The 55921-nt window shown below is 65.6% G+C and carries 52 protein-coding genes, 2 tRNA genes and 1 pseudogene (1 of these 55 only partly in view); 34 read left to right on the top strand and 21 right to left on the bottom strand.

The window, feature by feature from the left end; all coding sequences use genetic code 11:
• Nucleotides 1-117: 117 nt before the first annotated feature.
• A pseudogene (locus tag J0X25_RS36375) lies at nucleotides 118-657 on the bottom strand (peroxiredoxin family protein).
• A 214-nt stretch (nucleotides 658-871) separates the two neighbouring features.
• Here J0X25_RS36375 and J0X25_RS36370 point away from each other — a divergent pair.
• From J0X25_RS36370 to J0X25_RS36335, 8 genes are all read left to right on the top strand, one after another.
• Nucleotides 872-1573: an SDR family NAD(P)-dependent oxidoreductase gene (locus tag J0X25_RS36370; RefSeq protein WP_207288752.1), complete on the top strand. Its 702-nt coding sequence runs from the start codon at nucleotides 872-874 to the stop codon at nucleotides 1571-1573.
• A gap of 54 nt (nucleotides 1574-1627) precedes the next feature.
• On the top strand, nucleotides 1628-1996 hold the full coding sequence (locus tag J0X25_RS36365; protein WP_207288751.1) for a methylglyoxal synthase: 369 nt from the start codon (nucleotides 1628-1630) through the stop codon (nucleotides 1994-1996).
• A 99-nt stretch (nucleotides 1997-2095) separates the two neighbouring features.
• Nucleotides 2096-2584 (top strand): cation:proton antiporter regulatory subunit, encoded by a 489-nt coding sequence (locus J0X25_RS36360; RefSeq protein ID WP_207288750.1) that lies wholly within the window; start codon nucleotides 2096-2098, stop codon nucleotides 2582-2584.
• A 35-nt stretch (nucleotides 2585-2619) separates the two neighbouring features.
• On the top strand, nucleotides 2620-3903 hold the full coding sequence (locus tag J0X25_RS36355; protein WP_207288749.1) for a cation:proton antiporter: 1284 nt from the start codon (nucleotides 2620-2622) through the stop codon (nucleotides 3901-3903).
• Between the two features lie 165 nt (nucleotides 3904-4068).
• Nucleotides 4069-4734, top strand: coding sequence for an HAD family hydrolase (locus J0X25_RS36350; RefSeq protein ID WP_207288748.1), 666 nt, complete (start codon nucleotides 4069-4071; stop codon nucleotides 4732-4734).
• A gap of 251 nt (nucleotides 4735-4985) precedes the next feature.
• The gene (locus J0X25_RS36345; protein ID WP_207288747.1) at nucleotides 4986-7178 is read left to right on the top strand and encodes a hypothetical protein; all 2193 of its coding nucleotides are present in this window, start codon (nucleotides 4986-4988) and stop codon (nucleotides 7176-7178) included.
• Between the two features lie 298 nt (nucleotides 7179-7476).
• Entirely contained in the window at nucleotides 7477-8136 is a 660-nt protein-coding gene (locus J0X25_RS36340; protein ID WP_207288746.1) for a helix-turn-helix domain-containing protein, read from the top strand.
• Between the two features lie 68 nt (nucleotides 8137-8204).
• Nucleotides 8205-9491 carry a sensor histidine kinase gene (locus J0X25_RS36335; protein WP_207288745.1) on the top strand — a complete coding sequence of 429 codons (1287 nt, stop codon included), beginning with the start codon at nucleotides 8205-8207 and terminating at the stop codon, nucleotides 9489-9491.
• A 225-nt stretch (nucleotides 9492-9716) separates the two neighbouring features.
• Here the strand turns inward: J0X25_RS36335 and J0X25_RS36330 are convergent, their stop codons facing one another.
• From J0X25_RS36330 to J0X25_RS36320, 3 genes are all read right to left on the bottom strand, one after another.
• Complete coding sequence (locus J0X25_RS36330; RefSeq protein ID WP_207288744.1) at nucleotides 9717-10109, bottom strand: DUF7993 family protein; 393 nt, start codon at nucleotides 10107-10109, stop codon at nucleotides 9717-9719.
• Between the two features lie 24 nt (nucleotides 10110-10133).
• Nucleotides 10134-10592 (bottom strand): DUF2240 family protein, encoded by a 459-nt coding sequence (locus J0X25_RS36325; protein ID WP_207288743.1) that lies wholly within the window; start codon nucleotides 10590-10592, stop codon nucleotides 10134-10136.
• Nucleotides 10593-10669: 77 nt separating this feature from the next.
• Entirely contained in the window at nucleotides 10670-11308 is a 639-nt protein-coding gene (locus J0X25_RS36320; protein ID WP_207288742.1) for a ribonuclease H family protein, read from the bottom strand.
• A gap of 200 nt (nucleotides 11309-11508) precedes the next feature.
• Here J0X25_RS36320 and J0X25_RS36315 point away from each other — a divergent pair, with 200 nt between their 5' ends.
• From J0X25_RS36315 to J0X25_RS36285, 7 genes are all read left to right on the top strand, one after another.
• Nucleotides 11509-13110, top strand: a complete 1602-nt coding sequence (locus J0X25_RS36315; protein ID WP_207288741.1) for an ABC transporter substrate-binding protein — start codon at nucleotides 11509-11511, stop codon at nucleotides 13108-13110.
• An 87-nt stretch (nucleotides 13111-13197) separates the two neighbouring features.
• Nucleotides 13198-14187: an ABC transporter permease gene (locus J0X25_RS36310; protein WP_207288740.1), complete on the top strand. Its 990-nt coding sequence runs from the start codon at nucleotides 13198-13200 to the stop codon at nucleotides 14185-14187.
• Nucleotides 14184-15179 (top strand): ABC transporter permease, encoded by a 996-nt coding sequence (locus J0X25_RS36305; RefSeq protein ID WP_207288739.1) that lies wholly within the window; start codon nucleotides 14184-14186, stop codon nucleotides 15177-15179. The genes J0X25_RS36310 and J0X25_RS36305 overlap by 4 nt, the downstream gene beginning before the upstream one ends.
• A complete protein-coding gene (locus J0X25_RS36300; protein WP_207288738.1) occupies nucleotides 15176-16453 on the top strand; it encodes an ABC transporter ATP-binding protein in 1278 nt (425 codons plus the stop codon). Before J0X25_RS36305 ends, J0X25_RS36300 begins: the two co-directional genes overlap by 4 nt.
• The gene (locus tag J0X25_RS36295; protein ID WP_207288737.1) at nucleotides 16450-18060 is read left to right on the top strand and encodes an ABC transporter ATP-binding protein; all 1611 of its coding nucleotides are present in this window, start codon (nucleotides 16450-16452) and stop codon (nucleotides 18058-18060) included. The genes J0X25_RS36300 and J0X25_RS36295 overlap by 4 nt, the downstream gene beginning before the upstream one ends.
• 173 nt (nucleotides 18061-18233) lie before the next feature.
• Nucleotides 18234-18599, top strand: coding sequence for a DUF7344 domain-containing protein (locus J0X25_RS36290; protein ID WP_207288736.1), 366 nt, complete (start codon nucleotides 18234-18236; stop codon nucleotides 18597-18599).
• Nucleotides 18600-18838: 239 nt separating this feature from the next.
• The gene (locus J0X25_RS36285; RefSeq protein WP_207288735.1) at nucleotides 18839-19765 is read left to right on the top strand and encodes a DMT family transporter; all 927 of its coding nucleotides are present in this window, start codon (nucleotides 18839-18841) and stop codon (nucleotides 19763-19765) included.
• Nucleotides 19766-19787: 22 nt separating this feature from the next.
• Here the strand turns inward: J0X25_RS36285 and J0X25_RS36280 are convergent, their stop codons facing one another.
• The gene (locus J0X25_RS36280; protein ID WP_207288734.1) at nucleotides 19788-20060 is read right to left on the bottom strand and encodes a DUF8028 family protein; all 273 of its coding nucleotides are present in this window, start codon (nucleotides 20058-20060) and stop codon (nucleotides 19788-19790) included.
• A gap of 390 nt (nucleotides 20061-20450) precedes the next feature.
• Nucleotides 20451-22682 carry a CDC48 family AAA ATPase gene (locus J0X25_RS36275; protein ID WP_207288733.1) on the bottom strand — a complete coding sequence of 744 codons (2232 nt, stop codon included), beginning with the start codon at nucleotides 22680-22682 and terminating at the stop codon, nucleotides 20451-20453.
• 249 nt (nucleotides 22683-22931) lie between these two features.
• Between J0X25_RS36275 and larC the strand changes: the two genes are divergently transcribed.
• A complete protein-coding gene (gene larC, locus J0X25_RS36270; protein WP_207288732.1) occupies nucleotides 22932-24254 on the top strand; it encodes a nickel pincer cofactor biosynthesis protein LarC in 1323 nt (440 codons plus the stop codon).
• Nucleotides 24255-24353: 99 nt separating this feature from the next.
• On the opposite strand, the gene J0X25_RS36265 is transcribed toward larC, so the two are convergent.
• Entirely contained in the window at nucleotides 24354-25178 is an 825-nt protein-coding gene (locus J0X25_RS36265) for a hypothetical protein (protein WP_207288731.1), read from the bottom strand.
• Nucleotides 25179-25822: 644 nt separating this feature from the next.
• Here J0X25_RS36265 and radB point away from each other — a divergent pair.
• Nucleotides 25823-26530 (top strand): DNA repair and recombination protein RadB, encoded by a 708-nt coding sequence (gene radB, locus J0X25_RS36260; RefSeq protein WP_207288730.1) that lies wholly within the window; start codon nucleotides 25823-25825, stop codon nucleotides 26528-26530.
• A gap of 120 nt (nucleotides 26531-26650) precedes the next feature.
• Here the strand turns inward: radB and J0X25_RS36255 are convergent, their stop codons facing one another.
• A complete protein-coding gene (locus tag J0X25_RS36255) occupies nucleotides 26651-27808 on the bottom strand; it encodes a CBS domain-containing protein (protein ID WP_207288729.1) in 1158 nt (385 codons plus the stop codon).
• Between the two features lie 104 nt (nucleotides 27809-27912).
• On the opposite strand from J0X25_RS36255, the gene J0X25_RS36250 reads away from it, so the two are divergent.
• From J0X25_RS36250 to J0X25_RS36235, 4 genes are all read left to right on the top strand, one after another.
• Complete coding sequence (locus J0X25_RS36250; RefSeq protein WP_207288728.1) at nucleotides 27913-28215, top strand: lycopene cyclase domain-containing protein; 303 nt, start codon at nucleotides 27913-27915, stop codon at nucleotides 28213-28215.
• Nucleotides 28216-28417: 202 nt separating this feature from the next.
• Complete coding sequence (locus J0X25_RS36245) at nucleotides 28418-29194, top strand: CAP domain-containing protein (protein ID WP_207288727.1); 777 nt, start codon at nucleotides 28418-28420, stop codon at nucleotides 29192-29194.
• 152 nt (nucleotides 29195-29346) lie between these two features.
• The gene (locus J0X25_RS36240; protein WP_207288726.1) at nucleotides 29347-30129 is read left to right on the top strand and encodes a YihY/virulence factor BrkB family protein; all 783 of its coding nucleotides are present in this window, start codon (nucleotides 29347-29349) and stop codon (nucleotides 30127-30129) included.
• A gap of 124 nt (nucleotides 30130-30253) precedes the next feature.
• Nucleotides 30254-31087: a putative sodium/potassium/calcium exchanger gene (locus J0X25_RS36235; RefSeq protein WP_207288725.1), complete on the top strand. Its 834-nt coding sequence runs from the start codon at nucleotides 30254-30256 to the stop codon at nucleotides 31085-31087.
• A gap of 63 nt (nucleotides 31088-31150) precedes the next feature.
• On the opposite strand, the gene J0X25_RS36230 is transcribed toward J0X25_RS36235, so the two are convergent.
• The gene (locus tag J0X25_RS36230) at nucleotides 31151-32059 is read right to left on the bottom strand and encodes an AEC family transporter (protein ID WP_207288724.1); all 909 of its coding nucleotides are present in this window, start codon (nucleotides 32057-32059) and stop codon (nucleotides 31151-31153) included.
• A 258-nt stretch (nucleotides 32060-32317) separates the two neighbouring features.
• On the opposite strand from J0X25_RS36230, the gene J0X25_RS36225 reads away from it, so the two are divergent.
• The gene (locus J0X25_RS36225; RefSeq protein ID WP_207288723.1) at nucleotides 32318-32968 is read left to right on the top strand and encodes a helix-turn-helix domain-containing protein; all 651 of its coding nucleotides are present in this window, start codon (nucleotides 32318-32320) and stop codon (nucleotides 32966-32968) included.
• 79 nt (nucleotides 32969-33047) lie between these two features.
• A complete protein-coding gene (locus J0X25_RS36220; RefSeq protein WP_207288722.1) occupies nucleotides 33048-33380 on the top strand; it encodes a HalOD1 output domain-containing protein in 333 nt (110 codons plus the stop codon).
• Nucleotides 33381-33904: 524 nt separating this feature from the next.
• Here J0X25_RS36220 and J0X25_RS36215 read toward each other — a convergent pair.
• A tRNA-Val gene (locus tag J0X25_RS36215) sits at nucleotides 33905-33979 on the bottom strand.
• Between the two features lie 176 nt (nucleotides 33980-34155).
• Here J0X25_RS36215 and trpD point away from each other — a divergent pair.
• The 4 genes from trpD to trpG are packed head-to-tail and all read left to right on the top strand — an operon-like array spanning nucleotide 34156 to nucleotide 38210.
• Nucleotides 34156-35172, top strand: coding sequence for an anthranilate phosphoribosyltransferase (gene trpD, locus J0X25_RS36210; RefSeq protein WP_207288721.1), 1017 nt, complete (start codon nucleotides 34156-34158; stop codon nucleotides 35170-35172).
• Nucleotides 35169-35819, top strand: a complete 651-nt coding sequence (locus tag J0X25_RS36205; protein ID WP_207288720.1) for a phosphoribosylanthranilate isomerase — start codon at nucleotides 35169-35171, stop codon at nucleotides 35817-35819. The genes trpD and J0X25_RS36205 overlap by 4 nt, the downstream gene beginning before the upstream one ends.
• A 25-nt stretch (nucleotides 35820-35844) precedes the next feature.
• On the top strand, nucleotides 35845-37584 hold the full coding sequence (gene trpE / locus J0X25_RS36200; RefSeq protein WP_207288719.1) for an anthranilate synthase component I: 1740 nt from the start codon (nucleotides 35845-35847) through the stop codon (nucleotides 37582-37584).
• Entirely contained in the window at nucleotides 37581-38210 is a 630-nt protein-coding gene (gene trpG, locus J0X25_RS36195) for an anthranilate synthase component II (RefSeq protein ID WP_207288718.1), read from the top strand. Before trpE ends, trpG begins: the two co-directional genes overlap by 4 nt.
• An 80-nt stretch (nucleotides 38211-38290) precedes the next feature.
• Here trpG and J0X25_RS36190 read toward each other — a convergent pair whose 3' ends face one another.
• The gene (locus tag J0X25_RS36190) at nucleotides 38291-38479 is read right to left on the bottom strand and encodes a hypothetical protein (RefSeq protein WP_207288717.1); all 189 of its coding nucleotides are present in this window, start codon (nucleotides 38477-38479) and stop codon (nucleotides 38291-38293) included.
• A gap of 440 nt (nucleotides 38480-38919) precedes the next feature.
• Between J0X25_RS36190 and J0X25_RS36185 the strand changes: the two genes are divergently transcribed.
• Together J0X25_RS36185 and J0X25_RS36180 are read left to right on the top strand one after the other, a co-directional pair.
• A complete protein-coding gene (locus tag J0X25_RS36185) occupies nucleotides 38920-42033 on the top strand; it encodes an adenosylcobalamin-dependent ribonucleoside-diphosphate reductase (protein WP_207288716.1) in 3114 nt (1037 codons plus the stop codon).
• Between the two features lie 68 nt (nucleotides 42034-42101).
• Nucleotides 42102-42992, top strand: a complete 891-nt coding sequence (locus J0X25_RS36180; protein ID WP_207288715.1) for an NUMOD3 domain-containing DNA-binding protein — start codon at nucleotides 42102-42104, stop codon at nucleotides 42990-42992.
• 21 nt (nucleotides 42993-43013) lie between these two features.
• Here J0X25_RS36180 and J0X25_RS36175 read toward each other — a convergent pair whose 3' ends face one another.
• A complete protein-coding gene (locus J0X25_RS36175; protein ID WP_207288714.1) occupies nucleotides 43014-44321 on the bottom strand; it encodes an MFS transporter in 1308 nt (435 codons plus the stop codon).
• A gap of 130 nt (nucleotides 44322-44451) precedes the next feature.
• Here J0X25_RS36175 and J0X25_RS36170 point away from each other — a divergent pair, with 130 nt between their 5' ends.
• Nucleotides 44452-44628, top strand: coding sequence for an HVO_2523 family zinc finger protein (locus J0X25_RS36170; RefSeq protein ID WP_207288713.1), 177 nt, complete (start codon nucleotides 44452-44454; stop codon nucleotides 44626-44628).
• A 111-nt stretch (nucleotides 44629-44739) separates the two neighbouring features.
• Entirely contained in the window at nucleotides 44740-45264 is a 525-nt protein-coding gene (locus tag J0X25_RS36165; RefSeq protein WP_207288712.1) for a response regulator, read from the top strand.
• Between the two features lie 13 nt (nucleotides 45265-45277).
• Here the strand turns inward: J0X25_RS36165 and J0X25_RS36160 are convergent, their stop codons facing one another.
• Complete coding sequence (locus J0X25_RS36160) at nucleotides 45278-46003, bottom strand: TVP38/TMEM64 family protein (RefSeq protein ID WP_207288711.1); 726 nt, start codon at nucleotides 46001-46003, stop codon at nucleotides 45278-45280.
• 93 nt (nucleotides 46004-46096) lie between these two features.
• On the opposite strand from J0X25_RS36160, the gene J0X25_RS36155 reads away from it, so the two are divergent.
• Entirely contained in the window at nucleotides 46097-46495 is a 399-nt protein-coding gene (locus tag J0X25_RS36155; RefSeq protein ID WP_207288710.1) for a DUF5830 family protein, read from the top strand.
• Nucleotides 46496-46510: 15 nt separating this feature from the next.
• Here J0X25_RS36155 and J0X25_RS36150 read toward each other — a convergent pair whose 3' ends face one another.
• Nucleotides 46511-47776, bottom strand: coding sequence for a DUF7115 domain-containing protein (locus J0X25_RS36150; protein WP_207288709.1), 1266 nt, complete (start codon nucleotides 47774-47776; stop codon nucleotides 46511-46513).
• A gap of 103 nt (nucleotides 47777-47879) precedes the next feature.
• Here J0X25_RS36150 and J0X25_RS36145 point away from each other — a divergent pair.
• Nucleotides 47880-48030: transfer RNA gene (locus J0X25_RS36145), tRNA-Met, on the top strand.
• A gap of 257 nt (nucleotides 48031-48287) precedes the next feature.
• Here the strand turns inward: J0X25_RS36145 and J0X25_RS39855 are convergent.
• Together J0X25_RS39855 and J0X25_RS36140 are read right to left on the bottom strand one after the other, a co-directional pair.
• Nucleotides 48288-48413, bottom strand: coding sequence for a hypothetical protein (locus tag J0X25_RS39855; RefSeq protein WP_284145163.1), 126 nt, complete (start codon nucleotides 48411-48413; stop codon nucleotides 48288-48290).
• A 136-nt stretch (nucleotides 48414-48549) separates the two neighbouring features.
• Nucleotides 48550-49248, bottom strand: a complete 699-nt coding sequence (locus tag J0X25_RS36140; RefSeq protein WP_207288708.1) for a PGF-CTERM sorting domain-containing protein — start codon at nucleotides 49246-49248, stop codon at nucleotides 48550-48552.
• A 122-nt stretch (nucleotides 49249-49370) separates the two neighbouring features.
• Here J0X25_RS36140 and ddfA (J0X25_RS36135) point away from each other — a divergent pair, with 122 nt between their 5' ends.
• Nucleotides 49371-49661 (top strand): DdfA family disk-determining factor, encoded by a 291-nt coding sequence (gene ddfA, locus J0X25_RS36135; RefSeq protein WP_207288707.1) that lies wholly within the window; start codon nucleotides 49371-49373, stop codon nucleotides 49659-49661.
• A 280-nt stretch (nucleotides 49662-49941) separates the two neighbouring features.
• On the opposite strand, the gene ddfA (J0X25_RS36130) is transcribed toward ddfA (J0X25_RS36135), so the two are convergent.
• The 5 genes from ddfA (J0X25_RS36130) to J0X25_RS36110 all read right to left on the bottom strand — a co-directional run.
• The gene (ddfA, locus tag J0X25_RS36130) at nucleotides 49942-50241 is read right to left on the bottom strand and encodes a DdfA family disk-determining factor (RefSeq protein ID WP_207288706.1); all 300 of its coding nucleotides are present in this window, start codon (nucleotides 50239-50241) and stop codon (nucleotides 49942-49944) included.
• Between the two features lie 105 nt (nucleotides 50242-50346).
• Complete coding sequence (locus J0X25_RS36125; RefSeq protein ID WP_207288705.1) at nucleotides 50347-53544, bottom strand: PAS domain-containing protein; 3198 nt, start codon at nucleotides 53542-53544, stop codon at nucleotides 50347-50349.
• 172 nt (nucleotides 53545-53716) lie between these two features.
• Nucleotides 53717-54046 carry a cupin domain-containing protein gene (locus J0X25_RS36120; RefSeq protein ID WP_207288704.1) on the bottom strand — a complete coding sequence of 110 codons (330 nt, stop codon included), beginning with the start codon at nucleotides 54044-54046 and terminating at the stop codon, nucleotides 53717-53719.
• 174 nt (nucleotides 54047-54220) lie between these two features.
• Nucleotides 54221-55279 (bottom strand): DNA-methyltransferase, encoded by a 1059-nt coding sequence (locus J0X25_RS36115; RefSeq protein ID WP_207288703.1) that lies wholly within the window; start codon nucleotides 55277-55279, stop codon nucleotides 54221-54223.
• A gap of 166 nt (nucleotides 55280-55445) precedes the next feature.
• Nucleotides 55446-55921 carry the 3' portion of a hypothetical protein gene (locus tag J0X25_RS36110; protein WP_207288702.1) on the bottom strand. Its footprint extends 106 nt past the window's final position, so 476 of the gene's 582 nt are visible here — the last part of the coding sequence; its start codon lies beyond the right edge, outside the window — the gene reads right to left on this strand; the stop codon is at nucleotides 55446-55448.

Below are 55921 nucleotides of genomic sequence, written 5' to 3'. Positions count from 1 at the left end.
TCGTGATCGACGCGCAGTCTCGTTTTAGCGAGGCGTGAACCGAACGCGGTCGATAGACGAGGCGGTCAGGGCGGCCCTCGTCGGCGATCGTGACGGTGATACGGATCGTTCGAGGCGCTACTCGCCGAACGGATCCTCGTAGTCGTTTCGGACGAAGTATCGGACCCAGTTCCCGTAGGTGCGGTCGGCGGGATGGTCCGCGACCTGTTCGAACCGGATCGTCCCCTCCTCGTCGATGACGTAGACGCCCGAAATTCAGGTGAGCCCGTGGCTTGTTTCCTCGGTCCCGCTGTACTGGTCGGCGACCTCGCCGTCCGGATCGGCCTGTAACTGGATCTCGAGGTCGTACCGGTCGCGCATCTCGGTGACGCGCGGCAGTGGATCGGTTACGATCGGCAGGACGTCGACGGTGTCGTTGAACCAGAGGTCGTAGGCGACTTCGCTGAACGTCTGGAGCTGTTCCGCACAGAAGCTACACCAGTGACCGCGGTTGATGACGACGACGGCCGGTCCCTCCTCGAGCCGATCTGAGAGCGTTACCTCGTCACCGGCGGTACTCGGGAGCGTGAAGTCGGGTGCCTGCTCGCCTTGTAATCCCGTACCCCACCGAGGCGTCGCGGCGGGGTATGTCTGTGGGCTGAGTGTGGAGGCACGGATCGACGACGCCGTTCACCCGCGGAACCTCGTCTCGTCGATCGGGGCGTCTCGAGTTCGGCCGGGAGTTCGTGGGTGCTGGCGATCGACGGTTCGGATTCTGTCGGGACGGATCGATCGCGACGGCGATGCGGACCCCGAACGGGTCCGTCCCGGCCGGTCGGACCCCGCGAGTGCTGGCTCTCGAACGGAGGGGATCGCGACCGTCGCTCGTCACATGACGCACACGGCAGTCATCGCCGGCGTCGGCCCCGGACTCGGAGCATCGCTCGCGCGAAAATTCGTCGCCGAGGACTGTAAGGTCGGGCTGTTCGCCCGGTCGGCGGACTTCCTCGAAGACCTCGCGGACGATCTCGGCGACGATGCAGTCGCCGTGCCGACTGACATCACCGATCCCGAGCAGGTCGAGGCCGGCTTTCGAGAGGTTCGCGACGAGTTCGGACCCGTCGACGTCCTCGTCAATCACGCCAGCGGCGGCGCGTGGCGGGGATTGCGAGACATCTCGCCGGACGAGTTCGAACGAGTCTGGCGCACGGCGGCCTACGGCGCCCTGCTGTGCTCGCAGGCGGCCGTCGACGACATGCTCGCGGGCGACGGCGGCACGATTATCTTCACCGGCGCGACGTCGGCGGTCCGCGGGCGCGACGGCGCGATCGGCTTCAGCGCGGCCAAGTTCGCCGTCCGCGGGATGGCCGAATCGATGGCCAGGGAACTCGGCCCCGACGGGATTCACGTCGCCCACGTCGTGATCGACGGCGGGATCCGGCCGCCGGAGGCGGGCGAGTCCGGATCCAACCGCGACGAAGCGGATCTCCTCGAGTCGGACGCGATCGCGGACACCTACTGGCACCTCGTGACGCAGGACCGGTCGGCGTGGACGCTCGAGTTGGACCTCCGACCGCACGTCGAGGAGTTCTGAATCGCCGTCGACCCCACGGACCAGCGTTATCGGCGTGGCCGGCGTCCGTTCAGTATGACGCGCGTCGCGCTGATCGCCCACGACGAGACGAAACCCGATCTCGTCGAGTTCGCACAGGCCCACGAGGAACAGCTTCAGCAGTATGAACTGATCGCGACCGGCACGACCGGCAACCGGCTGCTCGAGGAGACCGACCTCGAGGTAGAGTGCACGGAGTCGGGCTCGCTCGGCGGCGACCTCATGATCGGCGCGGAGGTCGCACAGGGGAATCTCGACGGCGTCATCTTCCTCCGGGACCCGCTGGAAGCCCAGCCCCACGAACCGGACATCTCGGCGCTGTTGCGGATCTGCGACGTCCACGATATCGCGCTGGCGACGAACCGCTCGTCCGCGGAGTTCCTCATCGATGGGCTGGCCGACTGAGCTGTCGGTCCGATCGTCGACTCGTCGGGGACGGTTGATCTCGCCGACGGCACACCGGTCGAACCAGCTATTTAATATCCCGGCAACGAAGGTATCCGTATGACAATTTACGAGAGCGACCTCCCCGGCGTCGGGAAGAAGTTCGAGGTCGAACTCGAGGACGACACGCGGCTCGTCATCGTGACCCACAACACGGGGAAGCGGGAAGTGTTCCTGAAGTCAGATCCGGATGCGGACGGCGACAAACTGTTCGACCTCTCGGATCGGCTCGCCCGGACGGTCGGCACCATTCTCGAGGGTGCGTACTTCCAGCCCGTTCAGGCCGATGCGGTGGAGACGATGCTCACGGACGACACCTATCTCGAGTGGTACAACGTCACCGAGACAGCCGAAATTGTCGGTCAAAGCCTCAGAGAGGCGGACATCCGGAGCCGAACAGGGGTCTCGATCATCGCCATTCAGCGCGGCGACGACCTGATCTCGCCGCCGACCCCGGAGACGATCCTCGAGGTCGACGACACGCTCGTCGTCGTCGGTGAGCGCGAGGAGTGCGCCGACTTCGAGACGCTGTTGGGGGACGAGGTCTAAGCGATCGATGAGGGTTCTGCTGGAGGTGATCGCGAGTGGCAACTGCTGAATCGACCGCCCTGATCGACGTCGGCATCCTCTTCGCGGCCGTCGCGTTCGCCGGCTTCCTCGCTAATCGTATCAACCAGTCGGTGATCCCCTTTTACATCCTCATCGGCATGCTGCTAGGGGAGTACGTCCTCGGCGCCATCGACTTCCCGTCGCTGCTGGGCACGGACGTCGTTCCCCACGGCGCCGAACTCGCGCTCGCCGAGACGGACTTCATCTACGTCAGCGCCGAGATCGGGATCGTCCTCCTGCTCTTTTTCCTCGGCCTCGAGTTCAACCTCGATCGGCTCATCGCGTCGAAAGAGCGGATCGGCAAAGCGGGCGCCGTCGACCTCGCGATCAACTTCGGCGCCGGATTGTTGCTGGGGTACGCGCTCTTCGGGTCGTTCCTCCCCGCCTTTCTCACCGCCGGGATCGTCTACATCTCCTCGTCGGCGATCATCACGAAGTCGCTGCTCGATCTGGGCTGGATCGCCAACGACGAGTCCGACGCGATGCTCGGCACGCTGGTCTTCGAGGACCTGTTCATCGCCGTCTACCTGGCGGTCGCCACCGCGCTGGTGCTGGGCGGCGGGGACGTCGGCGAGGCGCTGGGACAGATCGGCATCGCGGTCGGCTTCATCCTCGTCTTGCTCCTGCTGGTCTACCTCGGAACGGCGTGGTTCCAGCGCAGCCTCGAGACCGACTCCCACGAGTTCATCGTGCTCCGGGCGCTGGGGATCACCGTGTTGATCGCCGGGGTCGCGCTCTCGATCGGAGTCAGCGAGGCCGTCGCGGCCTTCTTCGTCGGAATGGCGTTCTCGTCGACGGAGCACGTCCACGACCTCGAGAACCTGCTCGAACCGCTCCGGGACGCGTTCGCGGCGATCTTCTTCTTCTGGATCGGGCTCGTCACCGATCCGTCGCTGTTCCTCGGCGTCGCGGGCGTCATCGCGATCGCGGCTCTGGCGACGACGCCGACGAAACTGATAAGCGGCTACCTCGGCGGTCGGATCTACGACCTGAGCGAGCGCCGGTCGGTCCGCGTCGGGCTCGGGATGACCACCCGCGGCGAGTTCTCGCTGATCATCGCCAGCCTCGCGCTCTCGGGCGCCGGGGGCGCGCTCGCCGAATCCGTCGCGGCGGACATCTACGCCTTCGCGGTCGGCTACGTCCTGCTGATGAGCATCGTCGGCACCACGCTCATGCAGTACTCGGATCGCATCGAATCCGCCGTCGTCCCGCGACTCGAGGCCGGGATCGGATCGACGGGACAGCCGAGCGACGACTGAGTTGGACGGGAGGGGGCGGTAATCGTGCTGAAGGAGGTTCAGTGATTGCGCTGAAGAGGACTCGGTAATAGCGCCGACGGGGGCCGGACGACCCACGGCGGGCGGGATTTTCGCCGCCTGCCGAAAAGGGATAGCTTCAACCCCCTCGAGTTCCCCATAGCGCCTATGCCACGGGCGGTCGTCTTCGACCTCGATTATACGCTCGCCGTCCCCACGCGGGACCGAGCGACGATCCTGGATCAGGCCGCGGCCGCCGCCGACGCGCCGTCGCTCTCTCGCGAGGAGTACCTCGAGGCCCACCGGCGAAATCTCACTCGCGAGAGCCGCGAACCGATCTTCGCCGACCTGCTGGAGACGCGCGAGACCGACGCCGATCCGGCCGCCGTCGCCGACGCCTACCGCGAAACGATCGCGGAGACGCTCGAGCCGTTACCCGGCGTCGAGACCATGCTCGCGGACCTGCGCGGGGAGTATCGCGTCGGGCTGCTCACCAACGGCCCCGTCCGCGCCCAGCGGGACAAGATCGCGACGCTCGGCTGGGACGGCCGCTTCGACGCCGCGCTCGTGACCGGCGAACTCCAGGCCGGCAAACCGGATCGGCGCGCGTTCGAGGCCATCGCCGCGGAACTGAACGTCGAACTCGAAGACGCCGTCTACGTCGGCGACGAGGTCGAGGCCGACATTATCGGCGCGACCAACGCCGGAATGACCGCGATCCAGGTTCTGCTCGAGGACGGCCCCGGCCCCGATCCGCGCGCCGTCGCACACGTGGAACAGGCGGAGGTCGCGACGGCCGTCCCCGAGACCGTCGCGGCGCTGGACGACGACTGATCGACGGAATCGACCCGGTCGGTCGAACGGAATGGTACTGCAACGAGTCACGGCCGCGAGCCGAGCGCCCGTCGGTCGAGGCTCGACTCCTCGAGACGGGCTCGTTCGGCGGATCTCGTCCGGTACCTATAAAATATATTCTATAACCGAACATTATTAGCCGACGAACGTTCAAGATACCATGAACAAGTTTTCCGTTCAGTCACTCTTTAGAGAAAGTTTATATAGGAAAGGGAGAATCTCACGGTCGTATGGCACGCGATGCTGCGGTACCGGATGACGAGAAGCGAACGGTGAACGACGGTAGTGACGGGTCGACGGGGGCGAGCGAGCGGTTCGGTCGACGATCGTACCTGAAGCTCGCGGGAAGCGTCGCGGCGGCCGCGGGGCTGTCGGCGACGGCGAGCGCCCAGAGCGACGACTACGACGTGATCACGGCCAGCGGACAGGTGATCAGGATCGGCGACGAAACGTGGGAGAACAAGCTGATCGACTGCCGCAACGGCGGCAGCATCACGGTCGTCGTCGAAGGCGCCGCGACTATCCGTAACGTCGGGCTCAAGGGCCTCTACCGGGGTAACAGCTTCATCTTCACGATCACGAACTCCGGCGGCACGGTCACGTTCGACAACGTCTACCTCGGCGACGGCGCCAACAAGGACGGCGAGGATTTCGTCCACGGGCCCGGCGGGGTCTTCTATCACCGCCTGGCGAACTGTCGCGTCGAGTTCACGCGCATGAACGTCCAGGGGTTCCCGAACAACGGCTTCTACTGTTCCAACACCGCCGACGGCGGCAGCGTCCACTGGACGAACTGCTACGGGAAGAACAACGGCGTCTCCACGTTCCGGTGTGCCGGCAGCGACGACAGCCTCGAGAACTGCGTCGCGTACAACGACGACACCGATTACGCCACCAGCAACGGGAGCTGGGGGGGCTACGGCGAGTCCCACGGCCGCCCGCTGTGGGTCTGGTCGCCCGGCACCGCGAACGTCGACGACTGTCACTTCGCCGCCGGCTCCTATTCGGACGCGGTGCTCACCTACGACGGCGGCGCGGTCACGCTCAACGGCGGCGCCATTTCCGGCGGCACTAGAGGTGACGTGCGACGCAACGGCGTCGGCTCCGACCCCGACCTCTCGATCCCGGACGGCGTTCCCACGTCCGCCGAGGAGGCCGCGATGGGTAGCGCGAGCGTCTCGAGCGAATCGACCGTCGACCCGTGGACGGCGGAGTACGGCGTCGAACACATCTACGAGGTCGAAAACACGAGCGACCAGCCCGTCGACTACTACCTGCAGGTCAGCGAGGGCGCGTTCGAACCCCTCGAGTACGACGGCGCGGTCGTCGACCGCGAGATGACGTGGGCCGACGGCGACAAGGCCGCGGGACGCGTCGCACCCGGCGACACCCACTGCTGGGGGATGAACGCGTGGCTCGTCGACGTGACCATCGAGGACGCGGCGAACGCGGCGGCCCGGGTCAACGGGACGCAATCGAGTCTCGGCTGGTACCCGCGGGACGGCGCGGACGGCGACGAGTGGAAGGACCTCGACGCGCTGCTCGAAGCGGACGACGAACCCGAGTACGAGACGTTCGTCTACGAGGTCGAGGCCCGCGAGGACGGCGTCGAGTACTTCCTCGAGGCCAAGGACGGCGCGGACTTCACGCCGCAGGTCGACTCCGAGCGCGTCTACGTCTCCGCGGACGGAACGCGCGCGGCCGGGCTGCTCGAGGCCGGCGAGACGCACGGCTTCACCGGCTACAACGTCGACGCGCCGGCGATGCTCGACGCGACGATCCGCGGCGACGGTAGCGGCTACGTGAACGGTTCCGAATCGAGCCTCGACTGGTACCCGCAACCCGGCGCGTCCGGCGACGGCTGGAAGGACCTCGACAAATTGCTGGGCGATCAGGAGGAACACACGCTGTTGATCGACGGCGTCGGGAGCCTCCGGAAGACCAGCTACGAGTTCCGCGTCGGCGGCGCCGTCGAACCGACCACCCACGGTGGCGCCTCGATCAACGACGACACCGTGATCGACGACGGCCACGTCAGCGGGAGCCTCCGCGGCTGGCGCGACGCCTTCGATTTCAGCGGCGACCTCGAGTCCCTGCGGATCGACGGGACCGCTCGGGTCACCCTCGACGGCGAACGCATCGATCCGAACGAGTACGGCGCGGAGCTGAACCACATGCTGACGATCGTCAGCACCGGCTCGCCGGCGTCTTACGAGGTCAGCGTCGACGGCCGCATCGAAACGATGGCCTGGGACGACTCGAGTGAGTACGCGACCGTGGGGTCCGGCCGGACGGCGACCGGCTCGATCGACGGCGGCTACCAGCGGTTCCGCTACTCGGGATCGATCACCGACCTGACGTTCACCGAGGGGTCGGCCATGGTCTACGCGGACCGCGACCGCATCTCGCCCGGCGACTTCTGATCGGTTGCGTCGGTGACTGGCGGCTCGCGGTTCGTTTTCGGTTTCGTCGCAGTACGGAGGCGTCGGGCTTCTCATTCGACGCGACAGTGGAATCAGTTAATCGGGATGTTGGCACATTTCAGCGCTTATTGATCGTCGATAATTCTACGATATATCTACCGTATTTAAAATACGGTGCAGAATACAGGGCGTGTATACTACAAATTAAGAGGTGGCACAAAGGAGTTGAGATTAGTTCGCGACCTGGTTGCACACTTCCGTAATGAGTATTTACGGCCGGGACGCGACAGTTCGGACGATGGCTACCGAGGCTACCTTTACGGTTCCGTCTGACCAGTTCCCCTTGGGGACGGTGTTCGAACAATTACCGGACGTGACGGTTGAACTGGAGCGAATTATTCCTGCCCGCGATGTCGTGATTCCGTATTTCTGGGTCCGGGGAACGCCAGTTGACGATATCGAAGGAACGTTTCGGGAGCATCCGGGCGTCGAACGGATCGAACTCGTCGATTCCGTCGCGGACGAATATCTGCTACGCGTGGAGTGGGCGTTGGACTACGACGACGTTCTGACTACGTTGACGGAAACGAAAATCGCGCTCATCAAAGCCACCGGCACGAATCAGCAGTGGACGTTCGAGATCCGCGGGGACGCTCGAAGCGACATCTCTAACTTTCAATCTCGTTGTCGAGAGTTGAATATACCAATCACGTTGACGGAGTTGCGCGCGCTCACGCCGATCGAGACGACGACCGAGGCGGCATTGACCGAAGCCCAGCAAGAGGCACTGGTACTTGCCTACAATCGGGGGTACTTCAACTCCCCGCGCGACGTAACGATGGAGGGTCTCGGCAGCGAACTCGACATCTCACACCAGGCCGTCGCCTCTCGTCTCCGGCGCGGGATAAAGCACATCCTCGGGAGTACGCTCTCTGATGTTGAACCTCAAACCCAGTAGGTGCCTTAAAAGCGTATTGGAAACGCAAAAGCCACGCTAAACCTCATAGGGGATTTTCGTGAGATGTAATGAGCGGGAGTCCCAACGAATCACCTCAGGATGATCTGAGCTACTGGTACCGCGTTATTCTTGCAGTAGGCGTCCTGCTTCTCATGTTCGCGATTGGCAGATCAGTTACCACGGTGACAAGTAGCGGGAGCCTTTTAGAAGCGGGAATCGATTTGATCCTTCTCAGCGTGCCAGGACTCGTGATGCTGTATACCGGGCTCTGGTTACCGACCTCTTCTATCAAATCCAGGTTCTATCCACGGATCGTGGCGTGGACCGTTGGTGGTGTCGTCGTCATGGGTATCGTCCTCGGATTGCGTGTCCTCCATCCCGGCGTCGATGTCAATTTCACGTTTGGGACACAAGCAGTCCTGTTATCGATTGGCTCGATTGCAGGGCTGGGGATCGGCGTGAACAACGCTCAGGCGCTGACCCACGCCCAAACGCTCGAGGAGCGAAACGAAACGTTACGACGAACCGAACGGCAGCTCGAGGAGGCGGTCGACCAGCTACGGGATTCGAACGAGCAATTGGAGCAGTTCGCGTACGCGGCCTCTCACGACTTGCAGGAACCACTCCGTATGGTGACGCGCTATCTGGAACTCGCCGAGAGTCGGTACGGGGACGAATTCGACGAAGATTTCCAGGAGTTCATCGATTTCGCCGTCGACGGCGCCGAACGTATGAGTGACATGATCGACGGTCTCCTCGAATATTCGCGGGTCGAAACGCAAGGGGACTCGTTCGAGGACGTCGATCTGGACGCCGTTCTCGACGACGTTCTCGCTGACCTCCAGTTCAAGATCGAAGAGACCGACGCTACGATCACACGAGAGTCGCTGCCTACGATCGAAGGCGACGGCAGACAACTCCAACAACTGTTCCAGAATTTGCTGAGCAACGCGATCGACTACAGCGGCGAAGACCCGCCACGGATACACGTATCGGCGGCACAGGACGGGGAAGAATGGACGGTTTCAGTTCGAGATGAGGGAGTTGGGATTGATGTCGAAGATTCTGACCGAATTTTCGATATCTTTCAGCGGCTTCACTCGATCGAGGAACATACCGGCTCGGGAATCGGACTGGCACTGTGCAAACGGATCGTCGAGCGCCACGGCGGGGAGATCTGGGTCGATTCGGATCCCGGTGAAGGATCGACGTTTTCGTTCACGCTCTCCTCTCGTGTTGAATCATCGAGCGTTCCCAGTGTGGTCACTCAGCAAGGGAGTTCGAACTCGTTGACCAGTACCACGCAACACGAAGTGGTTGATCGGTTCGCTTCGCAGACCACTGACACCGATTGATCGGTTACGGAGAGAATTCCGACGTTCCGTTCCACTCTTACTGTACGGCTGGTTCGGTTCAGAATTCGGGAACAGAAAGTCGTCGTGGTGAATCGATGCTCCCTCTTCAGAACGCCGTTCTTGGCAACTATCGGAGGTATCGATTCCTGTTTAGTTACCTGTCTGATCTGTACCGAACGCGAGTTTCGGAGCCAACGTTGACACCATCCGCCACTCCGAACCGCCTTAGCGCCCGTCAGCCGATAGCGATCGACTGACGGTCTGCACGACGTCCGACGCTCGCTTGACTTCCGCGCCGCTCTCGAGGAACACCAGCGTTGTCGGCGGTCTGGTCGCCTTCGGTCGCACGCGCAAGTCGGCCTCGTCGGCCGCCCCGGCCGCGACCTCCGGTTCGGTCTCGAACTCGAGGTGAGCCCGGTCCTCGTGGACGAAGACCCGGGCGATCCGCTCGTCGTCGCGAGTAATGTCGTACGCGCGCGAACCGTCGGCCGTCGGTTCGACGTCGCGGTCGGCGTTCGCGACGGCGATGGACTCGAGGCCGCCGTCCTCGCGGCCCTCGAGTTCGGAGGCGAGCAGTTCGGCGATCCGGCGGCCGTCGGTGATGCGCTCCTCGACCATGCGCGTCGATCGGTTCGCCGGGGACTAACCCCCTTCGGCTTCCTCGAGCGCCGCTCGCGCGACGGGGACGAGGTCGCTCACGTCGACGCCCTCGCGACGGGCGTAGACCACGGCGGCGGCCTCGATGGTGAGGCCGAGTTCCTGCTGGAGCGTGTTGATCGCCCCGACGGCCTCGTGTTTCTCCACGCCTTCGGCGACGAGCGTATCCAGGACGCGCTCGAACGCGGAGCGCTCCCGCAGGAGGTCCTCGTCGGGGACGAACTCGTCGGGGACGGTGACGTCCGAGGGATCGAACGTCGCCTCGAGGCCGTCGTCGGTGCGCTCGAGGAGGCCGTCCTGGGTCGCGACGTCGATCAGGCGTTTGGACTGGTCGGGGGAGAACCAGTCGCGGTCGAGCGAGAGCGCGACGACGAACTCGTTCTCCTGGAGGCGCCGGGTCCCGTTCTGGATGAACGGAGCGGCGACCGCGACGCGGAGGCTCATAGAATGTGCATCGCGCGAACGACGAGATAACGGTGGCGGTTCCGCGCCGGCGGGGCGATCCCGGACGCCGACGGGAATCAGTCCGAGGCGCGTCCGCTGCCGCCGTTGCGGTCGGCACGGGACGGCGGCGGGAACTCGCCCGCGGCCGGCTCCGGCGTCTCCGGAAGGACGCAGCGGTCGGGTTCCCGGTTGACGTGCCGGTAGCGTTCGGGGGCGTTCGCGAGCGGATGCGCGGGGTTCTGATCGCTGTCGATGCGCGCAACCCGGACTTCGCCGAACCCGTTGAGTCGCGCCTGAATGCCCCGCCAGTGATAGTGCGTCGCGGGCGGGACGGAGACGGGACGCGGCGGCTTCCCGTCCGGATGGTTCGTCGCGAGAATGGTGCTGTTGACGTTACTCGCGAGCGCGTCGTGGTCGACGAGGACGCCGATGCAGGCGTCGCGCGGTGCGCGCGCGGCCAGGACGTCGAGGCCGAGGTGGAGCGCCCGATACTCGGCGACGTTGTTGTCCGGCGGCGCGTCCGCGGTCGCGACGCGTGCGACGCGGGTGCCGTCGCGCGTTTCGATGACGGCGCCCAGTCCACCGCCCGATTCCCGGAAAGACCCGTCGGTGGCGACGTAGAAGTCACGGTGATGGGTTCGCGGGGGGTGGGCGATGTGGGGTGTGGGCGACTCGTCGAACAGGTCCCGCAGTGCGGACCGGCCGTGAGCGGCCATACTAGCTCTATGATTCGTAGCTTTCTTAAAGTTATGGCAGGATGCAGGTTCGGTAACGCTGCGGTCGGACGTAGATTAGTTGTGGTTTACTGTACGAATCCGTACACTATTGTATTATAAATCCCGTCTCTCGGTCCGATACTAATAATCGTCTACTCGTTACCAACATTTATAAATAATACCTCAGACACCTATGTGTTATGCAGGGTGTCAATAATTCACTCGAACGCCGGGCGCTCCTCAAACGAACCGGTGCCGCGACGAGCATCGCAGGACTCGCGGCGATCGCGGGCTGTCTCGACGATCCATCCTCCGGCGACGACGAGATCGACGAACTGACCATCACGCTGTCGCAGTTCCCCGACACGATCGATCCGCTCGACCACATTACCGGGGACTACTTCGACGTCTACGACCACATCTACGAGCCGCTGTTCGACTTCGAACCCGGTGAAGGGATCTTTCCCCGCGTCGTCGAGGACTGGGAGATTCAGGAGGGAGAGGGCGTCACCGAACTCTCCCTGCGAGACGACGTCGTCTTCCACAACGGCGACGACCTGACCGCAGAGGACGTCGCGTGGACGATCAACCGCACGGTCGACCCCGAGATGGGCGTCGTCAGCGACATCGGCGCGTACGGCCTCGGCTCGATCGAGGGCGCGGAAGCGCTCGACGACACGACGGTCGCCGTCGGGTACGGCGCCGCACCGGGGCTCGCGGAATTCGAATTCGGGAACTACGCTCGCGCGATGAACATGGAGTGGGCGATCGAGAACCACGACGCCGAGAACGGGGCCATCTCCGGTGCCGATCCGGAGGACTTCAACGGAACCGGACCCTATCAGGTCACCGACTTCACGTCGGGCGAGGAGATCGTCCTCGAGCGCTTCGACGACTACTGGGGCGACGAGCCACCGTTCGAGACGGTGATCTTCAACGCCGACGGCGAATCCAGCGGGCGCGTGAACTCGCTGCGAACGGACGAGACGGACCTCACGATCAACATCCTCCCGGAGGACGTCGGAACCGTCGACGATGCCGACGACATCGAGATCAGACGGGTGACGAGCTTCCGGAACATCTTCTGCCCGATGAAGAACACGGTCGAACCGTTCGACAGTCAGGAGTTCCGCCAAGCGATGAACTACGCCGTCGACAACGAGGCGATCGTCAACTCGGTGCTCAGCGGCTACGGCGAAGCGCGCGGACAGCCGGTCGCTCCCGGAATCAACGGCTTCAACGACGAGATCGAGCCCTACGAACAGGACGTCGGAATGGCCGAGAGCCTCGTTGAGGAGAGCGGCTACGGCGGCGTGGAGATCGAACTCACCGTCCCGCAGGGTCGGTACCTGAACGACGCCGAGGTCGGCGAGACGGTCGCCGACCAGATCGACCAGCTCGAGAACGTCAGCTGCGAGGCGAATCTCGTGGAGTTCGGTATCGTCTCCGACGCGAACTCGGCCGGCGTCGACCCCGACGTCATCGAGATTCCGTTCTACCTCATCGGCTGGGGGACCATCACCGGCGACACCGACTACGGTGTCCAGGGCTTCTTCACGATCCCAGACAACGAGTCGCGCACGTTCGACGACGAGGAGCTCAGCGACGCTATTCTGGAGAGTCAGCAGATCGAAGACCCGGACGAGCGACGCGCGCAACTCGAGGAAGTCAACCAGCTGGCCCACGAGAAGGCGCCGTTCCTGTTCCTTCACACCCAGGAGAGCATCTACGGCGTCAGAGAGCAGATCTCGTGGGAGCCGCGCGAGGACGAGACCATCTACATCTGGGAGATGGACGCGTAAGTATCGACCGTCGGCCAAAACGGAAGCGTAAGTATCGCTTCCTCGATTCACTCGATCCGTTTCAATGACTGAAGGTAATACGTTCGTATGACGATGGGGAAGTTCCTCGTACGACGAATATTACAGGGCGTATTCGTCATCTGGGGAGTTGTCACGATCATGTTCGGACTCCGGACGGTGTCACCGGGCGATCCGGCGACCATGATGCTCGGACAGGGCGCGACGCAGGAACTCATCGAACGCGTTCGCGAACAGGAGGGACTGAACGAACCGATCTACGTCCAGTACTTCGACTACCTCCAGGGGATGATCGTCGGTGACCTCGGCTACTCCTGGCAGTCGAACCGGGAAGTCGAAGCGATGGTGATCGAGCGCATTCCGGCCACGATCGAACTCGCGGTGGCCGCGACGATCGTCGCGATCGTCATCGCGATTCCGCTGGGCGTCGTCTCGGCGACCCGCCGGAACGAGCCCGCCGACTACGGTGCGACGATGTTCTCGCTGCTCGGCATCTCGACGCCCAACTTCTGGCTCGGGCTCATGCTAATCCTGCTGCTGAGCGTGTCTCTCGGCATTTTCCCGACCGGGAGACGACCGGTCGGGTTCGGACAGGCCGTCATGACGGTGATCCAGTACGGTTCGGTCTACGATCTGCTGGTCTGGTTGCAACACATCACGCTCCCAGCGCTCACGCTGGGGACGTACTTCACGGCGCTCATCACTCGCCTCACCCGGAGCGGAATGGTCGACGAACTCGGCAAGCCCTACGTCACGGCGAGCCGGGCGAAGGGGCTGCCGTCGGTGCTCGTGCGGTACAAACACGTGCTGCGAAACACGATGATTCCGATCATCACCGTTCTCGGCCTCCAGCTCGGCACGCTGCTCGGCGGTGCGGTCATTACGGAGACCGTGTTCAACTGGCCGGGGCTCGGACTCCGGCTTATCGACGCGCTCGGGGCTCGAGACTGGCCGCTCATGCAGGGGATCATCGTGTTCATCGCCATCGCGTACGTGACGATCAACATCGTCGTCGACTCGCTGTACAACTATCTCAACCCACAGGTGAGAGACGAATGATCTCGGAGAGAGTCAAGACCAATCTCAAACAGACGTTCTCACGGAGTCTGCTCCCGAAGCTCGGACTCGCGTTACTGCTACTGCTCGTCTTCATGGCCGTGTTCGCGCCGGTGCTGGCCACGCACGACCCGACGCGGACGGGATACTACGACGAGAACGGCGCGCAGTACCCGCCGCTCGGCACCGACTACACGGCGGATATAGTACAGGACGGCGAGCGCGTCGGCGTCACGGTCGAATCCACCGGTGACCACATTCTGGGGACGAACAACGTCGGACAGGACGTCTACTCACGGTTCCTCTACGGCGCGCGGATATCGCTCCTGGTCGGCCTCCTCGGCACGGGGATGGCGGTGCTGATCGGTGTCCCAATCGGCCTCGGCGCCGGCTACTACGGCGGCCGCGTCGACGACGGACTGATGCGGATCGCGGATACGATGCTCGCGTTCCCGGCGCTCGTCCTCGCCCTGGCGCTATTGGGAGTGTTCGGACAATCGCCGATATACGTCCCCGATCCGATCGTGCGGCTCGGCCTCGCCAGCGGCATGCCCGACTCGATACCCATCCCGGGTACCGTCACGGTCGTCGTGGCGTTGGTCACCTGGGTCTGGTTCGCGCGCGTCGCCCGTGGTGAGGCGCTGTCGATCCGCAACGAGGAGTACGTCAAGGCGGCGAAGAGCTTCGGGACGAGCGATAGAACGATCCTGCGCCAGCACGTATTACCGAATAGCCTCACGCCGATCATCGTCCTCGCGACGATTCAGGTGGCGGCCGTCATCCTGCTCGAGGCCTCGCTCGCGTATCTCGGCTTCTCAGGAACGACGCTCTCGTGGGGCTACGAGATCGAGCGGGGACAGGACATCCTGCAGAGCCGGCCGTGGGTTTCGGTCTTCCCCGGTGTCGGCATCGTGCTGGCGGTGATCAGCGTCAACCTGCTCGGCGACTGGCTGCGCGACGCACTGGATCCGAACATCGAAGGTGAAGGACGATGACAGACGAGATACTTCGAGTAACCGATCTTTCGACGCGGTACTTCACGCAGGAGGGACAGGTAAACGCGGTCTCGAGTCTCGATCTACGGATCGAGCGCGGCGAGGTCTTCGGGATCGTCGGCGAGAGCGGCAGCGGGAAGAGCGTCACCGCTCGTTCGATCATGAACCTGATCGAGTCCCCGGGCGAGATCACCGGCGGTTCGGTCGAGTACCGAAACGCCGAGTTCGCCGAGGCGGTCGTCGACGATTACCCCGACGCGGTCGACGGAGAGTTCGTGGACCTGCTCGAGGTCCCCTCGCGGGTCAGGCAGTCGCTCCGAGGCACGTCGTTCAGCATGATCTTTCAGGACCCGGAGAGTAGCTTCAACCCGACGATAACGGTCGGTGAACAGCTCGCCGAGGCCGTCGAGGTTCAGCGCCGGGCCAGCGCTCGACCGCGGTCGACTCGGGCCCGAACGGACGACTACTCGCTCGGGGAGTACCTCCTCTCGACGGTACTGTCGTCCCGGCGCTACGTCAGCGAGGAGAGTCGCGAGCGAGCCATCGAGTTACTCGAACTCGTCGGCATTCCCGACCCGGTCGAGCGGGCCGACGAGTACCCACACGAGTACTCCGGCGGGATGCTCCAGCGGGCGATGATCGCGCAGGCGCTGGCAGGTGAACCGGACGTGCTGGTCGCAGACGAGCCCACGACCGCCCTTGACGTCACGATTCAGGCCCAAATTCTCGACCTCCTCGATGAACTACAGGAGGAGACCGGGATGACGATCCTGCTGATCACGCACAACCTCGGCGTCATCGCACGCATGTGCGACCGGGTCGGCGTCATGTACGCCGGCGAGATCGTCGAACGCGGCACCCTCGAGGACATCTTCGACGACCAGGTCCACCCCTACACCGAGGGGCTGCTCGGCTCGGTCCCCGACCTCGATGGCGCGGGCGGACGGCTCCAGCCGATACCGGGGAACGTGCCGAGCCTCCTCGATCACGAGATGGGGGATCGGTGTCACTTCGCCGATCGGTGTCCGAAGGCGATGGAGGACTGCCTCGAGCACCCGCCGGAGTATCCGGCGGACGGGAGCGATCACCACGCGGCTCGCTGCGTCCTCGCCGAAACGGAGTACGACGACGCGAGGGCGCTGCCCGACGATTACTTCGACGGGACGGACCGTCCCGCCGGGGACAAGCACGTTGGGCCAGACGAACGCGACGAGGAACCCGACGACGACCGGCGACATCCCCCGGCCGAGACGACCGGAGGTGAGCACCAGTGAGCGCCGACGATCCGCTCGTTCGCGTCGACGGTCTGCAGAAGTATTTCTGGGAAAACGACTCCATCGTCGACCGCCTCTTCGGCGACGACCCGGTTCCCGTTCGGGCCGTCGACGGCGTCAGTTTCGACATCTACGAGGGGGAGACCCTCGGTCTGGTCGGCGAATCCGGGTGCGGGAAATCGACGGCCGGGGAGACGCTGCTCCACCTGCAGGAGCCGACCGACGGCCGCGTCGAGTTCGACGGCGAGAACGTCTACGACCTCGACGGAAGCGATCGTACCGAGTTCCGCCGGAACGCGCAGGTGGTCTTCCAGGATCCCTTCTCGAGTCTGGATCCGCGGATGACGATCGGCGACATCGTCACCCAGCCGCTCTCGATCCACGACTGGCCGTGGACCGACGAGGACGTCGAGACGGGCGTCGACGTCCGGACCGACGGGATCTCGAGCGACATCGTCACCGCGACCGCCGACGACGACGTCGACACGGTGGTGAGCCCGGTCAACGGCGTCGCAACGGCACACGTCACGGTGCGAGCGGTCGGCGACGCTGACGTGGCCGACGTCGACGCGGACGACCGATCCGTCGACGTCGCGAGCGGCGTCGTCGCCGAAGTCGAAGAGGACCTCACGGTCGAGGTCGAACGCGGCGACGGGATCGCCGTTCACGTCTCCGTCGACCGCTCGGCGAAACGGCTCCGGCGGGACCGGGCGATGGATCTTCTCGAGCGCGTCGGCCTCTCGGCCGATCAACTCGATCGCTATCCCCACGAGTTCTCCGGCGGGCAACGCCAGCGCATCGGGATCGCCCGCGCGCTGGCGCTCGAGCCCGACTTCCTCGTGCTGGACGAGCCGACGTCGGCGCTGGACGTCTCCGTACAGGCGCAGGTGCTGAACCTGCTCGACGACCTGCAGGACGAGTTCGACCTCACCTACCTGCTGATCAGCCACGACCTCTCGGTGATCCGCCACGTCTGCGACCGCGTGGCCGTCATGTACCTCGGCGAGATCGTCGAGATCGGCCCCGTCGAGGAGCTGTTCGAGTCGCCGGACCACCCATACACGCAGGCCCTGCTCGAGAGCGTGCCTCGAGCCTCGACCGACGAGCGCGAACGCGACCGGGAGACGCTGGCCGGCGACGTCCCCTCGCCGCGGGACCCGCCCAGCGGCTGTCGGTTCCGGACCCGGTGTCCGATGGTGATCCCGCCAGCGGACCTCGAGATCGAGCAGGCGACCTACCGAGACCTGATGACGCTGCGCGAGCGGATCGAGCGCCGGGACGTCTCGCTCGAGTCGGTCGGCGACGAGGGCCGGTTCGACACCGAAGACGGCGGCGTGCCGGCCGAAGACGTCCCCGGATTCGTCGCCGCGCTGAAAGACCGGTTGCTCGAGACGGAACTGCCGCCGCGCCACGACGCTGTCGTCGAGGAGGCCCTCGCGGAACTGGCCCGCGAGAACTGGGACGGCGCCGCCGAGCGGTTGCGGACGGAGTACGAGAGCGTCTGCGAACGGGAGCCACCGGACCTCGGCGACGGATCGCATCCGGTTGCCTGCCACCTCCACGGACGGGCCAGCGAACGGACGGCCGAACCGGATTCGTGGACGTAATCGGCGCTTCGTCGAGTTAGTCGACCGCTACCCGCCGGATCCATGAATCGGTGATATCTCCCACTAACCCGACGCAGTCGGCGTGTTTTCCCAGCGTACGGATCGATCGTTCGGATTATCGGTCCTATCTGTGTTGGCAGTAGGTGTAATATCCCTGCTTGCCTTCATCGAGTATGAACGACGCGAACGCCAGCCGGATGGAAGCCGCCTGTTCTCTCCTCGCCGAATCCGAGCGCCGATTTCTGCTCTACCAGCTCGCCGAACACCGCGACGCGAACCTCGAGGATGTCGTGACCGGCATCGCCGCCTGGGAACTCGACGTCGACCCGGCCCTGATCGAGAAGGAGACCAGACAGCGCGTCTACGTCTCGCTGGTCCACAACCACCTGCCGCGGCTGGCGGACTACGGCATCATCGAGTACGACCTGCGCAGCGGTGACATCGTCCTCGGCGAGGGGTTCGACGACATCAGGCCGCTGCTCGAGCAGTTCAAGCAGACCGAAGCGGAGCCCGAAATCCGTCAACTGCCGTCGCTGTGAACTAACCTCGGCTCGTTTCGCTCGGGTTTCCGATTTCGAACGCTGGTCGTGCCGTCGGCTACGTATTTCGCGCTTCCGTTCGGTTCGTCCGTCGGCCGGTTCGTCCGCCATCTAGCGTGGCACACTGTTCATTTCGTCGTCCTTTCGTCACATCGTTCGGTTCGTCGCCTCGACCGCCGGGTCGCCGACCCCAAATTTCGAATCGAAACATGTAGAACCGTCCCGTCGAGACGGCCGATATGAGCCGGTATCGAAATCTCGCCCGCTTTCTGGCGCTCGCGACCGCCTGGGGGTCGGCGTTCGTCGCGATCAGCGCCGGGCTCGAGTACTTCCCGCCCGTGTTGTTCGCGGCGCTGCGCTACGACGTCGCGGGGATGCTGATGCTCGCCTACGCCGCGTACGCCGTCGACGACTGGCTGCCGCGGGGCCGCGGCGAGTGGTCGCTGGTCGCCGTCGGCGCCGTCCTGTTGATCGGGGCCTACCACGCGCTCCTCTTCGTCGGCCAGCAACACACGACGGCGGCCGCCGCCGCGATCGTCGTGAGCCTCTCGCCGGTCCTGACCGCCGGGTTCGCCCGCCTGCTCGTCCCGTCGGACGCGCTCTCGCCGGTCGGGATCGTCGGCCTCCTGATCGGACTGCTCGGCGTCGGCGTCATCGCACGGCCAGATCCGTCGAACCTGCTGACGGCCGACGTCGTGGCCACGCTGCTGGTCTTCGGCGCGGCGGCCGCGTTCGCGCTGGGGAGCGTGCTCACCCGCCGGATCGACGCGACGCTCCCGATCGAGGCCATGGAGGCGTGGTCGATGATCGGCGGTGCGCTCCTGATGCACGTCATCAGCCTCGCGCTGGGCGAGCCGATCGAGCCGTCGACCTGGACCCACCCCGAGGCGATCGGCGCGCTGGCCTATCTGTCGCTGGTCGCCAGCGCCGTCGGATTCCTGCTGTACTTCGACCTGCTCGAGCGCCTCGGCGCGGTCGAGATCAACATGGTCTCCTACGTCGCGCCGATCGTCGCCGCGCTGGTCGGCTGGCTCTACCTGAGTGAGGTCGTCGACGCGCCGACCGCCCTCGGGTTCGGCCTCATCGCGGTCGGCTTCGTCCTCGTCAAGCGACGGGCGCTGCGCGAGGAGTTCGGTCACGCGCTGGGTCGCACCTCGAGCGAGTGACGTCCGGCGCTCGAGCGCCCGGCTACCGTCGGTGGGTGTGACCCACGTACAGCGCGAGGAGGTTCACGGCGATCAATCCGAGAAAGAGGCCGACGTCGAGTACGGTCGAGAGCCCGGTCGCGAGCACCGGAACGTAACACACCGGGAACACGATGGCACCCCAGAATCCAGCCACGCGAATCGGCGTCGCGTACGTCGGCGCGACCGCCTCGAGGAGCAACTCGTCGTCGGTCCCGTCGGTGGTCGATTCCTGAGCCGTCTCGGTGCGGTGGTCGCCGGATGAAGCGTTGGACATCGATCTGAACCGGTTCGTCTCGCTGTTCCGACGACCGCTACATATATATGTGCGAACGTTTACCACAGTTGGGGCGGCTTATCCCATATAAGGTCGTTCTGAACGGACCGTTTCTCGGTACCGGCGGAGAAACGAGTCGTTCCGACGGGAGCCGTCGTCAGCTGATATCGGCCCCACTCCCCGTCCGTCGTGTGGGCGTACGCCCAGGTTACGCAGTGCTATTGGTACAATACCCTCTTCTCGCGCTCACGACTATAATCGACGCCAAATCGACGCCAGTACGACCGTCGGGTGATCGCGCCCGGCGGCGCCGCTCGCTGGGTTCTCGTAGCCGCGAATCGAGAAAATTCACTGAAAAACTGGAGGGAACCGGTTCGCCGTCCCAGGGCGTTACTGGAAGCCGATCCGACTGTCCCGACGACCCGTCGGACCCGGACCGCCCGACCCGCCGCCCTGGAACTCCTCTTCGATCTGCTCGTAGTAGTCGAGGATGTCGTCGGTGATCGTCGGCCGGACGTTCTCCATGGCCTGCCGGAAGTGGCGCATCTCGACGATATCCGCCTCGTGGTCCTCGCGCAGGGCCTCGATGGCCGCCTCGCGGGCGATGGACTCGAGGTCGCTGCCGACGTAGCCGTCCGTGATCTCGGCGATCTCGCGGAGGGTGACATCGGCGGCCAGCGGCGTGTCCTCGGTGTGAATCTCGAGGATGCGTTCGCGGCCGTCGACGTCGGGTTCGCCGATCATGACCAGCCGATCGAATCGGCCCGATCGCAGCAGCGCGGGGTCGATCATGTCCGGTCGGTTGGTCGCGCCGATGACCATCACGTTTTCCATATCCTCTAAGCCGTCCAGTTCCGTCAGCAGCTGGTTGACGACCCGCTCGGAGACGTTCGAGCCGACCTCACCGCCCCGGCCCGGCGCGAGCGCGTCGAGTTCGTCGAAGAAGATCACCGTCGGCGAGACCTGCCGCGCCTTGCGGAAGGTCTGCCGGATGGCCTTCTCCGATTCCCCGACCCACTTCGAGAGCAGTTGCGGGCCCCGGACCGAGATGAAGTTCGCGTTCGTCTCGTTGGCGACGGCTTTCGCCATCAATGTCTTCCCGGTGCCGGGCGGCCCGTACAGCAAGACGCCGGCCGGCGGATCGACGCCCAGCCGGTCGAACCGCTCGGGGTTCGACAGCGGCCACTCGACGGACTCCTGAACCTGCTCCTTGGCGGTGTGGAGGCCGCCGACGTCGTCCCAGGAGATCTTCGGTAACTCGACGAGCACCTCCCGCATCGCCGAGGGTTCGACCTCGTTCAGGGCGCCGCGGAAGTCCTGGCGCTTGACGATCATTCGGTCGATCAGGCTCGGCGGGATGTCCTCCTCGTCGAGATCGATCTCCGGCAAGTAGCGTCGCAGCGCCTTCATCGCGGCCTCCTTCGTCAGGCTCTCGATGTCGGCGCCGACGAAGCCGTGGGTCTCGTCGGCCAGATGCGAGAGGTCGACGTCGTCCGAGAGGGGCATGCCGCGGGTGTGGATCTGCAGGATCTCCTCGCGGCCCACCTCGTCCGGAACGCCGATTTCGATCTCGCGGTCGAAGCGACCCGGCCGTCGGAGAGCGGGGTCGACCGAGTCCACGCGGTTGGTCGCCGCGATGACGATGACCTGGCCGCGGGACTCGAGACCGTCCATCATGGTCAGCAGCTGCGCGACGACGCGGCGCTCGACCTCGCCGGTGACGTCCTCGCGTTTGGGCGCGATGGAGTCGAGTTCGTCGATAAAGATGATCGACGGCGACTCCTCGGTCGCGTCCTCGAAGATCTCCCGTAACTGCTGTTCGGATTCGCCGTAGTACTTCGAGATGATCTCCGGCCCCGCGATCGAGAAGAAACTCGCGGACGTCTCGTTGGCGACGGCTTTCGCGAGCAGCGTCTTCCCGGTGCCCGGCGGCCCGTGCAGGAGGACGCCCTGCGGGGGTTCGATTCCCAGTTTCTTGAAGATCTGCGGGTGCTTCATCGGGAGTTCGACCATCTCCCGGACCCGCTGGATCTCGCTCTGGAGGCCGCCGATGTCCTCGTAGGTGATGCCGCCGCCGGTCTTCTCGAAGCCGCTGATCGGCTCCTCGCGAAGTTCGACGTCGGTGTCCTCGGTGATGAGGACCACGCCCTCCGGTTCGGTCTCGACGGCTATGAGTGGGATCGCCTGGCCCGGCGATCGCATGAACGGATGATTCGTCGAGCTCATCACGGGGACGATGTCGCGACCGACGACCGGCCGTTTGAGGATCTGGCGTTTCACCATGCCTGCCGCGTCGGAACCGAACTGCACCGACGCCTCCTCGGGGGGTGCGAGCACGAGCTTGTCCGCCTTCGTGGCCTCAGCCTTGCGGATCGTCACCCGTTCACCGATGCCGACGTCCGCGTTCTGGCGGGTGAAGCCGTCGATGCGGACGGTGTCGGTGTTCCAGTCCTGCCGGTCGGCGCGCCACACCTTCGCGGCGGTCGTGTCCGCGCCTTCGATCTCGATGATGTCGCCCGGACTCAGCTTCAGATGCAACAGCGTGTCCGGGTCGAGTCGGGCGATACCACGACCCGAGTCGTTCGGGTACGCCTTCGCAACCTCCAGTTGAACTTCGTTCATGATTCGGGATGGACGGCGATGTCAATGATTCCGCTTCGTGAGCGGATAGGTTTTTTGCTAGCCAACGTCGTTGCGTTTGCTAGTTGCTATCACATCTAACTGGTACGGGAACGTACATAGATGTACCGGCATCGGTCGGTTTTGGTGGTACCGACACCGGCTCGAGACCGCGTCACTCGGCCGGCGTCCCCGGTGGCGGTCTCGGGGTGAGAAGATGCCTTTTTGAGCGTTCCTCCCGCGGACCTAGCTATGAGAATCCTCGCGTTCGACGGCCGCATGGGAGCGAGCGGCGACATGATCCTCGCCGCGCTGCTCGACGCCGGCGCCGACCCCGACGCCCTCGAGCCCGTCACTAACGCCCTCGAGGTGGAGTACCGAATCGACGAGACGGTCAAGTGCGGGCTCTCTTCGACGACGGTCGACGTCTGCTATCCCGGCGGTGACGGTAGCGAAACCCGCGATCACGCTGACGATAAGCACGAGCATGATGGTCTCGATCACGACCACGGCGACCACCACCACGAACACGACGGTCACGAGCACGACGAGACTGCCGTCTCCGCCGAGGGTCACGGTCCCCACCGCAGCTACCTCGAGGTCCGCGAGATCGTCGAGGGAATGGCCCTCGAACCGACCGTCGAGGCGGACGCGCTCGCCATCTTCGAACTGCTCGGCGAGGCCGAGGCCAGCGTCCACGGTGAGTCACTCGAGGACATTCACTTCCACGAGGTCGGGGCCGACGACGCCATCGCGGACGTCGTCGGTGCCGCGGCGCTCGTCGACGACCTGGATCCAGAGGGGATCGTCACGACGGCGCTGTCGACCGGCGGCGGCACCGTCTCGATGAGCCACGGCGAGTACCCCGTCCCGACGCCCGCGGTGGTCGAGATCGCCGAGCGATCTGACTGGTCGCTGCGGGGCGGGCCGGTCGACGCGGAACTGCTGACGCCCACCGGCGCCGCCATTCTGGGCTACTACGCCGACGGCGTCGAGACGCTCCCGTCGCTCGACCTCGAGGGGTCGGGGTACGGCGCCGGCGGCTACGACCTCGATCCACACCCGAACGTCCTACGCGTGCTGGTCGGTGAGGGCGGGCGGGGCGAACTCGTGAAAGACGACATCGCCGTCCTCGAGACGAACCTCGACGACGCGACGCCGGAGGTACTCGGCGGCCTCCAGGAGACGCTCGCCGACGCTGGCGCGCGTGACGTCTCGATCCTCCCCGCGACGATGAAGAAGTCCCGGCCCGGCCACCTCGTGAAGGTGATCTGCAAGCCGGCGGATCGGGAGCGCGTGGCTCGAGCGCTGGCCGAAGAGACGGGGACGCTGGGTGTTCGCGACGCTGGGGCGACCCACCGGTGGATCGCGAATCGGGAGTTCGAGACGGTGGAACTGGACCTCGAGGGCGAGACCTACGCGGTGACGGTGAAGGTCGCCAGCGACGCGGACGGCGAGGTGTACGACGTGAGCGGGGAGTACGACGACGCGCTGGCGGTGGCTCGAAAGACGGGGCTAGCGATTCGGGAAGTGCTCCGACGAGCCGAATCGATCGCCGTCGAGTCACTCGAGTGAACAGCTGGGCCAAGTAGCATTGCCGACACTAGTATCGACGGCGCTCGAGGCGGGAGTCAACTCCACCGGTGAACGGAGACGGCGGAGCAGCACGTCGCCCTACTCGTCGGGACCGTCACTCGAGCCCGCCGTGTTTCCGTCGATCGTCGCCTCGCAGCCGCTTTCAGCGGAAGCGTCTCCGTCGGTACTGGCGCTGTCGTCGTCACGGTGTTCCGCGAGCGCTTCGTCGACGGTCAACTCGCCGGCGGCGACCCGTCGCGCCAGCACCTCGTCGATGGCGCGGTTCTCGTCGCTGCGCTCCCGCGAGCGGTCCTTGATCACCTGTAGCTCGCCCGCGGTCGGCTCGATGTCTCGCGTGTCGACGACCTCCCCCTCGAGGCGGGCGATGTTGACCGCCGCGAGGACGTCGCCCATCCCGCGCGAGCCCGTCCCGAGGTAGGGAGTGGTCCCCGTCTCGTCGACCAGTTCGACCGTCACGTCCTCGAGGTCGTTGACGAGTTTCGCGCCCTCGAGGCGGGAACCGTCGCCGACGCGGACGACGGGCGAGGTCGCCTCGTCGGCCTCGCGCTGGATCAGTTCGACGGCGTCCGAGAGGGGGACCTGAAAGGCGGCGACGACCATCTCTCCGGCGAGAACTGCGACGCCCGGTTTCCGACCGGGGTCGACGCCGATTATCGTCCGTCCGCCGTCGCCCCGAACCGCGGTTAGCGCCTGATCGACGGCGCGTCGCGGCTGATCCGGATCGGCGACGATAGTCGTCACGTCCGAGAACGCGTCGGCGTGGTCGGCGCCGGTGACGACGACGGCGGTCCGTTCCGGAAGCTCCGCGTCGGGCTCGACGGTCGTGAACTCGGTCCCGCGGTCTCGGAGTTCGTTGACGACGCCGTGGTACACCTCGAAGTCTTCGGTCGCGACGACGATCACGACTCGCGGTTCGCCGTCGGAGGGAATAAACGTACACGAACGGGACGGCCGCCGATCCGTTGTCGCATGGACTGACTCGAGCTGTTGGCGACGACCGATCGGTGACTCCGGAGCGAGCCACGACGTCTCACTCCGGACTGGTGAATCAGTGTGTGGTGGCGCGCGCTGGATCGCGGCGAACGAAGAGTGAGCCGCGATCTGGAGTCGTGCGAGGGATGAGCGAGTGAACGGAGTGAACGAGCGAATCGGCTGGGGAGGGTGTGGCAATTCCCTGTTGCCAGTATGAGCAAAACGCTTGGTTTCGTTTCAGTTCCGATTTCGGTCACTGTTTCATCCGCTTCCGGGTGAGTCGACTTGCCACAAGGGGACGAAGGAAAACGAAGCGTTCTGCGTATCGTGGCAACTAGGAGTACCACACCCTCCCCAACCGATTCGCTCACTCCCTTCGGTCGTTCGCTCATCCCTCGCGCGTTGGCGTTGGCGCCCTCGCTCTCGCTCGGACGCCGACAGCACGCGCCACCGCAGACCAAGTTTCGGTCAGAACGCGACGGTTTCTGGCCGAACTGCTACGGGTGACGAAACGCCCACCGACTACTCGCGGCCCGTTCCGGGGGCTTTTTGCGGGAGACCTGCCAACTCGAACCGTGAACGACGAGGCGATTCCGACCGGCTGTGGCCCGGTCGACGAGTTACTCGGCGGGGGATTCGAACGCGGGACCGTCACGCAGGTCTACGGGCCGCCCGCGGCGGGCAAGACCAACCTCGCCCTGTCGGCGGCCGTCGAGACGGCCGTCGACGGCGGCACTGCGGTCTACATCGACACCGAGGGCGTCTCGGTCGACCGGTTCCAGCAACTGCTCTCGGCCTCCGTCGACGACGAAGACGTCGAAGCCGTCGCCTCCCGAATCGTCATCGAGGACGCGCTGGACTTCGAGGAGCAGGCCGAAGCCGTCCGCGACGCCGAGGAGTTCGCCCAGCGGGCCGATCTGATCGTGCTGGACAGCGCGACCGGCTTCTACCGCCTCGAGCGCACCGGCGAGAGCGACGGCGGCGAGGCGCTGCGCGACGTCGCCCGGCAGGTGACCCACCTCCTCTCGCTGGCCCGGAAGCACGACCTCGCGGTCGTCCTGACGAATCAGGTCTTCGCGGACCCCGACGCCGACCGGACGCGCGGGCTCGGCGGGAACACGTTAGAACACTGGACCGGCGTCGTCCTCCGCCTCGAGCGGTTCCGCGGCGGCAACCGGCGGGCGACCCTCGAGAAACACCGCTCGAAGGCGGTCGGCGAGTCCGCCCAGTTCCGGATCACGGACTCGGGACTCGAGGGGGGCGAGGAGTCGATGCGCCCCTGAACGGCGACGCATCGATGCGCCGCTGCACGATAGTTCTCGAAACGGTCGCGATAACGGAATCGAACGGACTGAATCGGACCAGAACGGCCGAAAACGGAGTCGAAGCCGAACCGATTCGCGTTAGATTTCGTTCAGTTTGCGCAGCAACTGGCCGCGGTACTCCTCGTCGCTGGTGACGCCCTTGACCTCTAAGACGTTGCGCTCGAGTTTGTCGATGGCGACGCGGAAGGCGTTCTCGGCGCCGTACCCCTCGCCGGTGCCGGCGACCTGGCCCTTGTTGGTCCGCAGGCGAATCTGACACTGGACGAGCGGGGTGCCCCGGAGTTTCTCGCTGTGCTCGTGGAAGCGAACGTGGGAGTGCATCACCTGCATGTCGGCGTACTTGTCCGCGACCTCCTCGATGCTCTGGACGATCGACTCCCGGGAGATGGTATCGAGCATCGAGACGTTCGTGATCTGAACGTCCATGTGCTCTTCCTCGGTGAACGTCAGCGCGCGGAGGACGTCCGTCTTGGTGATGACGCCGATGACGACCCGGTCGTCGTCCTTCGGCGTGACCATCAGTCCCGCGTAATCCTTCTCGAGCATGGTCTCGACCGCGGTCTTCGCGGTGGTGTCGAGCGTCGTCGTCTCGACGGGGCTGTTCATGATGTCGTAGACGGGCACGTCGAGCATCCGCTGGCTGTCGCCGACGCGGTCGCCGGTGGTCGTCGAGGTGCTCTTGCGGATGACGAAGTCGGCGATGTCGTGTGTCGTCACGACGCCGGAGAGGTAGCCGTTCTCGTTGAGGACGGGCAGCCGGGAGATGCCGTGTTCGCGCAACTGGTTGATCGCCCGTCCGATCCCGTCGTCCTCCTCGATCGTGACGGGATCGTCCGAGTAGATGTCCTCGACCGAGAGCGTATCGAGGTTCTCGAGGACGGCCTCGAGGATGGCGTCGTCGGTGATGACCCCCCAGAGGTCGCCGTTCTCGAAGACCGGCGCGACCTTCGCGTTGCTCTCGACCAAGATCCGGGCCGTCTCTCGGATGTCTTCGTTCCGGTCGACCTGCGGCGCCGGCGCGTTCCGACTCGGTTTCATCAGCGCCGCCACCTTCGCGTCGTCTTCGACGTGGGACTGGAGGACTTCCCGCTCGCTGATGACGCCCTCGTACGCCCCGTCGTCGGTGACGATGATTCCCTTGGGGTTGCGGTCCTCGAAGGTGGACCGAACCTTCCCCATGCGCGTGCCGACGTCGACTTCGATGTACTCCTTGGTGGCGATATCAGCGATATTCATCCTTCTGGGGTTCTATACTGCCGCCGGGGTTTTGAACATACCGCACGTTCTAGCCGGGTGGGTCCAGGGACGGCCGTTTTGGGGCTCCGGGTCGTATCGCGCGTATGGTGCCCGACATCAGCGTCTTCGGTCGATACACCTACCTCGTGACGGAACTGGTCTGGGGAGCCGTCGCCGTCCTGTTGCTCCGACGCGCGAACGCCCTCCGGCGAGCCGCGGTTACCATCGCCGCGCTGTACCCGATCGCGTACTGCTGGGACCGCTACACCCTCGCCGTCGGCGTCTTCGACATCAAACTCCGGACCGGGATCGATATCGCGGGCATCCCGCTCGAGGAACACCTCTTCATGGGGGTCGTTCCGGGACTGGTCGTCGGCTTCCACGAGACGATCTTCGGCGACGGCTGACCCGGAGCGACCTAATCTGACCCGGACCCGCCGAATTCGACGCGGGTCAGCCGAATTCGACGCGGGCCAGCCGCCTCGAGGCGAGCGGGGCCGACCGTCGGCAGCGTCGACTGACCCGCGGTACGAGGACCACAACTTCGGGAGTATCAGCTTCTGCGACCGATCCTGAGGCACTTATCCCGGGGTCTGGTTCGTCCACCCGATGTGTCCCCGGTCCCGATCGAACGCAGCCAGTGAGTCCGGCGACGGCGACGAGCGGGCCGTCATCCGCTCGCTCCTCCGAATCGTCGTCGCCGTCGTCCTGATCGGCGTGCTCGCGCTCGGTACCACCGTCGTCGCTCCAATCGTCCTCGAGGATATCGGCATCGACAGCGAGGACTTCGAGACGCCGAACGTCGGCTCTCAGCCCGCGCCGAGTTCGGATCCGCCGCCGGCCGGCGAGCGCAATCCCGCGGTCACCGACCCGGACGATCCCGGCGAATCGGCCTACGAGACCGACGTCGAGACGGTCGACTCCCCGACCGTGGAGGACTTCGTCCACGCGAAAGTCAACGAGCGCCGGGCCGATCACGGCCTCGAGCCCCTCGAGTGGGACGGGACGATCGCCTCCGTCGGCCGCGCCCACGGTTACGACATGGCCCAGCGCGACTACTTCGCACACGTCAACCCGGACGACGAAGCGCCGATGGATCGCTTCACCGACGTCGACAACTACTGTCGGGGCTACGGGGAGAACATCGCCCTGACGTGGGTCGACCGTCGCGTCGAGCAGCCGGGTGACGCCGACGGCACCGTCCGCTATCAGACCGCGGAGGGCCTCGCGGAGGGACTGGTCAATCAGTGGATGAACTCCACCGCCCATCGGCGAGCGATCCTCGAGCAGGGCGAGACGCCCGACTGGGACCGGGGCGGCGTCGGCGTCTACATCGACGACGACGGCGCGGTCTACGCGTCGCACAACTTCTGTCTCGAGCGGTAACACCGGTTCGCGGCGACTTCGCCGCCACCGGAACGCTGACTCGAGCGGTCGTGCCGTGAGCGGGCGACGGCAACCGCCAACGAAATCTCACCAGCGAAACAGAATCTGCGATCGATTGACAGTCCTTTAGTGGTGGCACTCGACGGTGGGGTATGGACGTTTCCGAGACGCTGACCTCGGTCTATCGGACGGCGAGCGACCGCGACCTCTCCTTTCTCGCGGCCGCGTTCGCCTACTACGCGTTCGTCTCGCTGATCCCGCTGGTCCTGCTCGCGCTCGTCGTCGGCTCGCTGCTCGGCGGCGAGGCGGCCGCCGAGCGGCTGATCGTCGTCGCCGGCGACTTTCTCCCGGCGGCGGGGGAAGAACTCGTCACCGACGCGCTGACGACCGAATCGGGCCGCGCGCAGGCGACGGTCGTCGCGCTCGTCGTCGCCGCGTGGGGTGCGCTGAAGGTCTTTCGCGGGCTCAGCCTCGCCTTCGACAAGGTCTACGACGAAGTCGCCGAGGACACGCTCGTCGATCAGCTCAGAGACGGGGTCGTGGTAATCATCGCGGGCGCGGGCGCACTGGTACTGATGATCGCCATCGGGGCCGTCCTCGGCATCGCCGCCGACGTCGTCCCCTTCGCCGGCGCCCTGGGCTGGGTCACGCTGCTGCTCGGGCTCGTTCTCGTCTTCCTGCCCATCTACTACGTGCTTCCGCCGGTCCCGGTCCCGCTCGAGGACGTCCTGCCCGGCGCCGCCTTCGCCGCCGTCGGCTGGACGATCCTCCAGATCGGCTTCCAGATCTACGCGGCCAACGCCGGGAGCTACCAGGCCTACGGCGCCGTCGGCGTTGTCCTGCTGTTCGTCACCTGGCTGTACTTCGCCGGGATGCTCATCCTCTTCGGCGCCGTCCTCAACGTGGTGCTCGCGGATCGGGCGCTCGCCGAGTGACGGGACGGTCACGTCCACCGGTCGTCGACGGCCACCCGTCAGGCGATTGAACCACCGCGGAACCATAGTGCAACGCGACCGCGTGGGGGAAAGATTATGGTCTCGGCACGGCCAGCCCTGCACAATGAGCGACGAGTCTTCGAACCAGACCTCCGCGGCCGATTCGACGCCCGAATCGGGCGATCCGGCCGACGGCGCGAGCGGCTCGAGCGGGGGGCTCGAGCCGAACGGCGGTCCGCGGCGGGTCGTCTCCGACCAGAGCGTCGACGATATCCTGAACTCGCTCGACGAGACGAAAACCGAGTCGGAAGACGCGAGTAGCCCGCCGGCGACCGACTCCGCGACGAGCGAATCGACGACCGACGACGATGCCGCGACGGCTGAAACCGACGGTGACGTCACGACCGAGCTCGACGAGGACGAGATCCCGGCGGCCGACGAGCGAACGGACACCGATGCGGACAGTGCGGACGCCGCGACAACGAACGCCGAGCCCACCGATCAGGGCGACGGCGACGACGATTCGGACGCGGGAACGGGGTCCTCGAGCGACGACGATAGGGCCGTCAACGGTGGTGACGACGGCGGGGCAGTCGGCGACGGTAACGATAGTGGGCCCGTCAGCGACGGTGACGACGGCGCCCCCGACATCGACGAACTCGCGGCACGAATCGAGGACGGCACCGTCACCGGCGCGGACGTCCGGGCCGCCGAGGCGGGTGAGGGGCGGGAGTCGACCCCCGAAGTCGACGAGATCGAGCTCTCGATGGACGACATCGAGGCGGCGCAGGGAGCGTCCGGCGCCTCGCAGGCGACCGGCGGGCCGTCGACCGGCGTCGCCGACGACGCCGGCCCGCTCGCTGGGTCGATCCAGCGCGAGGAAGAGGGCGACTCGAGCGACGGCGAGGACGATTCGCCCGGCCTGGTCGGACGGCTCAAACGCTTCTTCGGCGGGTAAGGGCAGTTGGCAGCGAGGGGCAGTCGGCGGGTGCTCGAAGGGCGGCACCGCGGTTTCGCACGGTTACCCGACGAGCGTGATCAGGACGAACAGCGTCGCGATCGAGGCCAGGGTCGTCGCGAAGACGTTCAGCGACGCGAACTCCGCGTCGCCGCCGAGTTCGGCCGCGAAGACGAACGTCGAGACGGCCGTCGGCGTGCCGAACATGACGACGGCGGCGGTGAACGTCGCCGGGTCGACGGCGAGCGCGGAGAACACGAGCCACGCGAGCGCCGGCATGCAGACGATCTTCAGCCCGACGACCGCGCTGGTCGCGCCGAAATCGACGGCGGGGCGATCGATCTGCAGCGACGCGCCGACGCAGAGGAGGGCCAGCGGCAGCGCCAGCGAGCCGACCGCGTCGAGTCCGGTCGCGACGCCTCCGGGGACCGCCAGCCCGATCGATCCGACCGTCAGGCCGACGAGCAGCGATAGCAACACGGGATTGGTCGCCAGACCGCGCAGTTCGTCCCAGACCGCCGCATCGGCGCCGTTGAGCCTCGAGAGCACGAGGATCGACAGCGGTAGCTGGGTCAGCGTGACTACCCCCAGCACGACGCTCGCGACGGCCGTCACGTCCGCGTCGAACGTTGCCGCGACCAGCGGCAGGCCGAGGTAGCCGAGGTTCGAGTGGTACGACTGGACGACGGCCACGCTCCGGCGCTCACTCGAGTCGCGTCCCCGGTGGACGAGCCAGGCCAGTCCCGCGGTCGCTAACACCACGACCAGCAGCCCCGCGAGGAGCGCCGGCGAGAGGAGGCCGCCGATCGCGCGGTCGTACGTCGAGACGAAGATCAGCGCTGGGAGCGCGACGTAGTACGCGAGGGCGTTCAGCCGCGCCGTCCGTCCGGCGTCGAGGAGCCCCGTCGTCCTGAGCCCGGTCCCCAGCAGCAGGACCGCGAGCAACCCCGACAGTCGGACGAGCAGTTCCATACGGCCCTCGAGTCGACTCGAACGTTTCTACCCCTCGGTTGCTCGCGGCGGTGGGAGCCGTTGGCAGCGCTCGCGATCAGGTCGCGCGGCGATCATACACGGACGACGCCGCGATAGTCCGATACTACCGGACCGGATCGTCCGATACTGCCGGAAGGGTGGCCAGAACCCCGCCGAACGAGTCGATTTTCGTCATCCGTTTCGATATATAATATTAGCAGGCCAATCGTTCACAACGGTTCGTCCCGAACCGTCTCCATGGCCATCCAGGCGTCGTTCACCATCGATCAACCCGAATTCCCGTTGAACACCGTCTTCGAACAACTACCCGACGCCACCATCGAACTGGACCGCGTCGTCCCGACGAACGACGCCGTCATTCCCTACTTCTGGATTTACGCGGCGGACATCGGCGAGCTCACGACCGATCTGAGCGGCGACGAAGGGGTCGACGACGTGAAGGTGATCGACGAACTGGACGAACAGATGCTCATCCGCATCGACTGGAACCTCGACCACGAGAGCGTTCTCACCGCGATCGTCGAAACAGACGTGACGCTGCTCTCCGGAATCGGGGACGCGGAGAACTGGACGTTCGAAGTCAGGAGCAGCGACCAGCAGACGGTGTCCGAGTTTCAGACGTACTGCCGAGAGAACGACATTCCGATCCGACTCACCCAACTCCACGCGCTCTCGCCGTTCGACTCGGATCGGGAGTACGATCTGACCGATGGCCAGCGGACAGCGCTGATACTGGCGTACTCGCGAGGCTACTTCGACTCGCCGCGAGACGCCTCACAGGCGGACCTCGCCGACGAGCTCGGGATCAGCCATCAGGCGGTGTCGTCGCGGTTGCAACGCGGCATTCGACGCCTCGTCGCGAGCGCCTTGATAACGTCTCAGGAGTGACCCCTTCATAATATCGTATAAAAGGATATTGCGTCGGCAAAACTCACCGATAACCCGTTCGAGCGTGTCTAGTAGTGTGATGACATCCTCTCACGAGACCGCCGGACCCGTCGAAATCGTGGACTCGATGGAGGCCGTCGAGTTCGACATCGACGCACGACTCTTTCGAGCGGCGTACGACTGCGATCGCGATTCCGCGAGCATGGCGATCGTAGCGGTGATCGCGGTCGCGACGAACCGCGACTCCCTCGAGCTCACGCCGCTTCACTCCGCTATCGACTCGAGTGCGCTCGAAGACCTGTTCTCGGCGCCGAAGGACAGTGCACAGCGGGTCTCCTTTTCGTACGAGGGGTTCGACGTGACGGTGACTGCGGAGGGCACCATCGAAGCCATTCCGCTGCAAGCGGCGTAACCAACGGCGATGACGTGGCATCGGATCACGCGTTTCCTGCGCGGAACGCACGTCCAATCGTGGACGCCGATATCCCGGTCGTCGCTCGACGGACGGCCTGACTCCGCGGCCACTCGACAAGTGCCTGAAGGACGATGACGCGGTGTTCCGACCGCGCGAGCACCTCGACACCCTCGAGCAGTCACGTTCTCGTGACGTCGCGTCTCGGGACTCGAGTGAGTGTTCGGGTTCGCTCGAGGGAGCGTTGCGGTGTGATAGTCGGATAGAGGGGGCGGTTCCTGACGGGGTTGGGGCAGATTTGAACCACGGTCGTTCCGCTCACTTCGTTCGCTTCACTCCCTGATTCAAATCTGCTCGTGACAATTTCTGACGGAACGACCGACTCGCTCCGCTCACGGTGGTTCGAGAGAGCTTCGCTCTCTCGTCATCACGAAACGCCGACGGCGTTTCGAACGACTTCGCCGTTCGCATTTCGTGGCGCTAACGCGCCACGCATCGCTCGTCGGTTATTGTTCCGTCAGAAATGGGTTGGGGCAGATTTGAACTGCCGGCCTCCTCCATGTCAAGGAGGTGTCATAACCAGACTAGACCACCAACCCGCCTGGCTTCGGCACCGCGTCGCCTCGCTTTCTGCACTCGTTCGTTGCCGGCCACCGTAATTGAAGGTTTCGGATCGGGCGCCGTACGCGAGTGGCCCCCACGCGAGCCTCCGATACGTTTAAGTCTATGTACTGATTTGGTCATTACAAGACAACTACGTACATTGGTGTTCACTATGCAGGAGTACGTCGAACGCGTGACCGAGGGCGAGGATCTCACACAGGAAGACGCTCGAGCGGCCTCGACGGCCGTCTTCGAGGAGGCGACGGAGGCACAGATCGGCGCGTTGCTGGCCGCGCTGCGCGCGAAAGGCGAGACTGAAGCCGAAATCGCCGGCTTCGCCGAGGGAATGCGCGACGCCGCGCGGACGATCGCGCCCGATCGGGAGCCGCTGGTCGACACCTGCGGCACCGGCGGCGACGACTACGACACGATCAACGTCTCGACGACGAGTGCGATCGTCGCCGCCGGCGCCGGGGTTCCGGTCGCCAAACACGGCAACTACTCCGTCTCGTCCTCCTCGGGCAGCGCTGACGTCCTCGAGGAGGTCGGCGTGAACGTCGAGGCCGAACCGCCGGCCGTCGAGGAGGCCATCGAACGGGACGGCATCGGCTTCATGCTCGCGCCGGTGTTCCACCCCGCGATGAAGGCCGTCATCGGCCCGCGCAAGGAACTCGGCATGCGGACGGTCTTCAACGTGCTCGGCCCGCTGACCAATCCCGCGGGCGCCGACGCGCAGGTCGTCGGCGTCTACGATCCCGACCTCGTCCCCGTGCTCGCGGACGCGCTCTCGCGGATGGACGTCGAGCGCGCGCTGGTCGTCCACGGCGCGGGTACCGACGAGATCGCCATCCACGGCGAGACCGTCGTCGCGGAAGTCGAGGGCGACGCCGTCGAGGAGTACACCCTCGAGCCCGCCGATCTCGGCCTCGAAGAGCACGACATCGAGGACATCTCGGGCGGCTCACCCGAGGAGAACGCGGCGGACATGCGCGGTATCGTCGAGGGCGACGTGACGGGTGCGAAACGCGACGTCATCCTCGCGAACGCGGGCGCCGCGATCTACGTCGCCGGCGAGGCCGACTCGCTCGAGGCCGGTGTCGACGCGGCTCGCGAGGCGATCGACTTCGGCGCGGCGGCGACGAAACTCGACCACCTCCGGGGCGAGGCCGCCGAACCCGAGGGACGATGACGCGGGTGAAGATCTGCGGCCTGACGAACGAGGACGACCTCGAGACGGCGGTCGACGCGGGCGCCGACGCCCTCGGCGTCATCTGTGACGTCTCCGTCGACACCCCCCGAGAGGTGTCGGTCGAGCGGGCCCGCGACCTCGTGGCCGCCGCGCCGCCGTTCGTGACCACCGTGCTCGTGACGATGCCGACGGGCCTCGAGCGCGCGATCGAACTGGTCGAGCGGGTCGAACCCGACGCGATCCAACTCCACGGCGACGTCCCGCCGGACGACCTCGCCTTCCTGCGCGGGAAGATCGACAGTACACTCCTGCTCGCGGTCGACGCCGACGACGCCGCGCGGGCCGAGTCCTACGACGACGTGGTCGACGGCCTCCTCGTCGACACGCCCGCCGACGACGGCGGTGGCGGCACCGGTCGGACCCACGACTGGGACCGGACGCGGGCCGCGACCGCCGATCTCGAGTCGCCGGTGATCCTGGCCGGCGGGCTCACGCCCGACAACGTCGCGGACGCGGTGCGGACGGTCGACCCGTTCGCGGTCGACGTCGCGAGCGGCGTCGAAGCCGCCGGCGGCGTCAAGGACCCCGACGCGGTCCGATCGTTCGTCGATCGAGCCAGGAACGCCCGCCCGACGGCGGAGCCCTGATCTCCCGTGACCCCTTCACCCACCCATGACTGACTCCGACACCGACCCCGACGTAACGCCGACGCTCGACGTTGACCGCGAAACCTTCCGCGAGCACGCGGGCGGCCGCGAGGATCGACCGGTCGTCGTCCGTGCCGTCGCGACCCTCGACGTCGAGACGACGCCGCTCGAGACCTACGCCGCGCTCACCGGCCGCTCGGCCTCGAGCGACCGCGACCGGTCGCCGTACGCCTTCCTGCTCGAGAGCGCGGAGAAGACCGCCTCGAGCGACCCGGACGGCGCCTTCCGACCGAGTTCGGCGCAGGCCGATCGACACGCGCGTTACTCCTACGTCGGCTACGATCCGGACGCCGTCGTCACGGTCGACCCCGACGGGACCGCCGTCGAGGCGCTGGGCGACGACGCACCGCTCGACCTGCTCGAAACCGACGTCGCGGGTGACACCGTCGACGCCCTCCGCGGGGCGATGCCGGACGTTCGCTTCGCGAACCCGCCCGAACACGACCGCCAGCACCTGACCGGGGGCCTCGTGGGCTTTCTCGCCTACGACGCGGTCTACGACCTCTGGCTCGAGGAGGTCGGCCGCGAGCGCCCCGAGTCGCGGTTCCCGGACGCCCAGTTCGTCCTGACGACGAAGACGCTGGCGTTCGACGAGCGCGACGAGACGGTCTCGCTGGATTGCACGCCGGTCCTCGAGGCCGACGACGACCCCGACGCGGTCTACGACGCGCTGCTCGCGGAGGCCGAGGCCGTCGCGGAAACGCTGCGCGCGGCGGAGCCGCCAGAAACGGGTGGGTTCGTCAGGACCGACGAGGTCGCCGGGTCGAAAGCCGACTACGAGGAGAGCGTCCGCCGCGCCAAGGAGCACGTCCTCGACGGCGACATCTACCAGGGCGTCGTCTCCCGGACCCGAGAGCTGTACGGCGACGTCGACACCCTCGGCTTCTACGAGGCGATGCGCGACGTGAACCCGTCGCCGTACATGTACCTGCTCGAGCACGACGACCTGACCGTCGTCGGCGCGAGCCCCGAGACGCTGGTCTCCGTGCGCGGGCGCGAGGTCATGTCCAATCCCATCGCGGGAACGTGCGACCGGGGCTCGAGTCCCGTCGAGGACCGCCGGTTGGCCGGCGAGATGCTGGCCGACGAGAAGGAGCGGGCCGAACACACGATGCTGGTCGATCTGGCGCGAAACGACGTGCGCCGGGTCTCGGAGGCCGGCACCGTGCGAGTCGACGAGTTCATGAACGTCCTCAAGTACAGCCACGTCCAGCACATCGAGTCGACCGTGACGGGCGACCTCGCGAGCGACGCGGACGCGTTCGACGCCACGCGAGCGTCGTTCCCCGCCGGAACGCTCTCGGGCGCCCCGAAGATCCGCGCGATGGAGATCATCGACGACCTCGAAGCCGAACCGCGGGGGCTCTACGGCGGCGGCGTCGGCTACTACTCGTGGTGTGGCGACGCGGACTTCGCGATCGTGATTCGAACGGCCACCGTCGAGGAAGGCGCGGCGCGTGGCGCCGCGGATGAGCGAGCGGGGGATCCGCGAGCCGACGGCGAGCGGGATCGAATCACGGTCCAGGCGGGCGCCGGACTGGTCGCCGACAGCGATCCCACCGCCGAGTACGAGGAGACCGAGCAGAAGATGGGCGGCGTCCTCGCCGCGCTCGAGGAAATCGAGACGGACGGTGACGCGCTCGAGACGGCTGATGACGGGAAGTCGGCCGGCGACCTCGAGTCCCAACCGGAGGTGAGCCGATGAGCGCCACCGGTGAAGAGCGGACCGTCGATACCGACGCGGACCCGCTGACCGTGCTGTTCGTCGACAACTACGACTCGTTCACCTACAACCTCGTGGAGTACGTCAGCCAGCTGGACGGCACCGAAACCGCGGTCCGGAAGAACACCGCGTCGCTCGGGGAAATCCGCGCGGTCGAGCCGGACGCGATCGTCGTCAGTCCGGGGCCGGGCCATCCGAAGAACGACCGCGACGTCGGCGTCACGATGGCCGTCCTCCGGGAACTGAGTCCGGACGTACCGACGCTCGGCGTCTGTCTCGGACTCGAGGCCGCGGTGTACGAGTACGGCGGGACGGTCGGCCGTGCGCCGGCGCCGATCCACGGCAAGGCGTCCGCGATCGACCACGACGGCGAGGGCGTCTTCGCGGGCCTCGAGCAAGGTTTTCGCGCGGGACGATACCACTCGCTGGTCGCGACCGAGATACCGGACTGTTTCGACGTCACCGCGACGGCGGAACACGATGCGGAGACGCTAGTGATGGGCATTCGCCATCAGGAGTATCCCATCGAGGCCGTCCAGTTCCACCCCGAGAGCGTGCTCACGGCGGTCGGCCACGACGTGATCGAGAACTTCCTCGAGGGCGTTTGATCGGTACGAACGCGCTCGAGCGACCGAATTTTCGAGTAATCAGCGGCAGTCCAATAGCGAGTTCAGTGCGTCCCGACGCGCTAGAAGAACGGCAGGAACGACAGATCGGTGATCCCAGCGGTGTAGAGCCCCGCGAGGACGATTGCGGCGACGATTCCAATTCTGACGGCGAGTTTGATGGCGATCTTGATCGCGACGACGGCGACCGCAAACGCGGCCAGCCCCGCCAGCGCGAGTAGAACGGTCGACGAAGTGAGTGGTTCGACCATACGGTAGGGCCCGTACCGCAGCGACGTAATTGTTCCGGATATCATGACAGAATTAGAATACTGAGTGTCGCTTTCGGCAGACAGACAGTCCCGATCAACAGCCGCTCTCTGAAACTGAAAACCGCCGGAAAGCGACACGAGTACTGGTATTCAGGATCACTTTCAGTTCGCTCTGAAAATCGTTAAGACGGTTCGCGTTGTAGGCGCTGGTAGCCGGGATCACGGCCGTCTCGAGTGTCGTGGTCGAATCCGAAACGATAGGATAACAGAGACATCTATTCAAGCACAGTTGTTCTAATACAAGAAAAAGAGGACAACAACACCACGTTTTAAGATGGATCGATGTCTACCGAACCTTCGTCACGAATGATGAGACTCAGGACCCACACGCACGCCAGAATCGACACCCTCCGACGGGGTCGCCACGAGGTGGCCCGCGCATGAGCGGCACGGATCTCTCCGCGGAGGATCTCACCCTCCCGATCAAACGCACCGATGGCGAGACCCTCGAGGAGCGGTTGACCGACAACGCCTATCACGACATTCTCCCCGCGCGATACCTGCGCAAGGACGCCGACGGCGACCTCGTCGAGACGCAGGAGGACCTCTTCGAGCGCGTCGGCAAGAACATCGCCCTCGCGGAGGCCGTCTACGAGGCCGAGAAACGCGACGCCCAAATCACGGTCACGCCCGACCAGCTCAAGCCCGACCACCCGCGGCGCGACGAACTCGCCGCGGAGGTGTTCGGCGCGGGCACTACCGCAACAGACGACAACGAGGCCGCGCTGTCTATTTACAACGTCAACAAGTTCGCCTACGACACCGTCGTCCCCGAACTTCCCGACGAGATCCGCGAGCACGTCGAGTCGGTCGCCGACGAGTTCCAGGAGATGATGTCGAACCTCGACTTCATGCCGAACTCGCCGACCCTGATGAACGCGGGCGACGAACTCCAGCAGCTCTCGGCGTGTTTCGTCGACTCCCCCGAGGACGACATCGACGACATCCACCAGACCGCCAAGGAGGCCGCGCAGGTCTTCCAGAGCGGCGGCGGCATGGGCTACGCCTTCTGGCGGCTCCGGCCCTACGGCGACGCGGTCGGCTCGACCGGCGGCATCGCGTCCGGGCCGATCACGTTCATGCGCACGTACGACCAGATGTGCGAGACGATCGCCCAGGGCGGCGCCCGACGGGGCGCGCAGATGGGCGTCATGCGCGTCTCCCACCCGGACGTCATTCAGTTCATCCACTCCAAGAACAAGGACGTCTCGCTGGCCGAGACCCTTCGCCTGAACGACCCCGACGATTACACGCACACCTCCTTCCAGGACGCCCTCGAAGAGGCCCGCGAACTCATCGACGACGAGGGACGGGTCCCCAAACACCTCCGGAACGCCGTCGAGGGCCACCTCTCAAACTTCAACATCTCCGTCGGCATCACCGACGACTTCATGGAGGCCCTGGAGAACGGCGAGGAGTTCACCTTCACTAACCCCCGAACGGAAGAGCCACACATCGCGACGGCGGAGACGAAGGAGCTCTACGACATGTTCGGCCTCGGCGAGTACGTCGAGGTCGGCGAAGAGCTATCGATCCCGGCCGAGGAACTCTGGGACGACATCGTCGAGGGCGCCCACGAGAACGGCGAACCCGGCGTGATCTACCTCGAGCGGGTGAACAAGCAACACTCCTTCGACGTCGAGAAACACCCCGACCACCGCATCCTCGCGACGAACCCCTGCGGAGAACAGCCCCTCGAGGAGTACGAGGCCTGTAACCTCGGCCACATCAACCTCTCGACGCTCGCGGACCTCGAGGCGCCCGACTGGCGCGTCTGGTACGACGACCACGGCGACGAGTACGACTCGCTCGATGACGCCGTCGACGCCTTCCTCGAGGAGGCGATCGACTTCGAGGAGTTCGACCGCCGCATCGAGATGGGCACGCGGTTCCTCGAGAACGTCGTCACGATGAGCGACTTCCCGGTCGAGAAGATCGAGCAGAAGGTCCGGGAGATGCGCAAGATCGGCCTGGGCATCATGGGGCTGGCACAGCTGTACATCCAGCTCGGCATGGAGTACGGCAGCGAGACCTCTAACGAGGTCGCGCGCCAGCTGATGCGCCACATCAATCACGGATCGAAGTGGGCGTCCCACGAACTCGCCGAGGAGCGGGGCAGCTTCGACGAGTGGGACAACTCCAAGTACGCGAACCCGACCGCGTACCGCGAGTGGTTCGAACACCAGACCGGGCTCGACGCCGACGACTGGGCGGACGGGTTCTCGATGCGGAACCACAACACGACGACAATCGCGCCGACCGGCACGACCTCGATGGTCGGCAACACCACCGGCGGCTGTGAACCGATCTACAACGTCGCCTACTACAAGAACGTCTCCGACGACGTGCAGGGCGACGAGATGCTCGTCGAGTTCGACGACTACTTCCTGCGCGTACTGGAGGACAACGACATCGACGTCGACGCGGTCAAGGAGGAAGCCAAAGAGCAGATGGCGACCAACCAGTTCGACGGGGTGGAGGGCCTGTCGACGGTTCCCGACGCCATCGGCGAACTGTTCGTCACGACCGGCGATCTCTCGGCGAAAGACCACGCCGGCGTCCAGGTCGCCTGTCAGGAAGGCGTCGACTCCGCCATCTCGAAGACCGTCAACGCGCCCAACGACTCGACGCTCGAGGACGCCAAGGACGTGTTCGAGTACATCTACGAACACGGCGGGAAGGGCGTCACCTACTACCGCGACGGCACCCGCAGCAAGCAGGTGCTGACCACCCGCGCCGACAACGCCGACTTCGCCGACGAGACCGAGGCCGCACAGGCACTGGTCGAGCAGATCGACGAGATCTTCGGCGGCCTCGAGCAGTTCCTCGAGAGCGACGAGGTTCGGGACGTCCTCGAGGAGGACGTCGGCGGACTGCTCGACGACGACCAGGAGCGCATTACGGTCAACTTCACCGAGAAGCGCGAGCGTCCCGACGCCCTGCAAGGCGTCAGCCAGCGCATCGACACCGGCTACGGCAAGGTCTACGTGACGATCAACGAGGATCCCGAGACCGGCCAGCCGTTCGAACTGTTCGCGAACATCGGCCACTCGGGCGGGTTCACCAACTCCTTCACCGAGGCGCTGGCGAAGGTCATCTCGACCTCGCTGCGCTCGGGCGTCGATCCCGAGGAGATCGTCGACGAACTCTGTGGGACTCGAAGCCCCAAGGTCGCCTGGGACAAGGGCGAACAGATCCAGTCGATCCCGGACGCCATCGGCAGCGCGATGCGTCGCTACCTCGAGGACGAGATCGACAAGCCGTACCCGACCCAGCAGACCCTCGAGGAGTCGGCCGAACTTGACGCGGAAGCCGAGTACGACGGCCCGAAGACCGACGGCGGCGCCGCCGCACAGAACGGCGCCGACGACGACGCCACGCAGGACCTCATCGACGCCGGCGAGTCGCCGGAGTGTCCCGACTGCGGCTCGCTCTCGCTGTACTTCTCCGAAGGCTGCAAAACATGCAATAGCTGCGGTTGGTCGGAATGCTGATCTTCGGCTAACGACCGGCTAGCGGTAGCTTGCTATAGTTTTTAAACGATAACATTTCTACTCGGTGTATGGAATCTATAGAGGAATGTCCGGCCTGTGGACGGACCGGTTTTAAGAATGAGTACGGAATTGGAGTTCATTTAGTAAGGTACTGTGAGAAAAGTACTGGAACACAGGTGGAGTTAGGTCGTGATCTCATCTCTGGCGAAAACCATCCGATGAAAGGACGCGAGATGTCGGAAGAAGCAAAGCGAAAAATCGGAGAGGCATCCTCTGGGAGGGAGATGCCGGAAAAGACAAAACGAAAAATCAGCGAATCGCTGAAAGGACACGAAGTTTCCGAAGAAACGCGACAGAAAATCAGCGAGTCATTACAGGGCGAACAGAATCCCTGGTACGGAGTTACCGGCGAGAATCATCCCCGATACGGTGTCTCGTTCGAACTGGACGAGGAGAGCCGTGAGAAACTCTCGAAGTCGTTGAAAGAAACGTACGAAGAGGATCCAACGAAACACTCGATGTACGGACGAACGGGAGAAGACCATCCCCTGTATGGATACGAGTGGTCTGAAGTACAACTTCAGAAGCTTAGCGAGGCACTGAGGGGGCAGGTACCAGGGAGATCCAGACCGAGACAAGTTATCAAAACTCGAAATATCGTCAGGAACGGCTGGGAAGCAGCGGTAGATATAATTTCACATGACGCGGGATTCGACTATACCTACGAAGATCTGTCCTTCGAATTGAGTGAACGTACGTACACACCGGATTTCGTCGTTGAAGATATCGTAATCGAAGTCAAAGGAATGGTCTGGGAGAACGACGAAACGAAGGCTAATGAATTCATGGACAGGCACGACTACACGTATCTCGTAGTTGGATCAGAGTTGCCGTGCGACGTGCATCTCCCCTGGAAGAAACGTGAAAAGCTTCCAGAAGTCATCAACTCTCGGCTCTGAACTGGAAGCGATAACACTCGATCAAGCGACCGACCGGTCCGGTTCGGCGACGGTTATCGTCCGTCGCCACAGCGCGAGCACGACGCCGGCGCCCGCGAGGACCAGACCGCCGGCGACGGTGAACGCCACCGCGTAACTCGAGGCGGCGAGCCAGCCGCCGGCGACGCTGCCGACGCCGCCCGCGAAGGCCGTGAGCGCGCTGTAGACGCCGAGCGCCTCGCCGCGGACGCCCGCCGGCGCGAGCTGGGTGACGATCGTTCCGGTCGTCACGGAGATGACGGCCCACGTAATCCCGATTACGGCGAAGACGACCGTCGTGCCGACGAGGCCGACGCGGGTCACGCCGAGAGCGGTCCCGACGACGGCGGCGGCCGGCAGTCCGATCGCCCGGCCGAGCAGGCCGGCGACCTGCACGAGGCGGGCGTCGTGGGCCGCGGCGAGTCGACCCACGCGATCGAAACAGACGGCCGACGCGACGCTCGAGAGGAGGTAGAGGGCGAAGATTCCGTCGGAGCCGTAGCCGAGTTCGGCGAGAAAGGCGGGCAGCGGGGCGAAGAAGGCCGCGGAACCGGCGAAGACGAGCACGATCGCGAGGAAGTACAGCGTCAGTTCCGGCGTGAAACGGTGGGCGACGCGGCGCGGATGGAGTCCGCGCGGGTCGACGCGCACCGGGGAGAACGGGAACGTGACGCCGCGGACGTTGAACCGACCCGCACGACGCATCGCGCGCCGGAGCTTCCGCGGTTCCGGTTCCGCGCCCGGTTCGGGGTCCGGGGGGAGCGTTCGAACGGACGCGAGACAGCTCAGAGCGGCACAGGCGGCGCATGCCAGCAGGAACCCCCGCTGGGCCGCGACCGGACCGAGGACCCGCGCGGCGCCGACGGTCCAGACCGTGCCCGCGAGGAGTCCCAGCGCCCAGCCGACCCCCTGATAGGTGTTGAGCCGGGCGATCCGCTCGCTCCACTGCGCGTCGGGAGCGTCGGCGACCGCCAGCAGGGTCAGGATCGGCAGGACGGCGGCGGAAGCGAACCAGACGGTCGCGTTGGCTGCGATCACGACCGCGATCGACCGCGTAAAGGGGATCGCGACGGACATCACGGCGACGAGTGAGAGCGCGGCGACGACGAACATCCGTCGCTTCCCCGTCCTGTCCGCGAGCCCGCCGAACGCCAGCGCGCCGGGAACGCCCGCGAACGCGGCCGCCGCGGCGAGGATCCCGAGCGTGAACGGATCGGCTCCGAGCGAGACGACGTACAGCGGAACGATCACGGAGACGCCGCCGAACGCGGCGGATCCCAGCCCCCACGCGTATAGCCATCGATCGGACATGGAATCCACACTCGAGCGCGTCCGTATAAATGATCGAGTTCGGATCCGGCCCGGACCGCCTCCGCGGGCGGCGGGCACCTCTCGCGGACGACCACCAACACTTAGCAGGGTTCGGCCGGTACCGAGGAGTATGGCTGCCGACGACGAGGAACGCGGGGCCGGGTCGAACGGACGGGACGCGCGTGTCGACGCCGCGAGCGGCGGCCCGGCCTGTCCGTACTGCGAGGCGGCGCTGTTCAAACGCCACTGCAAGTACGTCTGCCCCCAACACGGGGTCATCGTCGACTGTTCCGATCCCTTCCTGTAGTCGGTTCGAGCGGCGAGAGGGGCCACAACGTCACTCAGCGCCCGACTCGAGGCGTGAGTCGCCCGGAACTGCTACAAGACGAGGTGCTGTCGTCTCGAACAAGTACTCTGTATGTCTACGCAACCGACGATCCTCGTCGTCGACGACGAGCGCGAACTCACCGACCTCTACGCGACGTGGGTGAACGAGGATTACGACGTCCTGACCGCCTACGACGGGCGCTCGGCGCTCGAGGCGATGAGCGACGCCGTCGACGTCGTCCTGCTCGACCGACACATGCCCGACGTGACCGGCGACGAAGTCCTCAACCAGATTCGGGCCGCGGGCCACGACTGCTGGGTGATCATGGTCACCGCGGTCGATCCGGGACTCGACATCGTGGAACTGGACATCGACGATTACGTCACCAAACCGGTGACTCGCGCCCAACTGACGCGAATCATCGAGAACCTCCGCGTGCAGGCCCGCTACAACGACGACGGCCGGCGGGAACTCACCGCGCTCTCGAACAAGATGGAGACCCTCGAGGACGAACACTCGCTCGACGACCTCGAGGACACCGAGGCCTACCAGCAACTGGAAGACGATCTCAAGGAACTGAGCGACTCGCTGGTCGGCGACGCGGACGAACGCTGAGCGGCGAACGGCGCTAGTCGTCCGCCGCGCCGGGAGCGGTCCGGGCGCCCCGTCGCGTCCGCGCGGCGCGATACGCGGGGACGGCCAACAGCGCCAGTGCGGCGACGAGACAAGCCAGCGACAGCGCGGTGCCGACGCCGCCGAGGCCGTCGGTCCGCACGGTCGCCGCCGACGCGCCGACGACGACCGCCGCGACCGTCCACGGGAGTTCGCCGACCGCCGTGCCGAGGACGAGGTGGCGGAGGCGAACGCCGCTGACGGCCGCCGCACACGTCGCCACGTCCGACGGGATCGGCGCGAGCCGCGAGGCCACGACGCCCCGGAGGGGGCCCGCCGTCTCGTAGTAGCGCTCGACGACGGTCCGGGCGCGCTCGAGCAGCGAGCGAATTCGGCCGGGTTGGGCCGGCGAACACGCTTTTTCCGGATCGCCGACGAGCCAGCGAGCGGCGAGGAACACGGGAACGACCGTCGTCACGACGCCGACGAGCGCGATCGGAACGCCGACCGCGACGCCGTAGCCGTAGCCGACGACGACGGCCAGCGGCGTCGTCGGCAGGGCGAACAGCGGTCGCAGGAGGTAGAGACAGGCCACGAGGACGCCGAACAGGTACGGGTCGACCGACGCCGACTCGAGGGCCCCGAGCAGCGTCGAGGGTGACAGAAGCACGCCCGTCGTGAGGATCGCCCCGATCGCGACCAGCCCGACGAGCGTTCGCGTCCGTACCGGCGGAACCGACATCGATCGCAGTTTCCCCGCGACCGTTGAAACTTTTGTGACTCCGGGCGGTCGGCGACGCAACGTTTATTCGCCCGGGGCAGACACCACTCACCGATGGACCGAGACGAGCGCCGCGCCGAGACGCCCGTCGAGGCCGACGACGACCGGGTCGCGCTCGGACTGGCGCTGCTCGAGCGACTCGAGCACGAGTCGCTCCCGCTGCCGGACGTTATCGACCGCATCGAGACGGTGACGACCGATCCCACCGTCACGCGGACGATCCTCGACGAAGCGGAACTGCGGGGGGTCATCGATCGCGAGGAGGGGATCATCCGCCCGAAGAGCCGCCAGTACGTCCGCTTCGAGCAGGACGTGATCACGAAGGAGGGCGACTTCTCCTGCCAGCGCTGTGGCTCGGGCCTGTCGACCGGCTACTTCATCGACCTCGAGGCCGGCGAACTGGGGCCGTTCGGCTCCTCGTGTATCCGGAAAGTGACCGGCAGGGAGGACTGAGTGAATCGACGGCGGTTATCGGCCCGCGCGGAGTTCGGCGATCAGTTGCTCGATCGTTTCCTGCTGTCGTTCGATGAGATCGGACTGGCGTTCGACGGCCGCCTCGAGCGAGTCGATACGCTCGAGGAGTGCTTCCGGGTCGATTTCGGGGTCCGACGCGTCGGAATCGGCCGTGAGTCCGTCCGCGGGGTCGACGGTCCCGCGCTTGTCGCGACCGGAATCGGTGTCGGACTCGACGTCGGTTGCACCGGCCGTCTCGGTCGGTTCCGAATCGGCCACCGACGCTGCCGTCTGTTCGTGGGTCATTTCGAACGTCGTGTCGGCCTCAGCGACGGCGGCACCGTCGCGATCCGGATCCGACGACTGGACGTTCGACTGCGGTGCGGTCCGCGTTTCCTGCTGACTCGCCTGCCCCCGCTGTCGGTCGGCGCCCGTTCCCGCTTGCGAAGCGCTCGCGTCGGCGCCGGCGGACGACTGTCCCGTCGTGAGCGGATCGGTCGATTGCGCGCTCCCCCTCCCGGCCGCGCCGTCGGCCGGCTCGTCGGGGGCGTCGTCCGGTTCGGGCGGATTGGCGTCGAGCGGATCGACGCCGTCGCCGAAGTCCATCGAACTCCCGCTTCGCTCGTCCTCGTCCGCTTCGTCCTCGCCGACCGTTTCGTTGAGTTCCTCGAGCGAGGTAACGTCGTGGTACTCGAAGAGGGCGCGCTTGAGGCGTTCGCGGAGGTCGTTGGCCTGTTCGTTGGGCGCCTTGATCCGCTGGGGTCGGCCCGCAGCGGTGAGCACGATCTGGGTGGCGACGCTGCCGTCCTCGAACGCGAGGTTCGTGACGTCTTCGAAGTGGTACTCCTCGTAGTCGCCGTCCCAGACAGCCGCGCCGATGTGTTTGACCAGGCGGTCGCTCGTGATGATCAGCGTCAGTTCGCTGAAGCGGTAGGTCTTGACGACCGTTTCGCCGGCGTCGGTGATCCCGTTACCGTTCAACACGCCGGCCAGTACCGGGTGCAGAACGGAATCGGTCTTGGCGGACGGCACGGAGAACGACTTGGCCCCCTCGAGCGGGTACTCGAGGGTGAACTTCGTCTTCCGGCGGCCCTCGGAGAGGGTCAACCGGTCCGCCTGGTGGGGGTACTCGTCGACCGATTCGTCGCTCAAGATGCCGTCGGATCGATAGACGATGCTGCTCGAGGACGTGATGAAGAGTTCGTCTTCGCCGCCCAGAGAGACTCGGGCCGCGATTTCGTCGCCGTTGAGAGTAGATTGGACGATGCCGGGAACGCTCATGCGCGGGTAGTTGGAACAGCCGTGTGATAAATCCGTGGGTCGGCATTACAGGGCGCCCGGGAATGAGAAGGTTAAAGAAACGCAGCGCACTACCGAAAGACGAGCCCGGGTGGCTTAGCTGGACATAGCGCCGCACTCATAGGGTTCAGAGATTCGGTGCGGTACGCCTTGGAAGCCTCCGTGTCCCGTAGAGGACTGCCGAGCCTCGAACCTGGGACATGCGGAGATCGAGGGTTCGGAGCCCTCCCCGGGCACTTTTCAAAGACGCCACGAGTCGGAGACGAGTGGCAACGCCGAAAATGCCTGGGGAGGCGGAGAACCCGTAGGTCTCACGCGAGCGCCAGCGAGCGTGAGGCGGGAAAGCCCGCAGGGATTTCCGTGGTTCGGAGCCCTCCCCAGAACCAACCCTCGAGCGGAGCGGCTGGCGACGGCGTGAGACCCAACGAACGTGATCGACGAAGCCACCCTCCGAGCGTGCCGACGACGATCGGCGAGTCGCAGGATCGCGTCTTCAGCGGCGTCGCCAGAACGTCTTGTCACGGTCGTTCCAGCAGGTGAACTCGAACACCCAGTAGCGGGGGTCCAGCCCGATGTCGACCTCGCACGACTCGAGTGGCGCCACCAGCGGTTCGATCACGGTCGATGTCGAGCCACGATCGGGGAGTTGAGCGAGTCGTCCGCGGTTCGGAGTTCGATCCGGTAGTTTCGATGCGCCAGCTCGAGCCGTTCGGAACGGACACTGCAGAAACGAGCGTCGATCGCAACCGATGAGATCAGTCCTGGTTGCGCACGGCGAGCATCGTCGCTGCGAGCAATCCGACGACAGCGACGGCCGGTCCGAACCCGGGCAGTCCGTCGTCGGATTCGTCGTTCGATTCGTTTTCGTCATCGGCGCTCGCTTCCGAATCCACGGACAGCGTCTCCGGCGCTTCCTCGTGAAGGTGCCACGTCGCAACCGTACCGTCGACCGAGTACGCGTTCGAGTCGGTGATTTCGTACGGCATGTCGAAGACGTACGTCATCTGGTTGATCTGGTCGTCGTCTGCGGGGTCCTCGACGCCGCTCCACTCGAGCGAAACCGATTCGTCGTCGGCGGTAATGTTCAGCACGTCGATCGCCGACGCGTTGACCTCGGTAAAGCGCATGTCGAGGACGTATCCGTTCTCGACCTCGCGGTCTTCGGCGACGCTGTACTCCTCGTACGGGGAATTCTGCTCGAGCGAATCTTCGGCGAACCACTCGGCGACGGAGTCGTACCCGTCGTCTTCCGCAGCGGACAGCATGAACTGGTAGGTCTGTTCGTCGAGAGTCCAATTCATGTCGACCGCATCAATCCCGCCGTCTTCCGTTATCGTCGCTTCGATCTCCATCGATTGCCCGCCCTCCTGAGCGGCGGCTGTTCCGGACAAGGGGCCCGCACTCACCGCAACGAGTACCGTCAGTACGACCAGTATACCGTTTTTGAAACTCATGCAAGAAATATACTCCTTTCGACTGATATAATACTATTCACCGAACCTCCGCCACACTACCACTGTCGGCTGGTCCTGTCGCCACCATTACCTTTATACGCCACTCCATAGCATGGCGTGGTATGGGGACGGGGGTCTCACCGAGTCACAGCATCGTCACACAGATCGCCGCGGCCGAGGGCATCGACCCGACGGAGCTGCGGCCGCCGCTTCACGCAGTCGTCGATCCGGCCGCGCTCGATCGGTTGGTCGACTCGTGCGAGCCAGGCGCGAGCGACGACCGCGTGCGTATCGAATTCGAATACTGCGGCTATACGGTCCGGGTCTCCGGAACGGGAGACGTGGACGTGATCGGAGCGAGCCAACTCGGCGGCTCGAGTCCGGATTCGGCGGAGGAGTCACACGGCGACTGAGCAGGTGGTCCACGTCGCTTGATCGGCGGACACCGAGACGGGCCGAGTCGCGATCAGTCCCGGTGTGTGCGTTCGATACCGGCCGGTCCCGCGTTCTCGAGGCGTCGGACGCCGAGTCTCGGAACCGGGGGCGAGAGGGAACGAATAGTCCGAGCAATCGCCACGTATTCTGTCGTCGCCGGGCTCTCGGATCGCTCGAAATGAGCGCCGGCGACGCGCTGAATCAGGAGGCGCGGCTGTCGGTCGAACGTGGTCGAAAGAACGGTGAGTGGAGACCGATCTACGCCGAGTCGATACGGATTTCGCCGGCGGCGGTGATCGTTACCAGACAATCGCTGTACTCGAAGGTAACTGATCCGCCGTCACGGACGCCGTCCGCGCGGGGCTCGAACAGGCGTTCGAGCGCGTCGGTGTCGATCGCGTAGTGAAGCGGCTCCAGTTCGGTCACGTCTCGGTTCCGGAACGTCGCGACGGCGTCGACGATGGCGACGCTCAGTGGTTCGGTGTCGAGTCGGTCGTATTGCACAACGTATCGTCCCGTCGCTTGCGCGGACGGTGATCGTGAAGTCATCTCAGTCATTTGTTCTGCGCACCCCCAGTGCGGTCTGTGGGAAGACATCCTCCCTTCACGAGACGGCGTAAAGAACGTGATTGTTAACTGTATAACTGGGATCGCGGATCGTGGTTAACTGTGTAACCCCACGGACGACGAGTCGTCGAACAGCGCGGTAAAGAGCTTCAACTCGACGGCTCGGACGTGTTTGTGAAACGCCGGCGCGGAGATGTCCAGCGAGTCGGCGATCGCTTCACCGGTCGTCCGACGCGGCCACTCGAAGAAGCCGCCGTGGTACGCCGTCTGGACGACCTCTCGCTGTCGGTCCGTCAGCCGATCGAGCAGCGAATTCCGGGCGGACGCGTCGATCGCAGCGCGAGCGGTCGTCGAGTCCTCGCGACGGGCGACCAGTGACGCCGCGAACCCGCGGCGGCGCAGTTCCGACAGGACGTCCCTGATCTCGATCGATTCCGGGACGACGACGGTCGCACGGACGCCGTCGTCATCGGCGACCAGCGTTCGGAGCGTGCCGCCGTGGGCGTCGACCGCCGCGCCGAGAAACGGCGTCGTATACCGGAGCTGAACCAGCGTTTCCGCGTCGGTTTCCGCGATGACGGCGACGTCGCCGATTCCCTCGATGTCGGACGGATCGGTCGTCTCGGGATCGACCGCCCCGTCGACCACTGCGAAGATCGTCGGCGAGTCCTCCGCGCGCGTCGTCCGACCCTCGAACTCGACGCGCGACCCCAGCCGATCGGCGAGTCGACCCATCGGAACCGCGTCCTCGAGATCGAGTTCGAGTTCGACCACGGCGACGTCGTCGTCGCGCAGCGCGGCGGTTCGCTTGACCGTGTCGATCGCGTAGCCGATGGTCTCGCCGAGTTCCGCGAGCATCGATCGAAGCGGTTCGTCGAACGCGTCCCGGTCGTCGCAGTAGAGGGCGAGCACGCCGTAGAGGAACCCGTCGTAGACGAGCGGAACGGCGTACACCGACTGGAAGCTCCGCGAGAGGGCGTCCCCCCGCCACGATCCGTCGCGGACCGAATCGGCGACGTTTTCGACGGCCATCGGCGACCGCGTTCGCGCCGCACGGCCCGTCGGCTCGGCGGCGGAGTCGTCGACGGTCGTCACCGCGACCGCGTCGAGATAGCCCCGTTCGTGGCCCGCTCGGACCCGCGGCCGAATCCGGGTCCCGCCCGGGTCCGGCTCCCCGATCCAGGCGAACGAACACGACTCGAGGTCGGCGAGGCGATCGCAGATTCCGCGTTCGATCTCGGCGCGGGAGTCGGCCATCAGGAGCAACTGTTCGATGTCCTGTCGAACTTGACTGGCGGCGTTGAGCCGCTCGAGATGCCTGTTCTGTCGCTTGAGTTCCCACTCGTGACCGTGGAGGCGTCGCGTGCGGGTGATCCGGTCGAGCGCCGCTTCGGCCGTCCTGGCGAACAGTTTTGCGAGTTCGAACGTCTCGTCGTCGTACCGAGCCGGCTGGGGATCGAGCGCGACGAGGACGCCGTGTTCACCGATCGGAACGTAGAGCCCGCTCCGGGCGTTACCGGGCGGTTCGCCGGTCAGTGACGAATCGGCGAGGTCGTCGAACCGGCCGGGCGTATCCTCGACGAACGCGGTCCAGGCGGGCCCGTCGCCGGGCTGGAGCCGCGGCGGCGAACCGATCGCTTCCTCGAGCCCCTGCGAGTAGGCCGTCGGCACCAGCTCGTTTCGCTGGTCGTCGAAGCGGTAGACGACGGTCTCGAGGTCGAGGACGTCGCAAGCGACGTCGACGACGTACTCGCAGGCGGCCTGCTCGGATTCGACGGTCAGCAGGTGGCTCGTCGCCTCGTGCAGTGCGTTCAGCGCCTCCTGATACTGAGCGCGCTCGGTGACGTCGACGGCGGTCCCGATCACGCGTTCGACGGTCCCGTCCTCGGTGATCGGCCGACACCACGCTTCGAAGACGCGGCCGTCCAGCGTGGCCGACGAGTGCGTCGACTCCCCCTCCAGCGCCGCGCCGAAGTCGGCGAGGACGCCCTCGTAGTCCTCGAACACGTCGAAGACCGACTGGCCGACAACGTCGTCAGCGGCCGCGTCGAGGTTCTCGAGGGCGCGTCCCTCCGCGAGGGTGATCGTCCCCTCGTCGTCGAACGCGAAGAGGACGACGGGGACGTTCTGCACGAGGGTTTCCAGCCGTTCCGTTCGGTCCTTGAGATCCCGCTTGCGTTCGACCCGGTCGGTGACGTCCTGCAGGTACACCGAGAGCCCCGACGACGACGGGTAGAGCTGGACATCGTACCAGCGATCGCTCGGCTCGTAGTACCGCTCGAGGGAGGTCGAATCCCCCGTCCGCGTCGCTTCGAGCGCCGCCTCCTGGAAGGGCGTGTCCCGGAGTTCGGGGAACAGTTCGAGGATTTTCCGCCCTTTCGCCTCCGCCGGATCGACGTCCAGGATCGTCGCGGCCCGATCGTTGACGGACGTGAACCGCCACTCCGGATCGAGCGCGAAGACGGCGTCGCTCACTCGATCGAACGATTCCGCCAGATCCCGTTCGACCCGATGGATCTCGCTCACGTCACGGATCGAGGCGACGATGCCGTCGATCTCGCCGTCGGAGTCCGATCGGCGACTCGGGGACCGTCGTGTCTCGTCGCCGAGTCGGTTCGTGAGGACGACTTCGTGTTCGTACCAGGAGCGGTCCGCGTGCTGGCACCGGTACTCGGCGGTCGTCGTCGCGCCGGGATCGGCCGCACACAGCGCGTCGAAATCGGCCCGAAGCGCCGACGCGTCGTCCGGGTGGACGTACTCCAGAAAGTGCGTGTCGAGCATCCGCTCGGCGTCGTAGCCGCCGACTTGCTCGGCCGACGGGCCGACGTAGGTGATCGACCCGTCCGTATCGAGGAGGATCAGCAGGTCGTCGGTGTGGGCGAGCAACGACTCGAACCACTCCGCTCGGCGCGCAGCCGTCCGACGCGCCGACGCCGATTCGACGGCTCGGCGGAGCCGGTGGGCGAGAAGCGACGGCTGGTCGGTCGTCGTCTTCGCGATTACGTCGGCCGCGCCGTCGCTCAGGAGTCGATCGATCGCCCCGGTATCCGGCGATTCGACGGCGTATACCACCGGCCACTCGTCGCCGAGCGCAGCGAGCACGTCTCGGTCGTCGGTCAGCACGCAGTTTGCCCCCTCGAGGGGTGCCGCGTCGAGTTCGGACGGTTCGAACGGGCCGTGGACCGCCACGTCACCGTCGTCGAGGCCCGTTCGAACCGTCCGAAGCCACGTCGAGGAGCCGACTGCGTGGGCTCGAATCGGGGCCGTTTCGAGCCCCTCGAGACCGCGATTCATACCACTCGATGCGAGCGGCGCGGATAAAAACCTCGTGCTGTGGGCGGGTGTTCGGTGAGGGATCGCGGGCTCGAGAGCAGCCGCATCGAAATCGTCCGTCCCCGCGTACGGTCAGCGGGTTCGATCTCCGCGCTCGGCGCGGATTCGGTACTCTCGAGCGTTCCACGGGTTCCTACGAGGGCAGGGGACAGAGACTCGCCGTGAACACGACCCGCTCGTCGGTCTCGTTTCGCGCGCCGTGGACCGCGCCGCGTTCGTGGTGTACGACGCCGGGGCCCGCGATCGACTCGCTCTCCTCGTCTCGAATCACGGTTACCGTCCCCTCGAGCACGTGGAAGACGTTCGTGCTGTCGGGGTGGTCGTGGGGCTCGAGTTCGGCGTCCGGCCCGAGGGCGAACGCCTTGACGAGCACGTCGTCGGTAACGACCAGTTCCGCCGTTTCGACCTCGCCCTCGGCGGGATCGAGGTCGGCGAGCGCGTCGGCGTATTCGTCGAGCGCCATAGCCGAGGGTTCGTCGTACTCGCTCATAAAATCCCGTTCGACGCCCGTACGTCTCGGTACTGGGCGTCACGGTACCGGGCATCTCGGTATTCCGATGTCGGTCGTCTCGGTATCTCGTGCCTCGGTGTCCCCGCGACCCGGGTTGCCGCGCCTCGCTCGTTCGCCGCGCCGCGGTCACTCGAGCGACAGCGGCGCGTGTTCGGCCCGGTACTCGTAGCCCGTTCCGTTCTCGACGGCGTCGATCGATTCGACCTCGCGCAGCCGAATCTCCCGTTCCATCTTCGTCACGACGGGCGTGTCGTAGTGGGTCGCCTGATATTCGAACGCTTTCCCCTCCTCGCGGCGACGGGCGACGAACTCGCGGTGTCGCTCGAGTCGCGCCCGGCCGACCGACCGCGACAGCCCCGGAACCTGATCGAGACTGTCGGTAAAGCGCTCGACGAACGCCGCCTCGAGCTCCGACCCGACCGAGTGACGGCCGGCGCACATCGCCGCGAGGGTGGTCGTCCCGGTCCCCCAGAAGGGGTCGAGGACCGTGTCCCCGTAGGCCGAGTACATGCAGATCAGCCGGTAGGGGATCTCGAGGGGGTAGGCCGCCGATCGGTCCCGGAGGTCGTCGCTGCCGAGGTCCTGCAGTTCGCCCCGGACCTCGGTCCAGACGTCCGAAAACCAGCGGTTGCGCTCCTCCCAGAAGTAGGCGGCCTCGTACCGGCGGTCGGCGCCCGGTTCGAACTCGCGGCTCTCGCCGCCCTTCCGAAAGACGAGCACGTACTCGTGCTCGAGGGTGACGTAGGCGTTGGGCGGAATCATCCCGCTGCCCATGAACTTGGCGGCGCTGTTGGCGGGCTTTCGCCAGAGGACGTCCGGGAGGGGGTCGAACCCCCGCGACTCGAACGCCTCGAGGACGCGCGCGTGGTTCGCGTAGACGCGGAAACTACCGTCGACCGACCGGGTCGCGTCGCCGACGTTGAGACACGCGATGCCGCCGTCGACCAGCACGCGCTCGAGTTCGTCCCAGACGAGCTCGAGCTGGGCGTGCATCGCCTCGAACGCCGCGCGGCCGTCGCCGGCCTCGAGCGCGTCGCCGACGGCGGGATCGAGTTCCGTGAAGAGGTCGTCCCACATCTCGATCATCGGATAGGGTGGGGACGTGACGACCAGGTCGACGGAGGCGTCGTCGATGGCCTCGAGATCCCGGGAGTCGCCGACGAAGGCACGGTGGATCGTCTCCATTGGGTTCACTCTGTCGGCGTCGGCCCCTTAGCTCCTTCGTCAGCACGGGCGACCGAGGCCGGGCCCGACCCGGTGCTGTCGACGCCCGATCCCGTGGGCGGGACAGAAACGGAATCGGACGGAAACGGAACCGGATGTCAGGCGAGCGCGGCCACCGCGGACGGTGTTACTCCTCTTCCGTCTCCTCGGACTCCTCGCCCTCGTCCGTCTCGGCCTCGGCTTCCAGCTCCTCTTCCTCGTCCTCGAGTTCGTCGCTCGTCGCCGGTTCGAACTCCTCGATCGGCTCCCACTCCTCTTCCTCCGACGAGGCGAACCGACGGCGAAGGACCGCGATTGCGCCGAGGACGCCCACGAGGAGCAGCAGCGGCGCGACGCGACTCGATCCGCCTTCGTCGCTCGCCCCTTCGTCACTCGTTCCGTCGTCACTCGTCGTCTCGCTCACCGACGCCGACTCGCCGCCGACCTGTTCCTCCATGACGTCCTCGATGATGTCGGGCTCTTCGAGGTCGTCGATCGACGTCTCCTCGAGTTGCGGCGAGCGCTGTCCCGCGAGAAAGCCCAGCGCGGCGCCCGCACCGAAGAGGATCCCAGCCAGCGGGAGGCTGCGTCCGCCATCGGAACCGGTGCCGTCGGCCTCCTCTA

Origin of the sequence: Haloterrigena alkaliphila (genome assembly GCF_017352155.2) — an archaeon.
In the GTDB taxonomy this organism is placed as follows: Archaea; Halobacteriota; Halobacteria; order Halobacteriales; family Natrialbaceae; genus Haloterrigena; species Haloterrigena alkaliphila.
Note: the sequence above shows the minus strand (reverse complement) of the source record. Positions and strands in the feature narration are given on the sequence as shown.

What these genes read in the sequence shown, in the direction of transcription:
- trpD (WP_207288721.1), top strand. Translation starts at nt 34,156, where the DNA reads ATGCAGGAGTACGTCGAACGCGTGACCGAGGGCGAGGATCTCACACAG.
- J0X25_RS36205 (WP_207288720.1), top strand. Translation starts at nt 35,169, where the DNA reads ATGACGCGGGTGAAGATCTGCGGCCTGACGAACGAGGACGACCTCGAG.
- J0X25_RS36365 (WP_207288751.1), top strand. Translation starts at nt 1,628, where the DNA reads ATGACGCGCGTCGCGCTGATCGCCCACGACGAGACGAAACCCGATCTC.
- J0X25_RS36325 (WP_207288743.1), bottom strand. Translation starts at nt 10,592, where the DNA reads ATGAGCCTCCGCGTCGCGGTCGCCGCTCCGTTCATCCAGAACGGGACC.
- J0X25_RS36250 (WP_207288728.1), top strand. Translation starts at nt 27,913, where the DNA reads ATGGTGCCCGACATCAGCGTCTTCGGTCGATACACCTACCTCGTGACG.
- J0X25_RS36170 (WP_207288713.1), top strand. Translation starts at nt 44,452, where the DNA reads ATGGCTGCCGACGACGAGGAACGCGGGGCCGGGTCGAACGGACGGGAC.
- J0X25_RS36350 (WP_207288748.1), top strand. Translation starts at nt 4,069, where the DNA reads ATGCCACGGGCGGTCGTCTTCGACCTCGATTATACGCTCGCCGTCCCC.
- J0X25_RS36315 (WP_207288741.1), top strand. Translation starts at nt 11,509, where the DNA reads ATGCAGGGTGTCAATAATTCACTCGAACGCCGGGCGCTCCTCAAACGA.
- ddfA (WP_207288707.1), top strand. Translation starts at nt 49,371, where the DNA reads ATGGGGACGGGGGTCTCACCGAGTCACAGCATCGTCACACAGATCGCC.
- J0X25_RS36225 (WP_207288723.1), top strand. Translation starts at nt 32,318, where the DNA reads ATGGCCATCCAGGCGTCGTTCACCATCGATCAACCCGAATTCCCGTTG.
- J0X25_RS36345 (WP_207288747.1), top strand. Translation starts at nt 4,986, where the DNA reads ATGGCACGCGATGCTGCGGTACCGGATGACGAGAAGCGAACGGTGAAC.
- J0X25_RS36150 (WP_207288709.1), bottom strand. Translation starts at nt 47,776, where the DNA reads ATGAGCGTTCCCGGCATCGTCCAATCTACTCTCAACGGCGACGAAATC.
- J0X25_RS36255 (WP_207288729.1), bottom strand. Translation starts at nt 27,808, where the DNA reads ATGAATATCGCTGATATCGCCACCAAGGAGTACATCGAAGTCGACGTC.
- larC (WP_207288732.1), top strand. Translation starts at nt 22,932, where the DNA reads ATGAGAATCCTCGCGTTCGACGGCCGCATGGGAGCGAGCGGCGACATG.
- J0X25_RS36240 (WP_207288726.1), top strand. Translation starts at nt 29,347, where the DNA reads ATGGACGTTTCCGAGACGCTGACCTCGGTCTATCGGACGGCGAGCGAC.
- J0X25_RS36180 (WP_207288715.1), top strand. Translation starts at nt 42,102, where the DNA reads ATGGAATCTATAGAGGAATGTCCGGCCTGTGGACGGACCGGTTTTAAG.
- J0X25_RS36370 (WP_207288752.1), top strand. Translation starts at nt 872, where the DNA reads ATGACGCACACGGCAGTCATCGCCGGCGTCGGCCCCGGACTCGGAGCA.
- J0X25_RS36235 (WP_207288725.1), top strand. Translation starts at nt 30,254, where the DNA reads ATGAGCGACGAGTCTTCGAACCAGACCTCCGCGGCCGATTCGACGCCC.
- J0X25_RS36285 (WP_207288735.1), top strand. Translation starts at nt 18,839, where the DNA reads ATGAGCCGGTATCGAAATCTCGCCCGCTTTCTGGCGCTCGCGACCGCC.
- J0X25_RS36175 (WP_207288714.1), bottom strand. Translation starts at nt 44,321, where the DNA reads ATGTCCGATCGATGGCTATACGCGTGGGGGCTGGGATCCGCCGCGTTC.
- J0X25_RS36330 (WP_207288744.1), bottom strand. Translation starts at nt 10,109, where the DNA reads ATGGTCGAGGAGCGCATCACCGACGGCCGCCGGATCGCCGAACTGCTC.
- J0X25_RS36360 (WP_207288750.1), top strand. Translation starts at nt 2,096, where the DNA reads ATGACAATTTACGAGAGCGACCTCCCCGGCGTCGGGAAGAAGTTCGAG.
- J0X25_RS36275 (WP_207288733.1), bottom strand. Translation starts at nt 22,682, where the DNA reads ATGAACGAAGTTCAACTGGAGGTTGCGAAGGCGTACCCGAACGACTCG.
- J0X25_RS36120 (WP_207288704.1), bottom strand. Translation starts at nt 54,046, where the DNA reads ATGGCGCTCGACGAATACGCCGACGCGCTCGCCGACCTCGATCCCGCC.
- ddfA (WP_207288706.1), bottom strand. Translation starts at nt 50,241, where the DNA reads ATGACTGAGATGACTTCACGATCACCGTCCGCGCAAGCGACGGGACGA.
- J0X25_RS36245 (WP_207288727.1), top strand. Translation starts at nt 28,418, where the DNA reads ATGTGTCCCCGGTCCCGATCGAACGCAGCCAGTGAGTCCGGCGACGGC.
- J0X25_RS36320 (WP_207288742.1), bottom strand. Translation starts at nt 11,308, where the DNA reads ATGGCCGCTCACGGCCGGTCCGCACTGCGGGACCTGTTCGACGAGTCG.
- J0X25_RS36280 (WP_207288734.1), bottom strand. Translation starts at nt 20,060, where the DNA reads ATGTCCAACGCTTCATCCGGCGACCACCGCACCGAGACGGCTCAGGAA.
- J0X25_RS36155 (WP_207288710.1), top strand. Translation starts at nt 46,097, where the DNA reads ATGGACCGAGACGAGCGCCGCGCCGAGACGCCCGTCGAGGCCGACGAC.
- J0X25_RS36140 (WP_207288708.1), bottom strand. Translation starts at nt 49,248, where the DNA reads ATGAGTTTCAAAAACGGTATACTGGTCGTACTGACGGTACTCGTTGCG.
- J0X25_RS36290 (WP_207288736.1), top strand. Translation starts at nt 18,234, where the DNA reads ATGAACGACGCGAACGCCAGCCGGATGGAAGCCGCCTGTTCTCTCCTC.
- J0X25_RS36310 (WP_207288740.1), top strand. Translation starts at nt 13,198, where the DNA reads ATGACGATGGGGAAGTTCCTCGTACGACGAATATTACAGGGCGTATTC.
- J0X25_RS36300 (WP_207288738.1), top strand. Translation starts at nt 15,176, where the DNA reads ATGACAGACGAGATACTTCGAGTAACCGATCTTTCGACGCGGTACTTC.
- J0X25_RS36335 (WP_207288745.1), top strand. Translation starts at nt 8,205, where the DNA reads ATGAGCGGGAGTCCCAACGAATCACCTCAGGATGATCTGAGCTACTGG.
- J0X25_RS36165 (WP_207288712.1), top strand. Translation starts at nt 44,740, where the DNA reads ATGTCTACGCAACCGACGATCCTCGTCGTCGACGACGAGCGCGAACTC.
- J0X25_RS36305 (WP_207288739.1), top strand. Translation starts at nt 14,184, where the DNA reads ATGATCTCGGAGAGAGTCAAGACCAATCTCAAACAGACGTTCTCACGG.
- J0X25_RS36125 (WP_207288705.1), bottom strand. Translation starts at nt 53,544, where the DNA reads ATGAATCGCGGTCTCGAGGGGCTCGAAACGGCCCCGATTCGAGCCCAC.
- J0X25_RS36220 (WP_207288722.1), top strand. Translation starts at nt 33,048, where the DNA reads ATGACATCCTCTCACGAGACCGCCGGACCCGTCGAAATCGTGGACTCG.
- J0X25_RS36230 (WP_207288724.1), bottom strand. Translation starts at nt 32,059, where the DNA reads ATGGAACTGCTCGTCCGACTGTCGGGGTTGCTCGCGGTCCTGCTGCTG.
- J0X25_RS36115 (WP_207288703.1), bottom strand. Translation starts at nt 55,279, where the DNA reads ATGGAGACGATCCACCGTGCCTTCGTCGGCGACTCCCGGGATCTCGAG.
- J0X25_RS36190 (WP_207288717.1), bottom strand. Translation starts at nt 38,479, where the DNA reads ATGGTCGAACCACTCACTTCGTCGACCGTTCTACTCGCGCTGGCGGGG.
- J0X25_RS36340 (WP_207288746.1), top strand. Translation starts at nt 7,477, where the DNA reads ATGGCTACCGAGGCTACCTTTACGGTTCCGTCTGACCAGTTCCCCTTG.
- trpG (WP_207288718.1), top strand. Translation starts at nt 37,581, where the DNA reads ATGAGCGCCACCGGTGAAGAGCGGACCGTCGATACCGACGCGGACCCG.
- trpE (WP_207288719.1), top strand. Translation starts at nt 35,845, where the DNA reads ATGACTGACTCCGACACCGACCCCGACGTAACGCCGACGCTCGACGTT.
- J0X25_RS36185 (WP_207288716.1), top strand. Translation starts at nt 38,920, where the DNA reads ATGAGCGGCACGGATCTCTCCGCGGAGGATCTCACCCTCCCGATCAAA.
- J0X25_RS36160 (WP_207288711.1), bottom strand. Translation starts at nt 46,003, where the DNA reads ATGTCGGTTCCGCCGGTACGGACGCGAACGCTCGTCGGGCTGGTCGCG.